At 70.0% G+C, this 57,151-nt stretch carries 49 protein-coding genes (2 of these 49 only partly in view); 28 read left to right on the top strand and 21 right to left on the bottom strand.

Annotated features, from left to right (window positions below; translation table 11 throughout):
* From POL67_RS22325 to POL67_RS22305, 5 genes are all read right to left on the bottom strand, one after another.
* On the bottom strand, nt 1–1,954 hold the 5' portion of the coding sequence (locus tag POL67_RS22325; RefSeq protein WP_271920238.1) for a PAS domain-containing sensor histidine kinase. 716 nt of this gene lie to the left of the window's left edge; the window shows 1,954 of its 2,670 coding nt (coding positions 1–1,954); the start codon lies at nt 1,952–1,954; its stop codon lies off the left edge, out of view.
* Nucleotides 1,955–2,099: 145 nt separating this feature from the next.
* Complete coding sequence (locus POL67_RS22320; RefSeq protein WP_271920236.1) at nt 2,100–4,139, bottom strand: monovalent cation:proton antiporter family protein; 2,040 nt, start codon at nt 4,137–4,139, stop codon at nt 2,100–2,102.
* A 15-nt stretch (nt 4,140–4,154) separates the two neighbouring features.
* Nucleotides 4,155–5,396, bottom strand: coding sequence for a protein translocase subunit SecF (gene secF, locus POL67_RS22315; RefSeq protein ID WP_271920234.1), 1,242 nt, complete (start codon nt 5,394–5,396; stop codon nt 4,155–4,157).
* A gap of 3 nt (nt 5,397–5,399) precedes the next feature.
* A complete protein-coding gene (locus tag POL67_RS22310) occupies nt 5,400–5,558 on the bottom strand; it encodes a hypothetical protein (RefSeq protein ID WP_271920232.1) in 159 nt (52 codons plus the stop codon).
* Nucleotides 5,559–5,757: 199 nt separating this feature from the next.
* Nucleotides 5,758–6,270 carry a hypothetical protein gene (locus POL67_RS22305; RefSeq protein WP_271920230.1) on the bottom strand — a complete coding sequence of 171 codons (513 nt, stop codon included), beginning with the start codon at nt 6,268–6,270 and terminating at the stop codon, nt 5,758–5,760.
* A gap of 164 nt (nt 6,271–6,434) precedes the next feature.
* Between POL67_RS22305 and POL67_RS22300 the strand changes: the two genes are divergently transcribed.
* Nucleotides 6,435–7,223 carry an alpha/beta fold hydrolase gene (locus tag POL67_RS22300; protein WP_271920228.1) on the top strand — a complete coding sequence of 263 codons (789 nt, stop codon included), beginning with the start codon at nt 6,435–6,437 and terminating at the stop codon, nt 7,221–7,223.
* 31 nt (nt 7,224–7,254) lie between these two features.
* Nucleotides 7,255–9,399, top strand: a complete 2,145-nt coding sequence (locus POL67_RS22295; protein ID WP_271920226.1) for a hypothetical protein — start codon at nt 7,255–7,257, stop codon at nt 9,397–9,399.
* A gap of 15 nt (nt 9,400–9,414) precedes the next feature.
* Here the strand turns inward: POL67_RS22295 and POL67_RS22290 are convergent, their stop codons facing one another.
* Together POL67_RS22290 and POL67_RS22285 are read right to left on the bottom strand one after the other, a co-directional pair.
* Nucleotides 9,415–9,606: a hypothetical protein gene (locus POL67_RS22290; protein ID WP_271920224.1), complete on the bottom strand. Its 192-nt coding sequence runs from the start codon at nt 9,604–9,606 to the stop codon at nt 9,415–9,417.
* Between the two features lie 45 nt (nt 9,607–9,651).
* Nucleotides 9,652–11,457: a S53 family peptidase gene (locus POL67_RS22285; RefSeq protein ID WP_271920222.1), complete on the bottom strand. Its 1,806-nt coding sequence runs from the start codon at nt 11,455–11,457 to the stop codon at nt 9,652–9,654.
* 98 nt (nt 11,458–11,555) lie between these two features.
* On the opposite strand from POL67_RS22285, the gene POL67_RS22280 reads away from it, so the two are divergent.
* From POL67_RS22280 to POL67_RS22270, 3 genes are read left to right on the top strand one after another with little or no spacing between them, the layout of a single operon-like run.
* Nucleotides 11,556–12,107: a YkgJ family cysteine cluster protein gene (locus POL67_RS22280; RefSeq protein ID WP_271920220.1), complete on the top strand. Its 552-nt coding sequence runs from the start codon at nt 11,556–11,558 to the stop codon at nt 12,105–12,107.
* A 50-nt stretch (nt 12,108–12,157) separates the two neighbouring features.
* The gene (locus tag POL67_RS22275) at nt 12,158–12,547 is read left to right on the top strand and encodes an ArsR/SmtB family transcription factor (RefSeq protein ID WP_271920219.1); all 390 of its coding nucleotides are present in this window, start codon (nt 12,158–12,160) and stop codon (nt 12,545–12,547) included.
* Complete coding sequence (locus POL67_RS22270) at nt 12,544–13,188, top strand: SRPBCC family protein (protein ID WP_271920218.1); 645 nt, start codon at nt 12,544–12,546, stop codon at nt 13,186–13,188. The genes POL67_RS22275 and POL67_RS22270 overlap by 4 nt, the downstream gene beginning before the upstream one ends.
* Before the next feature lie 63 nt (nt 13,189–13,251).
* Here POL67_RS22270 and POL67_RS22265 read toward each other — a convergent pair whose 3' ends face one another.
* Nucleotides 13,252–14,391: an alpha/beta hydrolase gene (locus tag POL67_RS22265; protein WP_271920216.1), complete on the bottom strand. Its 1,140-nt coding sequence runs from the start codon at nt 14,389–14,391 to the stop codon at nt 13,252–13,254.
* Nucleotides 14,392–14,593: 202 nt separating this feature from the next.
* Between POL67_RS22265 and POL67_RS22260 the strand changes: the two genes are divergently transcribed.
* The 4 genes from POL67_RS22260 (at nt 14,594) to POL67_RS22245 (ending at nt 18,864) form a co-directional block, all read left to right on the top strand.
* The gene (locus POL67_RS22260) at nt 14,594–15,586 is read left to right on the top strand and encodes a LysR family transcriptional regulator (protein ID WP_271920214.1); all 993 of its coding nucleotides are present in this window, start codon (nt 14,594–14,596) and stop codon (nt 15,584–15,586) included.
* Between the two features lie 16 nt (nt 15,587–15,602).
* A complete protein-coding gene (locus POL67_RS22255) occupies nt 15,603–16,016 on the top strand; it encodes a hypothetical protein (RefSeq protein ID WP_271920212.1) in 414 nt (137 codons plus the stop codon).
* Nucleotides 16,017–16,097: 81 nt separating this feature from the next.
* On the top strand, nt 16,098–17,930 hold the full coding sequence (locus POL67_RS22250) for a sigma 54-interacting transcriptional regulator (RefSeq protein ID WP_271920210.1): 1,833 nt from the start codon (nt 16,098–16,100) through the stop codon (nt 17,928–17,930).
* Nucleotides 17,931–18,162: 232 nt separating this feature from the next.
* Nucleotides 18,163–18,864 carry a C-type lectin domain-containing protein gene (locus POL67_RS22245; protein WP_271920208.1) on the top strand — a complete coding sequence of 234 codons (702 nt, stop codon included), beginning with the start codon at nt 18,163–18,165 and terminating at the stop codon, nt 18,862–18,864.
* A gap of 5 nt (nt 18,865–18,869) precedes the next feature.
* On the opposite strand, the gene POL67_RS22240 is transcribed toward POL67_RS22245, so the two are convergent.
* From POL67_RS22240 to POL67_RS22230, 3 genes are all read right to left on the bottom strand, one after another.
* The gene (locus POL67_RS22240) at nt 18,870–21,548 is read right to left on the bottom strand and encodes a protein kinase domain-containing protein (RefSeq protein ID WP_271920206.1); all 2,679 of its coding nucleotides are present in this window, start codon (nt 21,546–21,548) and stop codon (nt 18,870–18,872) included.
* A 371-nt stretch (nt 21,549–21,919) separates the two neighbouring features.
* Complete coding sequence (locus tag POL67_RS22235) at nt 21,920–22,639, bottom strand: ferritin-like domain-containing protein (RefSeq protein WP_271920204.1); 720 nt, start codon at nt 22,637–22,639, stop codon at nt 21,920–21,922.
* On the bottom strand, nt 22,632–23,060 hold the full coding sequence (locus tag POL67_RS22230; protein WP_271920203.1) for a hypothetical protein: 429 nt from the start codon (nt 23,058–23,060) through the stop codon (nt 22,632–22,634). Before POL67_RS22230 ends, POL67_RS22235 begins: the two co-directional genes overlap by 8 nt.
* Before the next feature lie 144 nt (nt 23,061–23,204).
* Here POL67_RS22230 and POL67_RS22225 point away from each other — a divergent pair, with 144 nt between their 5' ends.
* Nucleotides 23,205–24,134: a LysR family transcriptional regulator gene (locus POL67_RS22225; RefSeq protein ID WP_271920201.1), complete on the top strand. Its 930-nt coding sequence runs from the start codon at nt 23,205–23,207 to the stop codon at nt 24,132–24,134.
* Between the two features lie 29 nt (nt 24,135–24,163).
* Here POL67_RS22225 and POL67_RS22220 read toward each other — a convergent pair whose 3' ends face one another.
* Both POL67_RS22220 and POL67_RS22215 read right to left on the bottom strand, forming a co-directional pair.
* Nucleotides 24,164–24,319, bottom strand: a complete 156-nt coding sequence (locus tag POL67_RS22220) for a hypothetical protein (RefSeq protein WP_271920199.1) — start codon at nt 24,317–24,319, stop codon at nt 24,164–24,166.
* Nucleotides 24,295–24,810, bottom strand: a complete 516-nt coding sequence (locus POL67_RS22215) for a hypothetical protein (RefSeq protein ID WP_271920197.1) — start codon at nt 24,808–24,810, stop codon at nt 24,295–24,297. Before POL67_RS22215 ends, POL67_RS22220 begins: the two co-directional genes overlap by 25 nt.
* Nucleotides 24,811–24,911: 101 nt before the next feature.
* Between POL67_RS22215 and POL67_RS22210 the strand changes: the two genes are divergently transcribed.
* Nucleotides 24,912–25,067 carry a hypothetical protein gene (locus POL67_RS22210; RefSeq protein ID WP_271920195.1) on the top strand — a complete coding sequence of 52 codons (156 nt, stop codon included), beginning with the start codon at nt 24,912–24,914 and terminating at the stop codon, nt 25,065–25,067.
* Nucleotides 25,068–25,413: 346 nt separating this feature from the next.
* Here the strand turns inward: POL67_RS22210 and POL67_RS22205 are convergent, their stop codons facing one another.
* Together POL67_RS22205 and POL67_RS22200 are read right to left on the bottom strand one after the other, a co-directional pair.
* Nucleotides 25,414–25,773, bottom strand: a complete 360-nt coding sequence (locus POL67_RS22205) for a zinc metalloprotease (protein ID WP_271920193.1) — start codon at nt 25,771–25,773, stop codon at nt 25,414–25,416.
* A 57-nt stretch (nt 25,774–25,830) separates the two neighbouring features.
* Entirely contained in the window at nt 25,831–26,106 is a 276-nt protein-coding gene (locus POL67_RS22200; RefSeq protein WP_271920190.1) for a hypothetical protein, read from the bottom strand.
* A 145-nt stretch (nt 26,107–26,251) separates the two neighbouring features.
* Between POL67_RS22200 and POL67_RS22195 the strand changes: the two genes are divergently transcribed.
* The 6 genes from POL67_RS22195 (at nt 26,252) to POL67_RS22170 (ending at nt 35,074) form a co-directional block, all read left to right on the top strand.
* Nucleotides 26,252–26,929: a hypothetical protein gene (locus POL67_RS22195; protein ID WP_271920189.1), complete on the top strand. Its 678-nt coding sequence runs from the start codon at nt 26,252–26,254 to the stop codon at nt 26,927–26,929.
* 11 nt (nt 26,930–26,940) lie between these two features.
* Complete coding sequence (locus POL67_RS22190) at nt 26,941–27,729, top strand: S1 family peptidase (protein ID WP_271920187.1); 789 nt, start codon at nt 26,941–26,943, stop codon at nt 27,727–27,729.
* A 148-nt stretch (nt 27,730–27,877) separates the two neighbouring features.
* Nucleotides 27,878–28,495 carry a M15 family metallopeptidase gene (locus POL67_RS22185; RefSeq protein ID WP_271920185.1) on the top strand — a complete coding sequence of 206 codons (618 nt, stop codon included), beginning with the start codon at nt 27,878–27,880 and terminating at the stop codon, nt 28,493–28,495.
* A 779-nt stretch (nt 28,496–29,274) separates the two neighbouring features.
* Entirely contained in the window at nt 29,275–29,712 is a 438-nt protein-coding gene (locus POL67_RS22180) for a lysozyme (protein WP_271920183.1), read from the top strand.
* A gap of 304 nt (nt 29,713–30,016) precedes the next feature.
* Nucleotides 30,017–33,169: a hypothetical protein gene (locus tag POL67_RS22175; RefSeq protein WP_271920181.1), complete on the top strand. Its 3,153-nt coding sequence runs from the start codon at nt 30,017–30,019 to the stop codon at nt 33,167–33,169.
* A gap of 612 nt (nt 33,170–33,781) precedes the next feature.
* On the top strand, nt 33,782–35,074 hold the full coding sequence (locus POL67_RS22170; protein ID WP_271920179.1) for a pyridoxal phosphate-dependent aminotransferase: 1,293 nt from the start codon (nt 33,782–33,784) through the stop codon (nt 35,072–35,074).
* A gap of 326 nt (nt 35,075–35,400) precedes the next feature.
* Here the strand turns inward: POL67_RS22170 and POL67_RS22165 are convergent, their stop codons facing one another.
* Nucleotides 35,401–36,414: an NAD-dependent epimerase/dehydratase family protein gene (locus POL67_RS22165; protein WP_271920177.1), complete on the bottom strand. Its 1,014-nt coding sequence runs from the start codon at nt 36,412–36,414 to the stop codon at nt 35,401–35,403.
* 54 nt (nt 36,415–36,468) lie between these two features.
* Nucleotides 36,469–37,227, bottom strand: a complete 759-nt coding sequence (locus POL67_RS22160) for a hypothetical protein (RefSeq protein WP_271920175.1) — start codon at nt 37,225–37,227, stop codon at nt 36,469–36,471.
* A 413-nt stretch (nt 37,228–37,640) separates the two neighbouring features.
* Here POL67_RS22160 and POL67_RS22155 point away from each other — a divergent pair, with 413 nt between their 5' ends.
* Nucleotides 37,641–38,462 carry a hypothetical protein gene (locus POL67_RS22155; RefSeq protein ID WP_271920173.1) on the top strand — a complete coding sequence of 274 codons (822 nt, stop codon included), beginning with the start codon at nt 37,641–37,643 and terminating at the stop codon, nt 38,460–38,462.
* Between the two features lies 1 nt (nt 38,463).
* Here POL67_RS22155 and POL67_RS22150 read toward each other — a convergent pair whose 3' ends face one another.
* On the bottom strand, nt 38,464–39,483 hold the full coding sequence (locus tag POL67_RS22150; protein ID WP_271920170.1) for a Glu/Leu/Phe/Val dehydrogenase dimerization domain-containing protein: 1,020 nt from the start codon (nt 39,481–39,483) through the stop codon (nt 38,464–38,466).
* Nucleotides 39,484–39,593: 110 nt separating this feature from the next.
* On the opposite strand from POL67_RS22150, the gene POL67_RS22145 reads away from it, so the two are divergent.
* The 6 genes from POL67_RS22145 to POL67_RS22120 all read left to right on the top strand — a co-directional run bounded on the left by POL67_RS22145 (nt 39,594) and on the right by POL67_RS22120 (nt 47,091).
* On the top strand, nt 39,594–40,241 hold the full coding sequence (locus POL67_RS22145) for a DUF2267 domain-containing protein (RefSeq protein WP_271920168.1): 648 nt from the start codon (nt 39,594–39,596) through the stop codon (nt 40,239–40,241).
* A gap of 127 nt (nt 40,242–40,368) precedes the next feature.
* Entirely contained in the window at nt 40,369–41,829 is a 1,461-nt protein-coding gene (locus POL67_RS22140; RefSeq protein WP_271920166.1) for a serine/threonine-protein kinase, read from the top strand.
* 11 nt (nt 41,830–41,840) lie between these two features.
* Nucleotides 41,841–42,875, top strand: coding sequence for a PEGA domain-containing protein (locus POL67_RS22135; protein WP_271920164.1), 1,035 nt, complete (start codon nt 41,841–41,843; stop codon nt 42,873–42,875).
* Between the two features lie 99 nt (nt 42,876–42,974).
* Entirely contained in the window at nt 42,975–44,075 is a 1,101-nt protein-coding gene (locus POL67_RS22130) for a hypothetical protein (protein ID WP_271920162.1), read from the top strand.
* Nucleotides 44,076–44,480: 405 nt separating this feature from the next.
* Nucleotides 44,481–46,052 carry a type 1 periplasmic-binding domain-containing protein gene (locus POL67_RS22125; RefSeq protein WP_271920160.1) on the top strand — a complete coding sequence of 524 codons (1,572 nt, stop codon included), beginning with the start codon at nt 44,481–44,483 and terminating at the stop codon, nt 46,050–46,052.
* Between the two features lie 52 nt (nt 46,053–46,104).
* On the top strand, nt 46,105–47,091 hold the full coding sequence (locus tag POL67_RS22120) for an NAD(P)H-quinone oxidoreductase (RefSeq protein ID WP_271920158.1): 987 nt from the start codon (nt 46,105–46,107) through the stop codon (nt 47,089–47,091).
* On the opposite strand, the gene POL67_RS22115 is transcribed toward POL67_RS22120, so the two are convergent.
* Entirely contained in the window at nt 47,092–49,965 is a 2,874-nt protein-coding gene (locus POL67_RS22115; RefSeq protein WP_271920156.1) for a TonB-dependent receptor domain-containing protein, read from the bottom strand.
* A 12-nt stretch (nt 49,966–49,977) separates the two neighbouring features.
* Nucleotides 49,978–51,561, bottom strand: coding sequence for a serine/threonine-protein kinase (locus POL67_RS22110; protein WP_271920154.1), 1,584 nt, complete (start codon nt 51,559–51,561; stop codon nt 49,978–49,980).
* A 70-nt stretch (nt 51,562–51,631) separates the two neighbouring features.
* Here POL67_RS22110 and POL67_RS22105 point away from each other — a divergent pair, with 70 nt between their 5' ends.
* Genes POL67_RS22105 through POL67_RS22090 form a run of 4 tightly spaced genes read left to right on the top strand, consistent with a single transcriptional unit; the run spans nt 51,632 to nt 56,932 of the window.
* Nucleotides 51,632–53,959, top strand: coding sequence for a GH92 family glycosyl hydrolase (locus tag POL67_RS22105; RefSeq protein ID WP_271920152.1), 2,328 nt, complete (start codon nt 51,632–51,634; stop codon nt 53,957–53,959).
* Nucleotides 53,960–53,974: 15 nt separating this feature from the next.
* Entirely contained in the window at nt 53,975–55,003 is a 1,029-nt protein-coding gene (locus POL67_RS22100; protein ID WP_271920150.1) for a threonine ammonia-lyase, read from the top strand.
* 58 nt (nt 55,004–55,061) lie between these two features.
* Nucleotides 55,062–56,228, top strand: a complete 1,167-nt coding sequence (locus POL67_RS22095) for an FIST signal transduction protein (RefSeq protein WP_271920148.1) — start codon at nt 55,062–55,064, stop codon at nt 56,226–56,228.
* Nucleotides 56,229–56,233: 5 nt separating this feature from the next.
* Nucleotides 56,234–56,932, top strand: coding sequence for an STAS domain-containing protein (locus POL67_RS22090; protein WP_271920146.1), 699 nt, complete (start codon nt 56,234–56,236; stop codon nt 56,930–56,932).
* A 5-nt stretch (nt 56,933–56,937) separates the two neighbouring features.
* On the opposite strand, the gene POL67_RS22085 is transcribed toward POL67_RS22090, so the two are convergent.
* Nucleotides 56,938–57,151, bottom strand: partial view of an acyl-CoA synthetase gene (locus tag POL67_RS22085; protein ID WP_271920144.1) — the final stretch only. Its footprint extends 1,430 nt past the window's final position; the window shows 214 of its 1,644 coding nt (coding positions 1,431–1,644); the start codon falls outside the window, past its right edge — the gene reads right to left on this strand; its stop codon occupies nt 56,938–56,940.

Genomic DNA, 57,151 nt, shown 5'->3' with positions numbered 1-57,151 from the left:
CCTCCCGCGCCTTCTCCAGCAGTCGGAGCTCGGTGATGTCGCGCGAGACGACGACGCCGAGGGCGATCGGACCGTCCCCGTCCTGCACCGCGCTCGTGCTCACGAGGATGTAGCGGCGGGATCCATCGCGAAATTCGACGACATATTCGATATCGGTGATGGTCTCGCCCCGCAAGAGCCTCTGGGCGGGGTAGTCTTCCCAGGCCAAGGGCGCTCCGCCGGGCGAGAGCATCCGCATGTGGTTCAGGGCCTCGCGGACGTGGACGACCAGGTTGCCGCCGATCTCGCGGCTCGACTGGTTCTGCAAAATCACCCTGCCCTGGCCATCGATGACGAGCACGGATTCGGCCATGCTCCGGAGGAGCGCGCGTAGCTCGGCCGCCTTGCGCTCGGCCTCCGCGCGCGCGGTCGCGAGCGCGTGCTCCATTCGCTTTCGCTCGGTGATGTCCGAGAACACCCCCACGGCCGCGACGATGCGCCCCTCGCGATCCACGACCGGCGCCACGCTCATGCTGACCTCGACCCGCTCGTCGGGGCTCCGCACGTACGTGTACTCCTCGTCCCGGATGGTCTCGCCCCGAAGCGCGCGTGAAAGCGGAAAATCCTCGACGGCGCACAGGTTGCCCTCGTGGTAAAACGCAGCGCCCTCGCATTCGTCGAGGTCCGCGGCCTGCTGCGGGGCGCCGGCGATGCGTGCGCTCTGTTCATTCGTGAGGAGAAACCTGCCCTTCGCGTCGACGATGTTCACGCCGGAGGGCATCTGCCGCAGCACCGCTTCGAGCAGTCCGCGCTCGGTCTGGATCCGCTGCAGCAGCCGTTCGCGCTCCACCGCGGCCTGCCGTTCGGCCGTGACGTTGCGGACGACCGCGACGACCTGGTCGTCGAGGAGGGGCAACATGCGCGCCTCGAAAAAGAGCGTTCGTTCGGCCCACGTGAGCTCGTACTCCAGCGTGAAGGGGACGCGGGTGGTGAGCACCTCGTGGATCGCGGCCTCGCACCGGCGGGCGATCTCGGGCGGCAAGACCTCGCCGACCTGTTTGCCGAGGATCTCGTCGGGAGGTACGTAGAGATCGGCCAGGCGACCTGCCCTGCAATCGAGGTACGTGCCCACGGCGTCGAACCGGAAATACAGATCGGGCAGCGCCGAAAAGACCGCCTCGAGCTCCTTCGTTTTCCGCCGGAGCGCCTCCTCCATCTCCTTGCGCTCCGTGACATCCCGGGCGAACGCCGCGATCCCGACGATCCGCCCCTCGGCGTCGCGCTGCGGCGCGTAGAAGGCGTCGAAGCAACGGCGCTCGTCGCCGATCGGGAGCCAGGACTCGCGCTGCACGCCCGTCCCCGTCGCGAGGACCGTCTTCTTGATGGCCGTGAGCTCCTCGGCCGACGCCCGCGGAAACACCTCGAAGTCGGTCCGGTCGATCAAGTCCTCCCGACGCAGGGGCGGGCAGAGGTTGTAGACCTCGGTATAACGGAGATCGAGGTCCTGATAAAAAACGATGTCCGGCAGCGCGTCCACGAGGTGACGGAATCGCACTTCGCTCTCGCGCAGCGTGTCCTCGGCACGCACGCGGCCCGTGACGTCACGGAGGAGGGCGTACGCGCCGGAGAGCGCGCCTGCGTCGTCCCGGATCGGGCTCGCGGTCACGGCGATCAGCCGACCGTCCGCGCCCGGCACGTCGAACGAGAGGATCTCGTCCACGATCGAAGCGCCCTCGAGCGCCCGCGCCAGGGGTGTCTCCCCCCAGGCCAGGATTCGACCGTCCTTCCGGCGCACGGTCGCCTCCGCGATCACGAGCCGGATGTCCTCTCCGGCCTGGAGCGGGCGTCGCACGAGCGCTCGCAGGGGATCCTTGGCGAACGCGACGCGACACGCGGCGTCGACCACCAGCACCCCATCGGCGATGGGCGCGAGTGTGGCGCCGAGGGAAGACAGGTGTTCGATGGCTCTGGGCAAGACCCCCCCGTCCCGCGAGGCCCGTCCGGGACGCCCGCACGCGGGCTCGCGGGGGCTCAGAACCTACCAGGAAAACCACACGGAGAGTAGCGGATTGGGGGGAGCCCCGGCACGCCCCAGCACACCGAGGGCTCGCAACGAGCCCTCAGGGCGAGAGCTCGCCTTCGGCGGCCGGCTGCGCCGAGGGAGAGGACGGGCGCGTCAGCATATCGAGCGCCTTTTTCACCGAGCCAACCGCCCCGGCGAGGTACACGATGTCGCCGACCATGAACGGATCGTTCGGGTCCGCCTGTTCGAGGAGCTTTCCCCCGCGCCGCATGGCCACGATGAGGGCCCCCGTTTGCCCACGGACCCCAAGCGCGGCCGCGGATCGGCCGACGGCCGCGCTCGTCTCGGTGAGGAGCGCGCTCTCGATTTTCAGCTCGGCGAGATCCCCGTGCTCACCGAGCACGCGCCGCGGCAGGGTATGGGAACGCTCGGTCGTCTGCGTCGAGGCGCGGACCTCGTCGATCCGCTCCTCGATGACGTTGCGAGGGATCTCGAGCCAGCGGAGCAGCCGCGCGAGGATCTCCACGCCACCCTCGACCTCCTCGGCGACCACGTCGGTCGCGCCCATCGAGAGGAGCGGCTCCTTTTCGAGCATGTACCGCGCCCGCATGAGGATCGGCACGTCCTTGGCGACGCGCTTGGCCGTGTCCACCACGCGCTGGGCGGCTTGCGGGTCGTTCATGAGGAGCAGGAGCGCGCGGGCCTTTTCGAGGTGCGCGTGCCCGAGCGCCTCCTCGCTCGTCGCGTCACCATAATAGACCGGCTCGCCGGCCGCGCGCGCGACGCGCACCGTCTCGGAGTTGAGCTCCAGCACGACGTACCTCGCGCCGCACGCCGCGAGCGCGCGCGCGACGAGCTTGCCCGCGACGCCGTACCCCACGATCACCACGTGCCCGGCGAGCGCGTGCTCGTCGCCGCCATCGGCCTCGTCGATGCTGCGCACCCCGATGAGCCGCTCGAGCGGCAAGAGCAGGCGCTCGCCGGCCGTCAAATGCGGCGCCACGCGCACGACGACGGGCGTGAGGAACATGCTCGTGATGCCGGCCGCGAGCAGCGGGCGCGTCGCGCTTGCATCCACGACACCCGTGCTCTCGCCGAGCCGCGCGAGGACGAACCCGAACTCGCCGAACTGCGCGAGCCCGACGCCCGCGAGCCACGCGACGCGCGCCGGGAAGCGCATGGCGAAGGCCGCGAGCGTCGCGAGGAAGCCCTTCGCCCCGAGGAAGCCCGCGAGCAAGAGCAGCACGAGGAGCGGCTGCTCCAGCACCACCCGCGCGTCGAAGAGCATGCCGAGCGAGACGAAGAAGACGCTCACGAAAGCGTCCCGGAGCGGCAGCATGTCCCCCATGGCCCGGTGCCCGTATTCGGTGTCGGCGACGACCATGCCGCCGAGGAAGGCGCCGAGCGCGAGGGAGAGCCCCGCTTTCGCCGTGAGCCACGCCGTGCCCACGCAAAGCGCGAGGACGGCCAGGAGGAAGACCTCGCGGCTCCGCGCCGCCGCGACCCACCGGAGCGCACGCGGGACGACGAGGCGCGCGACGAGGACGGTCGCAATCACGAGGGCCGCGGCTTTGCCGAGCGCGAGGCCAATCGCACGGGCCATGTCGCCGCCCTGCGCCGCCGTCCCCAGCATCGGCACGATGAGGACCATCGGCACGACGCAGAGGTCCTGGAAGATCAAGGTGCCGACGATGAAGCGGCCGTGCGGCGCGTCGAGCTCGCGCCGCTCCGCGAGCGCCCGGAGCACGATCGCCGTGCTGGAGAGCGCGAAGACGAACCCATAAAACACGCTCCGCCCCGCCGGTTGTCCGAGCGCCATGGCGACGCCGGCCACGACGGCCGTGGTCAAACCGACCTGGAGGATCCCGCCGAGCGCGACCTGCCGGAAGATGCTCTTCAGGCGCGCGAGCGAGAACTCGAGGCCAATGGTGAAGAGCAAGAGGACGACGCCGACCTCGGCGAGGATCTCGATCGAGTGAATCGAATGGACGAGCTTGAAGCCGAACGGCCCCACGAGTGCGCCCGAGAAGAGGAGCCCCGCCACGGTCGGCAGGCGCAGGCGCGAGAGGATGACCGTGACGAGCACCCCGAGCGCGGCAATGACGGCAATTTCATCGAGGAGAGGGATTTCACCCATGGGACCGCCTATGTTTCATACGACCGCATGCGGGCGCTTCTCCTGCTTCGTGCGCTTGGGCGCCCGACGCTGGACCGCGCTTCCGCCGAAGAACCGCTTGTCGATCCACTCCGTGAGCGGAGCGGCGATGTAGATGGACGAATACGTGCCGACCGCGATGCCGACGAGCAGCGCAAAAGCAAAGTCCTTGATCATGCCCGTGCCCCACCAGAGGAACGCGAACATCGAGAGGGCCGTCACGCCGGAGGTGATGATCGTGCGGCCGAGCATCTCCGAAATGGAGAGGTTGATGATCGCCGCGAACGAGAGCCCGCGATGCCGCGGCAGGTTCTCGCGGATGCGGTCGTAGACGATGACCGTGTCGTTGATGGAGTAGCCGACGATCGTGAGCATCGCGGCGACCGTGGAGATCGTGATCTCGCGCTGGGTGACCGCCATGGCGCCGAGCGCGATGCCGACGTCGTGGACCAGCGCGACGATCCCGCCCGGCGCAAAGCGCAGATCGAAGCGGAGGGCGATGTAGCCCATGATGAAGATGAGCGCGATGAGGACGCTCTTGATCGCCGCGTCCCGGAGCTGCGCGCCCGCCTTCGGGCCGATCCACTCGACGCGCAAGGCCTGCTCGGGGACCTTGTCGTCGCCGAGCTCGTGGCGAAGCCCGTCGAGGAGCAGATCGCCCTTCGAACGGAGGTGGATGTCGACCTTGTGATCCCGCTCGTTCGCCAGGACCACGCCTCGCTCGCGTGATTGCAGCGTGATGCCCTCGATGCCCTCGATCTGCTTTTCGATCGCGGCGAGGTCGGGGGCCTTCTCGTACCGGAGCGAGATCTTGTCACCGCCGGGGCTGAAGCGAATCTCCGTCGGGACGAGCACGTTCGCGCAACGCGGATCCGCCGTGGCCTCGCCTTCCTCCGCGAGGCAGAGCCGGTGCCGCACGGCCTGCTTTTGATCCTCGGTGAGCGTATTGACCTCGAGGACACGAATCATGACCCGGTTCGGCGTTCCGGGGCTCGTGACTTCGATCACCTCCGGGGACTCGAATCCCGCGCGCTCCACGGCGTGCCGGATCTCGGTCGTGGGGACGCTCTGCTTGAGCGCGACCTCGATTTCGGTACCTCCTCGGAAATCCGTGCCCAGCCGGAGGCCCGGGACGAAATAGGTGACGATGGAGAGGAGGAGCAAGAGGACGCTGGCGCCGATGAAGTAAAGGCGCTTGCTCATGAAATCGAACTGACGTCCGGGCTTGATGAACTCCATGGATCAAGCCCCCGCCGGGGGCTCGGCCCCACGATGCTCGAAGAGCGCGCGGCAAACATTGCCGGCGACGAGCCGGATCCCCACGCCAAGAAACACGGGGACCGACACTAGCAGGAGGAGCAGGAGCTCCGAGCGCAAAACGACCGCATACAACGTTGACATCTTTTCCTCGAACCCAAGCCCATGGGCATACGAGCCAGCGCACACCCGGAACCATGCGTCCCGAGGGCGTGCGTCATCGAAGGACCAAAGCCAAAACAGCGCCCGATCCCCGTTCGGGAGGGCGCGAATGACCTTGGTTCGTGGCGACGAAGGAAGAAGGCGGAGCGTGGCGACGGCGCAAAACGCGCGAATTCGCCGTTTAGCTCCGGCCTTCGGGCTGGGGAGGACCACGCGCCGGGTTGACGGCGAGGTAATCGGAGGACCGGAGCGCCCGTTCGGGGAGCTCCTGGAATCGGCGCCGCTCGACCGGCGAACCGGCAAACCCGCGCGCGGCCGCGGCGCGGACCACCACGACGGGCCAGCCGATCGCGCCGGGATCCAGCGGCGTATCCATCGGGCCGCGGGGCCGCGCCCAGGAGGGCGGTGGGGGTTGCCGGGAGGGGCGATCCGCTTGATCTCCTGGGCCCTCGGGCACGGGACGCATCCGCGCCTGCACGGGAGCGGGGGCCGCGGCCTGCTGCAGGAGCTCGACGACCGCGCCGACGGTCCGCGTCGCGGAGAGCGCGCCCGCGCCGCCTCCACGCACCTGCGCGAGCCCGATCGAGCTGAACACCAGCGAGACGAGGGCGAGCAGGCCGGCGACGACGCCGAGCGGGAGAGCGCGGCCTTCGTGTGGCCTCGTGTCTCGGCGCCCTGTCGGGTCGTTTGCCATCGGGGGGCGCGTCATGGAAGCTCGCGGGAGGATTTCTTGTCCCTCGGATCGTCCAGAAACTCAAGCCCAAAGATCCAAGGGCATGATTTGAACTGCAACGACCTCGCGGCGCCTTCGAGCGGACCTCGACAACCGGGGGACCTCGGATATCCTCACGCTCTCGGATGTCTGCGTCAAAAACCCCACCCCTCCACGGCGCCCGCCTCGAATACGTTCGCCTGCCCTCGGCCATGCCGCGCGCCGGGGCGCCTTCCCTCGTATTCCTGCACGAAGGGATTGGCTCTGTCACGATGTGGCGGGATTTCCCGCAAAAGGTGGCCGATGCCACCGGCTGCGAGGCCGTGGTGTACGATCGCGCGGGGTATGGCGGATCCGAACCGGCGAGGCTGCCGCGCCGGCCGACATACATGCACGACGAGGGGCTGCTCGTGCTCCCGGCGCTGCTCGAAGCGCTCGGAATCGAACGGCCGATCCTGATGGGCCATTCCGACGGCGGCTCGATCGCGTTGATCTGCGCCGGGGGGACCGAGACGCCGCTCGCCGGCCTCGTCGTGATGGCGCCGCACGTGCTGGTGGAGGACATCTCGATCCGCAGCATCGAAAAGGCCAAGCGCGCGTATACGACCACCGATCTGCCGGCGCGGCTCGGCAAATACCACGGCGACGTGGACGCCGCGTTCTGGGGCTGGAACGATATCTGGCTGCACCCGGATTTCCGCGCCTGGAACATCGAGGAATACCTGCCGCGCATTCGCTGCCCGATCCTCGCGATCCAGGGCGTGGACGACGAGTATGGCACGATGGATCAGATCCACCGCATCGCCGCGCAGGCCAAGGACGTCGCGCTCGTCGAGCTCGACGCGTGCCGCCATTCCCCCCACAAGGACCAGCCGCAAGCGGTGATCGACGCGGTGCAGGCCTTCGTCGAGCGGCTGCTCTCCGAATCGGCTTGACGGTGCACGACCGCCCACGTAGCGAAAGGCAATGCGCACGTTGCGGCCCACGGCTCTCCTCCTCGCCTCCACGTCGATCGTCTCGTGCGGAGGCGCCGAGCCGGCCGTGACGAGCGCGCCGCCCGCGCGGAGCACCGTGGTGACAGCCACGGCAGCGCCGACCGGGGAGCCGAAGCCGCCAAAGCCCCCGAAGCCGGTCGCGGATCCGTGCGCGCGGCCGACGGCGCCCATCGAGGAGCTCACGACGGCCGAGGGCGCCACGGTGTTCACGACCGACGGCGCGTATCTCGTGTGGTCCGACGGGCACGCCGTCGTGCGCGCCGCAATGAACGGGGGCGATCGCAGGACGCTCGTCGCGGATGTGACGAAACAGTCGGTGGTCCGGGGGCTCGCGCTTTCCCAGGGAGAGGTCTGGTTTCGCGCGGAGGAGCGCTACGATCAGGGCTGCGCGGGGCTCCTCGGGTTCGTCGGGCAAAACGGCGGGCCGATGACGTCGGTGACGCCGGAAGGGTGCATTTCGGGGTTTGCTCTGACGCCCAATCGGGTCGTGTTCACGCGGGAAGAGTCGGTCCCGACGCAGTCGGGCATCTCGAGCGGGCTTTACGCGGCGCCACGAAAAGGAGGGCCCGGAAAAACCCTCCTGCGCCCGTTCGGCGGATCCCACGGCGTCGCGACGGACGGCGCGTTCGTTTATTTCCAGGGCGGTTACGACATGCTCCACCGCATGCCCGTGGACGGCGGCAGCGACGCCCAGGCGGTGTCGGACGGCAAGATCGGCGACGCGTTCGGCGGATACGACGGGCGCCGCTTCACGCTCGCCGGAAACGACATCTTCGCCTTGCACGGGCACCCGAACCTCGGCGGCATGAAGATCGCGCGGCTCACGAAGGACGGCAAGGACCCGCAGCTCCTCGGCCCCGCAGTCCCCGCGCATCCGAGCGGAGCGACGCTCCCCGCGGGGCCGCTCGTCACCGACGCGCAATTCGTGTATTGGGCGTCTCCCCTCCGCGGCGCTGTTCTTCGTGTCCCCAGAGATGGTTCCTGCGCGCCGTACGAAATTGCCACGGACCGCGAAAAGCCGGACTGGGTGGCGGTGGCGGGGTCGTACGTGTACTGGATGGATCTCGACGCCAAACCCCCGCGTATCGCCCGGCGCAAGCTGTACGAGGATCCCGAACCGCCCGTCGTCCCGGCTGCGACGACGGCGCTTCCGACGGCCGCGCCCACGCCGCCACCTGCGCCGCCCGCGCCCACGTTCGCCGCGCCCGAGCGGCCGTTCGTCCTCGCGGGCGAGTTCGCGGAGCCGACGACGGTCTCGTTTGCCGCCGGCAAGGTGTTCGTCTTGCTCCGGGATGACGGCCCGAAGCCGCGCAACGACGAGGACGCCCCGTCCCCGTACTGGATTCACGTCCTCGAATTGCGGGGGACGAAGTTCCAGCCGATCAAGAAGCATTGGATCGAAGGCCACCTCGTCGCCGAGCGGGTGGTCGAGAAAAACGGAAAGCTTTATCTCGTGGTGCGGAACCCCGACGCGCGGGGCGAGGCGCATTATTACGAGCCCCTTGGCGCGGGGAAGCAGCTCGCCGGGTACGACGGCGAATGGGAGGATCCGACCGGACCGAACATGCCGCCTTCGTGTGAAGCCGCGCCCCCGCCGGCCACAAAGCTCGCGCCGATGCGGGATCTCTACGGCTGGCCGAGGCTCGACGATGCGCGTTTCTTCATCGGGACGTCGTGCGACGGCAAACCCAAGATTCAGGTCCTCTTCCAGGACAAATCACAGATGATCGCCGCCGAGCCTTCCGACGAGCTCATGCACACGCAGCTCGGGATCCTCTGGAAGAGCACGGCCGGCGTGTTCCTCTTCGAAAAGGGGGCGTTCCGGCGTATCGCGGCGAGCCTGCCGAAGAATACGTGGGACGTCCTCCGCGCGCCCGACGGCACGATCGTCGCGCGCGGCCAGGAGAATTTCGCCCTTCGCGGCGAGGAATGGGCGCCCTGGCAGCTCGCAGGCGGCAGCGCCCGTTTCACGGTGGTGTCCGACGGCGCTGCGCTGTGGGCGCATGTCGGGGAGTCGTCGATCTATATCACCGAGCTACATCGGTACGCGCCCGGCGGCGCGAACGACGTGGCGCGCATCGACACGAGCACGGCCCGGCTCCCCAAGGGGCGCTGAGGGGAGCCGCGGGGCTCAGAAGCGGATCCCGTTCTCCGCCCGGTGCTTCCACCACTTCCAGCCGAGCACGGCCGCCGGGACCGCGGCGACGGTCGCGAGGACGGGCATGCCCGCCACGGCCAGAGCCACCGTGCCGGCCGTCACGACGCCCGCCTTGACCGCGTTTTTCTTGGACTCCTCGAGGACCTCGTTTCGGGACTTGCTCATGTCACGATCATGACACGCGCCGGGCAGGACAGGTAGCCCCTGCGTTCAGCCGCCCTTCCCTGCCCCTTCGAGGGGCTTGCCGAGCGCGACGAGGTGCTCGATGAGGTTCGTCACGTGCGGCACGCCGAGGCCCGTCACCGGATCCCAGTCGGCGCACGCGCTGTAGCCATCGACGCGCTGGACGACGGCCTTGCCCACGCTGTTCGCGACGCGCACGCAGACGTCGGTTTGTCCGATCGTGATGTCGCGGAACGCCGGGGGATCGGCCTTGCGCAGCGAATAGAGGGCCGGGTTGACGAAGCCGACCCGACCCTTGCCCGCCCGGCGCCGCCCCTCATTGGCGAGCGCGATGATCGCGGCCCATATCGGCGCGGCCATGCTCGTGCCGCCCGCGTAATCGATCCAGTTGCGGCCGATCACCGCCTGATAGCCGAGCGCGGAGAGCACCTCGCCCCGCTGCACCGAGGGGCCCGAGGCCATCAAGGCAACGTCGGGAAACCCGCGGCCATACGGGACGACCGCGGGTGAATTCGCGCCGCGCGCATACCATTTGCGCAAGCTGTCGCGTTGCCACGCGGGCGTGGGGACGTCCTGGCTGAAGCCGCCGCTCGATGCGAGCTGCGTGAATTGTACCATTTTGGCCACGGCGACCGGCGGCGGGCCACTCCAGGCGAGCTCGGTGAGCGGATCGAGGCAGGTGATCATGGTCCCGCCGACGCTGAGCACGCGCTCCTCGACCGCGGGAAACACGCCGTGCGGCCAGGGCGCGTCGCTCACGGCGTAGCCGTCGACCATGCGGCGCGGAATGCCGTCGAGCGCGCCCCAATCGCCCGCCGCGCTGACCACGGTGATCCCGAGCGCCGCGGCTTGATCGAGCAGGCCCGTGACGACGCTCGATCCGAAGATGCGATAATACTTCCGCTCGGGGGTGATCCAGCTCGTCGAGGCCACCGTGACGTCGCGGGCCTCGTCGCCGATGACGGCGAGCAGGAACATGGACCAGGGATCGGCGATGACCTCGGGGTCGACGAAATACACGACGAGCCGCGCCCCGGGCGCCATCGCGCCGGCCCAGGCGACGGTCATCGTGGCCTCGAGCCGGTGCAGCGGATCCACGAGCCGGCCACCGCGCGTGGGCCCGAGATCGATCATCTCCACCGCGGGCGGCGTGATGCCGTGCGCGCGCCAGAAGAGGTGCAGGTCGCCGATGTCGATGGAGCCGCCGAGCATGAGCAGCGCAATGGTCTCCCCCTCGCCCGTGAGGTGGTCCGGGAACGAATAAATGCGGCGGATGTCGGCGGGCGTGACGCCGGCGAGGTTCGGCGGGGGTTTTCCCGGTTCGCTGCGGACCGAAAAAGGAAATCCCTCGCGGAGCTCGACCGGAACTTCTTCTTGCCGCGCGCGGGAGACCATGGAGCTGCGGGCCTCGGGGGCGTTGCGCAGGCCGTGGACGGCCTGAATGAAGCCGGCGAGATCCCGCGGCACGGCGGTGTCGACGCGCGGGGCGCGGTGGCCGGTCGGTTCGCGGAGCCAATCGGCGAGGTGGCGGCCGAAGGCGCGGCGGATCGGCTCCTCGGGCGCGCGCACGACGATGAGCTGTCGGCCGACGGGCCCGGACGGCAGGGGTTCGAGGCCGGCGTGCCGGAGCCACGTGTGCACGGCGTCGATCTGCACGTCGTGGAGCGCGACGAGGCCCGCGAGCTCGGCGCGCGAGAGGTGATGGCCGAAGCGCGGGCTCGCGGGATCGGAGCCCTCGATTACGAAGTCCAGGAGCTCCGCGCGCGAACGTTCGTGGAGGATCACCGTGATGTCGATCGGCTCGTTCGGGCCCGGCGGCGGCGTCATGGACATGGGGCGAGCCTACCCGAGCCGGCTCGCGTGAGGCAAACGGGGGGCTTGGACGCGCGCCTCGGCTCGTGTTTGGCGCGGGCGGATGCTAGAGAGCCGGGATGTCCGAGGTCCAAACGCCCTCTCCTCGCGAGCGCTTGCACGAGCTCTTCCTCAAGGTCGACTCGTTTTTCGCGCGCGCGCAGAGCCGGCATGGCGAGGCCCTCACCTGCCACGCGGGCTGCGACGACTGCTGCCGGCGGCGATTCTCGGTCACGACGATCGAGGCGGCGGAGGTGCTGGAAGCGCTCGATCGCCTGCCCGCCGAGGAGCGGCAAAGGGTGGCGGCACGGGCGGCCGAGCCCGAGGGGACGGATTGTCCGGCCCTCGGCGAGGACGGCCGCTGCGCCGTGTACGAGGCGCGCCCCACGATCTGCCGGACGCACGGCTTGCCCATTCGTTTTACCGAACGAAAGGCCGGGCGATCGCTCCCGGTCGTCGACGCGTGCCCGAAGAACTTCGTCGGGCAGGATCTCGCGTCGCTGGATCCGTCGAGCGTGCTCGATCAAACGACGCTCTCGACGGTACTCGCGGCGCTCGACGCGGCGTACGCGGATGCGGAAGGGCTCTCACGCGGGCAGCGGATCGAGATGACGGCGCTCTGCGCCCCCTGACACGATCATCAGCCTTGACTAATATAAGCGGATGGTGATACTCATCCGCCGTGGAAGCGTTCGACGTCCTCGGGGACCCGGTCCGCCGCCGGATCCTCGAGCTGCTCGCCGACGGTGAGCAAACTTCTGGGGCGATCACCGAGGTCATCCAGAGGGAGTTCGGGATTTCGCAGCCGGCGGTATCGCTGCACCTGAAGGTGCTGCGGGACAACGGATTTGCCACGGTCCGGGCGGAGGGCACCCGCCGGCTGTATGCGGTCGACGTCCGGCCTTTGCAGGAGGTCGACCTGTGGCTCGATCGCTTCCGCCAATTCTGGGAGCAGCGCCTGGACGCGCTGGCCACGGAGCTCGCGCGCGGCAAACGCGAGCGCCGCTTGAAGGCCGAAGCGCGTTCGTCCACGAACGACGACACGACCCCAAGGGAGAAGGACAAACCATGATCGACCTCGTGAAGGAGCTCAACGCCGTCCATCGCTCGACCGGCCCCAAAACCATGCCCGGGGGCGAAGGCCACACGGTGAAGTTACGACGGAGCTACGATGCGGCGATCGAGGACGTCTGGGATGCGATCACGACCCCGGCCCGCGTCCAGCGCTGGTTTCTCCCCCTCACGGGCGACCTGCGCGTCGGCGGTCATTACCAGCTCAAAGGAAATGCCGGCGGCAAGATCCTGCGCTGCGAGCCTCCCCGCCTGCTCGAAGTGACGTGGACGGTGGCCCCGCAGGATGACGGGAACAGCAAGGTCGAGGTGCGGCTGTCGGTCGGCGAAAATGAGGAGACGGTCCTCGAGCTCGAGCACGCCGCCATCGCCCCGCCCGGCATGTGGCCCGAATACGGTCCCGGCGCCGTCGGCGTCGGCTGGGATCTCACGCTCCTCGGCCTGTGTTACGAGCTCCGTTCCTTGTTCATCGAAGACAAGGACGCCTGGGGGCTGACGCCGGAGGCGCGGATGTTCATCACCGGCAGCAGCGTCGCCTGGGGCGCCGCGAACCAGGCCGCCGGTGCATCGGCAGCCGATGCGCAGAAGGCCGTCGAGAACACGACCAAGTTTTACGCGCCAGACCCGACGCCGGGGACCTGAGCGACGTCGGCGTAGCGCAGCCCAGCACCGCGTCCTTTCGCGTGGCGAGGTTCGACAGCGGCGTCACTTCAGCTTGGCGAGCAGGAAGGCCCATTCGTCCTGGCCCATCGACGTGTCCACGCCGAGGGCCTCGATCTTGGCCACCACCGGCACCCCCGCAGCCTGCGCGGCCTGCATGACCGCGCGCGCATGGTAAGCGTGGTGAAAGAGCTCGCTCGTGTTCTTGGGGGACTCCACCGTCGCGAGCGCGTTGTGCACGTACACGGGCGGATCACCGGCGCTCAGCAGCCCGAGCATGTCGACGTCGGCGCGATAGGCCTGGATGGGCGGCGTATCGATCTCGCTCATCGATCCCATTCCGTAGAACGAGGCAAAGCGCTGCTCGAGCCCCAACGCGACGGCGGTGTCGACCATCGAGAAGCCGTATTCGGTGAAGACGACCGTCTCCCATTTGATCAGATCATACGTGGCCTGCGTGGCATTCGCCGCGACCGCGACCGGCCGGGTCGATTGCTTTGCCACCGGATCGGCGCTGCCGGCGACGGCCATGTCGTCGTGAAATGCGAGCCACAAGCTCGTGCCCGCGCCCGCCGAACTTCCCAGCAGCGCGACCTTGCTCGCGTCGAGGTTCAGCTCGCTCGCGTGGTACCGGAGGAACTGCAATGCACGCCGGCAGTCGCCGAGCGGCTTTGCGACCCCCTCGGTATCTACGGGATCGAGCAGCCGATAATTGAGGCTCGCCACGGCGACGCCTTGGGCGAGCACGCTCGTGACCTTCGCGTTGTACTTCTCCGCCTTGTCCCCGCCGGTGAACCCGCCGCCGTGGATGTAGATCAGGAGCGGTGTGGGCGCGGCGCTCTTCGGCAGGAAGATGTCGAACCGATGAAGCGGGTCCGAGCCATACGCGACGTCGGCGTAAAACGTCACGTCGATGCCATTCGTGGGGATCGGCGGCGTGGACGCTTCGGGCAAATCGAGATCGACGAAATACGGGCTCGGCTCCGCCCCTCCGGCTCCACCAACGCCACCGGCCCCTCCGACACCTCCGCCGTCACCCCCCGCGCCGCCGCCGCCGAGTCCCCCGGTGCCCGGGGCTCCACCGGCCGCGCCGCTGCCTCCCGAGCCCGTCGACGGGTTGTCGACGTTCTCCCCGCAGGCGAGGAGGGAAACGAACGCAAGCACACAAGCAAAGTAGGTACGCATGGGCCGCTCCTGTGGAAATCGCCCAACAGAACGAACGTTCGTTTACAAACAGTTACAGGCATCCTCGTGCGAGGGTCAACGGGATTCGCCGAGGATGGCCCCTGACAGACCGCCGAGGAGATGAGGATCGATTATAGATGCACTTCCATAAGCGCGAGAGGATTGGCGCCTCTGCGGGGATCGTGTAGCCCTCGTTCGGGCGATGAATCTTGCAGGCATCGACGTGAACCTCGTCGTCGCCCTGGACGCCCTTCTCCAGGAGCGCAGCGTCACGGAGGCCGCCAAGCGGATCGGGCTCAGCCAGCCGGCGATGAGCCACACGCTCGCCCGGCTCCGCGAGACGCTGGGCGATCCGCTGCTCGTGCGCGTGGGCCGCACCATGGCGCTCACGCCCCGCGCCGAGGCCCTCGTGCCCCGCGCCCGGGCCGTCGTCGAAGAGCTCGAAGCGCTGCTCGCGCCGCTGCCCTCGTTCGACCCGAAGACGAGCCGGCGCACGCTCAAGCTCGGGGCCACGGACTACGTGCAGTTCGTCCTTTTGCCCGCGCTCGAAGAAATCCTCTCCCGCGAAGCGCCGAACCTCACGCTGCACATCCTGCCCATCGGCGTTCCTCCGGCCGCCGATTCGCTCTGCGAGGGCGAAATGGATGTGGCGGTCGGGCGCTTCGAGCACGAATCGCTGCCCCTCGACGTGCGCCGCGTGCCGCTCTTCCAGGACACGTTCGTCGGCGTGGCGCGCGCCGATCACCCGCGGGCGCACGGAAAGCTCGATCTCGCGACGTACGCGGAGCTCTCGCACGTGCTCGTCTCCCCGCGCGGGACGCCGGGCGGGATCGTGGACGGCGCGCTCGCGAAACAGGGGCTCGTCCGCCGCGTGGCCCTCACCGTCCCGCATTTTTTGGTCGTGCCTCACATCGTGGCGACGTCGAATCACGTGACGACCATGCTCGCCCACGTGGCCGCGACGTTCACCGCGCTCCTGCCGCTCGCCACGTTCGAGCCGCCCCCCGAGCTCGACCTCGCGCCGGTCACGATGACGATGATGTGGCACGAAAGGACGCACGAGGATCCCGGCGCGCGCTGGCTCCGCGACGCGCTCGTACGAGCCGCGCGGCCGCTCGCCCACGCGCGAGGCGCGGAGCGCAATAAAAAGGCCCGAAGCCCCAAGGCCCCGCTCGCCCCCGAGCACGCCTCGTGACAAAGTCGAACGCGTCATGAGCGACGCGAGCCCGCAGGAGACGAAGGCGAACCCAGTCCCCCTCCCCGCGATCCCCGAGGTCGAGGTGCCGCCCATGCCGGCCATTCCCGAGGTCTTTGTGCCGAAGCTCGATCCGCCCGCCGGCGCAGGAGAAGGCCCGCGCGTCCCCGAGGCGCCGCCCCTTCCCCCGCCGCCCGTGATCCCCGAATCCCCGCTCGCGCCGCGCCCGCCGATCGCAGCGGCCCCCTCGGCCGCCGCCGACGCGCCGTACGTGCCGCCCATTCCCCCGGAGACCTATCCGGTGCCGGCCGCGCCCGAGGCCTACGCGACGCCCGAGCCGCCCGCCCCCTACCCGGTCCCCGAGCCGCCGGCCGCGTACCCCGTCCCCGAACCGCCCGCGCCGTATCCGGTCCCCGAACCGCCCGCCTGATCGCAAGGAACCTCGCCTCGCCCGGTTTCCGTTGCGGCACGCACGAGATCCACGTTCAGTCGGGCAGAACGATCCTCTACGATGCACGCGAGGACCATGCCCCACCTCGTCGTGCGCAAGCCGGGCCAGATGGCCTATTCCGTGCCGCTCCCGGACGTCCTCCACATCGGGCGGCACGAGCAAAACGAGCTCGTCCTCGACGATCACCAGGTCTCACGAAAACACGCGACGCTCACGCGCTCCGAAAAAGGCTTCGAGCTCTGCGACCTCGGCTCGCGGCACGGCACGCGGGTGAATGGCGAGCCGATCACGGCGCACACGCTCGTCGCCGGTGACCGGATCCAGATCGGCAACGTGCTGCTCGAGCTCCACGAGGAGGACGAGCGGACGATCGTGCACCACCAGGTCACGGCCGCGGGGCCGCCTCCGCGCAAGGCCGAGGCGGATCGGCGCCTGTCGCTCCTCTTCGACGTGAGCCGCGCGATCGGGGCGATGGGCGACACCGAGGTGATGCTCGGCGAAATGCTCGAAGCCATCGTGGACGTGCTCGGCGGCGAGCGCGCGCTCGTGGGGCTCGGCGACGCGACCCGCGGCATCGTGCGCCGCTATTGCCGGGCGCGGCGCGGCTCCTCGGCGGACGTGGTCCTCTCGCGCGCGGTGCTCGAAGCGACGCTCGGCCGGCGCGAGGCCGTCATCGTGCGCGACGCGCTGCGGGACGCGGGGCTCGCGACGATGCACCGCGAGCGGATCGTATCGGCGATGGCCGTGCCGCTCGGGCTCTCGGCGCGGCCGGTGGGCCTCTTGTACGTGGACGATCGGCAGGAGGCGGAGCGCTTTGGGCCGGACGATCTCGCGTATCTGACGGCGCTCGGGCACCTCGTCAGCGCGGCCCTGGAGAGCGCCGAGCGCTACCAGCGGGCGGAGGCCCTCGCGGAGGCGTTCACGGGGGGCGGCGTCGCGGAAGAAATCATCGGCCGGAGCGCGGCGATGACGCAGCTCCGGGCGCAGATCACGAAATACGCGGCGGCGGGGCACGCAAACGTGCTCGTGCGAGGCGAGAGCGGCTCCGGCAAGGAGCTCGTGGCGCGGGCGCTACACGAATCGAGCGCGCGCGCGGCGCGGCCCTTCGTGACGCTGAACTGCGCCGCGATCCCGGAGACGATGCTGGAGAGTGAGCTCTTCGGCTACGAGAAGGGCGCGTTCACGGGGGCGGTCGCGAAGAAACGCGGCAAATTCGCGCTCGCGGACGGGGGAACCTTGTTCCTCGACGAAATCGGCGATCTCGCGCTGCCGGCGCAAGCCAAGCTCCTGCGCGCGCTGCAGGAGGGCGAGATCCAGCCGCTCGGCGCGGAGCGGACGCAGAAGGTCGACGTGCGCGTGGTGAGCGCGACGCACAAGGACCTGATGAAGGAGATCACCGAGAAGCGGTTCCGCGAGGATCTGTACTATCGAATCGCAGTCGTCGAAATCGAGGTGCCGCCGCTGCGCGAGCGCGAGAGCGACGTCCTGCTCATCGCCATGGCGCTGATGCGCAAATCGGCGTCGGCCATGGGCAAACGAATCGAAGGATTTTCCGAGGCAGCGCAATCGGCGCTCCTGCGGCACGATTGGCCGGGCAACGTGCGCGAGCTCCGCAACGAGGTCGAGCGCGCGGTGATCCACGCGGACGGTCCGCTCGTGGACGCGCACGACCTCTCGCCGCGGCTCGGCGCGGCGCGGCCGAAGCCGGGGCAGCCGCGGGGCAAGAGCCTGGCCGAGCAATTCGCCGAGCTCGAACCGACGGAAAAAATGCTCGTGGAAGAGGCCATGTCGCGGGCGAAAGGCAACGTGAGCGAGGCGGCGCGGCTGCTCGGGATCACGCGCATCATGATGAAGCGGCGCGTGGATCGGCTGATGGGCGGCGGGGACGCGTAACGTCCCACGAGCACGCGGAGGCCATCGATCGATCAGGTGATCGATCGATGGATCGATCGATCGCCGATCGGATCGATCCCCGCGGGACCTGCGCGCGCGTCTCCCTCGAAAACCCCATGATCTTCGCTCGGTTCGGGGCTGGCACGGATCACGCAATCGCTCCCCGGCGAACGACGAGCCACCCCGCCCGATGAACGGCGCGGAAGGCGTGGCTCCCCGGAGGTCTCTCGCCATGCTCTCGACGACGCGTGTTTTCCGTTCCTCGCTCCGCTCGTTGCTCCTCGCCGCCCCGCTCGTGCTCTGCGCGGCCCCGATCGCCGGCTGCTTCGCCGACGCCGGCGCCGAGAACGAGGGCTTCACCGACGAGGATCCGCAGGCCCTCGTGACGGAGACCTGCAATGGCGTCGACGACGACGGCGACGAGCGGATCGACGAGGACGGGATCTGCGATTGCCAGACGTACGTGCAGGGCGGCCACGAATACCGCGTCTGCCAGGACCAGCTCGATCATGCAAAGGCGCAAGCGATGTGCGAGGGGCGCGGCTACGGCCTCGCCCGCATCGAGAACCTCCCCGAGAACACGTTCTTGCAGCCGTTCGCCGTGGGCACGCAAGGCTACTGGATCGACCTCCATGACCGCGTCACCGAGGGGGATTACCGCTGGTCGAACGGGTTTTCCGCGTCCTTCCTGAACTGGTCCACCGACGAGCCCAACAATGCCAACAACGAGGATTGCGGCATGATGTGGGACAAGCTCATCTGGTACGATGAGGAGTTCCATGCGTGCTTCACCACAGGCAAGGACGGCAAGCGCGTCGAAGTGCCCTGCGACGAGTCCATGAACGCGCCCTTCGAGACGCAATCGGTCCCGCCGGACCTCGGCTGCACGACGCCCGACGATTGCGACAGATCGGCCGGCGATACGAACGGCTGAGCTGTTCAGCGCGCCAAGAGCGACTCGATCCGCCCGACGCAGCGCTTCTCCCATTGCTCGGTCGCGCTGCACGCGGCGAGCGCCTCCCGCGCGAGCTTCGTCTTTTTCGCCGCGCGATACACGAGCCCGCGCCAGATCGCATCCTCGCACGACCCCCGCGCCGAGAGGCGCCCGAGCCATTCGACGGCGGCCTCGGGATCGACCCATAGGTAGGCGCCGACCATCGTCTTCGCGACCGACGGATCCGACGCGACCTTGGCGCGCATCTCGGCCTCGATCTCGGCGAGCCTGCGCCGGTGCTCCGGCAAAACGGCCTTTCTCCGGGCCTTCTCCACACGGAAAAGCCCGCGGATCGCCGCGGCCTCGGCCCATGCGCTGCCGGCGAGCGCCTCGACGTCCGTGATCTCCTGCTCGAACGCCCGCGCGGCCTCGTCGAGCCGCCCGATCCGGAGCAGCACCACGCCTCGCCGAAAATACACGCCCATCTGCTCCGGCGGAATGCCCGCCCGCCGCGCGAGCGACCGGGCGCCGAGCCGCCGCTCCTCCTCGTGGAACGTGATCAGCGCCTCGGACTTCTTCTCGGCGACGAGCATGCGATCATTCGCCAGCGCCAGGCTGACGGAATCCTTGAGCACCCGCCCCGAGAGGCTCCGATCGTGCTCGAGGACCCGCTCCAGCGAGAGCGCGGCCGCCTCGTCGTTGCACGCGCGATCCTGGAGCCGCGCGAGCGACAGATACACGTCCGCGAGCGCCGGGCCCACGCCGAGCGCCGCTTCACAGGCGGCCTCCGCGCGCTCGATCGCGGCATCCGTGGGTTTGTCGTCTCCCACTTCGATCGCCACCTGCATCAGGCGACAGCGCGTCACGAGCGCCATCGGATCCTGCGGCTTGTTCACGAGCGCGAGCTCGATCCCCGCATTCGCGTCGGCCAGCCGGGACGCCGGCGTCCCCTCCCCTGCGCCCATCGAGCGGACGAGCGCCCGCTCGACGAGGGCGGGGACATACCCCGGATCCGCGCCGATCGCGGCGTCGAGCAGGCGGAGCCCCTCGGAAAAGTGCTCCTTCCGCGGCCCGGGCCCCACCATTTTGTAATAATCGAGCAGGCTCCTCTTCGCCGCCTCGTTCGTCGTGCCGAGCATGGCCCGGCGGCGCTTGCCCCAATGGCGCACGACGAGCCGCGCCTCGTCGAGCACGCGGCTCCGCAGGGCCGAAAGCGATGGCGCGACGTCCTTGTCCACCGCAGCGATCTCGACGGGCTCGCCCGGCAAGGCTTCTTGTTCGTCGCCCACCGGATCGAGCTGCGCGGAGAGCCGGAGCGTCTCCCCCACGCGCTGCACACTCCCGCGCACCCAAAACGCGACCCCCGCCGCCCGCGCCGCGTCCCGATTCGCCAGCGCGACCTCCGAGAGCCGCACCTCCGGCATCGTGCGGAGCCCTGCCCGCACGACCTCGGGCGCGCTGAGGGACAAACCATTCCACGCCGTCTCTCCCGTGAGGTTTTCGAAGGGAAGCACGACGAGGGTCGCGCGCTCATCCACGTCCGCGCTCGGCGCAAGGTGCGGCGCGGGCTCTTCTTCGTCTTCGTCGCCGGGAAAAGGGCTCCAAGCGTCGGGAAGAGGATTCCAATGGCGAAGGTCTCCGCGCGGGAGCTGCGCCAGGAGGAAAAGGCCGACGAACAGGAACAGCGGCGCCAGGGCGAGCCGCCGCCATGGAAACGTTCGCGGCGCGGGGGAGGCCGCGGGCTCGGGCTCGGACACCCCTCGGAGCGTGCTCCGGGCCGGCGTCGTGTCCCGCGCCCGCGCGAGCGCGGCCGCGAGCTCGCCCGCGGAGGCGAATCGACCGTCCGGATCCTTGGCGAGCGCACGCCCAAAGACCTCCCGAAGGCCCTGGAGCACGGGCTCCGCCAGACCAGGCACGTCGAGCTCGGGCGGGTCGCTGCGCAGAATCGCGGTCGAAATCGTCCCGGGCGCGCCGTCGCCGAACGGCGATCGCCCCGAAAGGAGCTCGTATCCCACGATGCCCAGGGCAAACACGTCGCTCCGGATGTCGATCGTCTCGCCTTTGAGCTGCTCGGGCGACATGTACGCGGGCGTGCCGGCCGCGCCCGCCGCCGTCGTCGCAGCGCCACTTCCCGGCTCACGCGCGAGGCCGAAGTCGGCGACGAGGCAACGACCATCGCGCCGAACGAGGACGTTCTCGGGCTTGAGATCCCGATGCACGACGCCCCGCTCGTGGGCGGCGGCGACGCCGTCGACGATCTGCTGAAACAGGTCGAGCGCGCGCGCGGACGCGAGGGGCCCGGCCACGAGCAGATGCCGGAGCGTGGTGCCCGGGGCGAGCTCCATCGTGAGGAACGTCAGCGCCTCGGACTCGCCGAGATCGAAGACACGGCACACGTTCGGATGCGTGATCTTCCGGGCGATCTTGACCTCGTCGCGCAGCCGCGCGAGCGCCGCGGGATCACCGACGCGGTCGGGCAAGATGACCTTGAGGGCGACATCCTCGTCGAGCGCTCGATCATGCACGCGCCACACCGCGCCCATGCCGCCCGCGCCGAGGCGCGCGAGGACCTCGTACCGCCCGGCCACGACCTGGCCCACGCGGAGCACCTCGCCGGAGGCCACGGAAATGACCTCCGGCGCTTCGGGCGCCGTGGGCAAACCGGAGAGCTCGGGCTTCACCATGGGGGGAGCGTACCTGGGAAGCGCCGCGCCGGGGCGCTCCCCCGGACCCCGCGAGGGGCTGTCCGCCCCCTCGACCCCGGACCAGGCACAGCCTGGACCGAGGGTTGAAAAACTGCGCTCCGCGCAGTTTTTCAAACGGACCGACGAAGAACCCAGGTTGCCAGCAGAACCCGCAGCGCGGCAGTTTTCGTGGGCAACGTCGCTGCTGGTCTTGACCGGGCCTGTTCGATGAACTGCGCGGAGCGCAGTTCATCGATCCTGGGTCCAGCCCCTGGCTGGTCCGGGTGCAGGGGCGGACAGCCCCTGCTGGGGCCTGGGGCAAAGCCCCAGCTCCGCGCCATCGGCGTGTCCGAGCCGCAGGGAGCGGAAGGCTACGGCAGCCTCTCCGAGAGCCACCTTTCCCCTCGCCCCGTGTCGACCCCGAAGCGTCGCAGCCCCGGGAACACCACGAGGGACATGGTCTCGCCAAAGATCCGCCTCCGTTCGGCGCGATCCAGCGCGCCGAGGCCGGAGAGCGCCTCTTGTGCCGGGTGCTCTGCCCAGGACGCGAAGAGCTCCTCGGAGATCGTGCCCGCGAGCATCGCCGGGAGCGAGGGGCCCACGACATCCACGGCGCCGCGCTCGTGCTCGGCCGCGAGGTGCGCCCACCCGAGCCGCGCGTGGTCGACCTCGTCGCGCAGGATCGATTGCATGGTTTCACGCACGAGCGGTTCGGTCGCGCGCGCGACGAGCTCGCCGAGCAACGCCGCGCTCAGCGTCTCCGTGACGCACGACATCGCGACGACCTCATAAAGCAGCCGCTCACGCGGCCCGAGCCCGCCGGGCGTGACCCCGCGTGGAGCGGGCACGGCCTCGAGCTCGAAGGGCCGCCCCCCGAGCTCGCGCACGAGCGCCCCACATCGCTCCGCGTGGCGCCGCTCGTCCTCGGCCGCCTCGCGGGCCATCGTGACCACGGGCGCCACGGCGTCGCACGCCGCGAGCTCGCCCGCGAGCCGCGTGAACCGCGCGGCCGCTTCGAGCTCGGCCCGCGCGCGGTGCCGCCAGATCTGCGCCGCCGCTTCACGCGCGGCCGTGGCGCCGACGTCAGCCACCGCAGCAGCCCTCCCCGGCATTGCCCGCCTCGCAGAATCCGGCGCAGCACGGCTCCGTATTGAGGCAATTTTCAGCCCAGCAGCACGGGCAGCCACAAGGATCGCTCGGGTCGCCTGGGGGCAGCGAGCATTCGAGGTTGCTCGCGCCGCCCGCGCCGCCGCTCCCCGACGTCGCGCCCTCGCCGCCTGCGCCGCCGCTCCCCGATGTCGCGCCCTCGCCGCCCGCGCCGCCGCTCCCCGTCGTCGCGCCCTCCCCGCCGCTTCCGCCCGCTCCATTCCCGCCGTTCCCGCCGTTCACGCTGCTCGTGCCCGCCGCGCCCCCGTCGCCGCCGTTCCCCCCGTCGCTCGCTTGGTTGCAAGCCGTGAGACCGAGCGCCGCGCCTCCCAGGACCAGGACATTGAAAAGCTTTTCGATGTTCATTGCATCCCTCACGTCAAGCAGAACGGATCCGAGCGGAGTCCCGTGCGCCGCACGGGTCCACCCTTGGTTCTTCCTAAGATGCTCGCCCTCGAATGTCCTGTGAATCGGAATGTTCGATACTGTATCGTTCGGGACGACCGAACGATGAACGATCCCCCTTCCCTCCGCCCCGGCGCCTCCCTCCCTGACCTCGAATCGCTGCGTTGCTTCCTGGCCGCGGCGCGCCACCTGAGCTTTCGCGTGGCGGCGCGCGTGGTCGCGTTATCGCCCGCGGCGTTCAGCGATCGCATCCAGCGCCTCGAAGACACGCTCGGCGCGTCCCTGTTCGACCGCACGACCCGCCGCGTCGCGCTCACCGCCGCGGGCGAACGCCTCGTGCCGGAGGCGCAACGTTGCCTCGATCAGGCGCGGCGGTGCGGCGAGGTCGTGCTCCACGAAGACGGCGCGCCCATGCCGTACGAGCTCACGATTGGCACGCGCTTCGAGCTCGGCCTGAGCTGGCTCGTCCCGGCGCTCGACGCGCTCGACACGGCACGCCCCGAACGCAGGCTTCACCTGTATTTCGGCGATACGCCGGAGCTCGTCCGGCAGGCGCAGCGCGATGGAATCGACGCCTTCATCACGAGCGCGCGGCTCTCGGACGCAGGTTTTTCCTACGCGCGCCTGCACGAGGAGCGGTACGTCTTCGTCGGGCAACGAGAGCTCCTCGCGGGCCGTCCGCTCGCGTGTCGCGAAGATTGCGCCGCGCACACGCTGCTCGATACGCACCGCGACCTGCCGCTCTTTCGCTATTTCCTCGACACCCGCCCGGGGAGCGAGGATTGGGCCTTCCGGCGCGTGGAGTACCTCGGCACGATAGGCGCCGTGCGGCTGCGCGCCCTCGCGGGCGCGGGGGTCGCCGTGCTGCCGCACTACTTCGTGGAGGGGGATCTGCGACAGGGCCAGCTCATGCAGATCTTGCCGAAGGTAAAGCTACCAATCGACTGGTTCCGGCTCGTCTGGCGCGAGGGGCACCCGCGGGAGGTCGCGCTCCGAAAGCTGGCCGAGGACCTCGTCGCGCACCCGCTCCGGTGACGCCGGGTGGACACGGCCCTTTCCCCGAATCACCTCCTGCGTCCGCGCGCGGGCTCCTGCCACACGAGCGCCGGCCCGAAGCCCCAGAGCCGTTTCTCGACGCGCGCGAGCAGCGAGGAGGCGGGAATCAGGCCCGCGTGCGCGCGGCTCGCGTCGCGGATCACGCGCCAGCTCTCGACCAGCATCGGCGGCACCGAGAATCGCGGACGTCGGGCCCGCGCGCCTTCGATTCGCAACGCGAGGGCCTCCACGTCGGGATGCGCGAATAGTCGATTCCGGGATTCGCAAACACGAAGGCCAGCCGGTCGTGGACGCGCGCTTCGCTATAGCCATGCATGAAGTTGATCTCGGCCGCCCCGCTGGGGCTATACCCGGGCAACTCCAGCACCTGCGAGAATTCGCCGATCCGCGCCAGGTAGAGCCCCGCGGGGAGCTCGAGCTCGACGCGCTCGCTCCGGACCGTCTGCTGGACGACCGGTCGGAGGTCGCCGTCGAGCACGACGAGCCGCTCGCCGACATGCTCCGGCCAGGCGTGGATCACGAGCTTGAACTTCGCCTGCGGCGCGCGCGCGAGCAGGAGCTTCGTCACCTGGGGATCGTCAAAAGGCGTATACGGCTCCTTGCCGATGCTCGGATTGGGGTTCGCCCGCATCTCCACGGGGAGGAGCTTTCTCATGTTGGCGTGCAGGTAATCGGCGAGCGCTCCGGCCGTGATGTTCCCCTGCGCGTCGCTCGCGCCGCCGCGAAGGCTGCGGGCCCGGCGTCGCGCAGCAGTCCATGAAAACGACGACCTGCTTGAACATCGCGGGATGGACGACGCACGCACGCACGAGCCTGGGGATGTTCGCGTGGTTGAATTTGCGCGCCGTCGCGTTCGCCGTCACGAGGACGTTCGCGTCGAGGCTCCCGGATTCGAACATCTGGCAACCATGACCGGAGACGTACAGGTAAAGCCGCCTCGCTTGCGGCCCGTTGTCCTCCGCCTTCGCCTGCACCTCGTCGAGGATCATCGTGATGGCGCCGGCGACGGTGACCTCGTTCGGCTGGGCGTCGGCGGCGCTCTTCGGCTCGGGGGGGAATGAAATCGGAGGAGAGGATCCGCCGCGCTTGCGAGGCCGGGACGTCGCCGCCGTCCGGATCCGTCACCCACGCGTGGAACGCCTTCGCGTCGTTTTCGGGGCCCCGCAGATCCAGGTGCAGACCGGGGTAACGCGAGATGCCCACCACGACGGCCCAATCGTCCTTCGCCATGACGAGCGTCCTCCCCTCGGTGCATCGATCACGGATACTGCTGCCGGATGAACGCCCTGTCCGTCGGCGAAAGGTCGTTGTTCCAGCCGACTTCGAGCCCGTCGAAGTTCCAGCTCTTCTTGATCCGGTAGAGCATGATCGAGGAAGGATCGAACGTCGTATAATTCGTATCCTCGCGGACCGCGAAGATGTTCTTCTGGATGATCTCCCGGCTCCAATGGTTGGGCGGGCCGGAGAGGTCGGCGTAGACCTGCTCCTCGTTCCAGTGGATGCCCGCGGCGGGGCTCATGTGCTCGTGCGTGAGGCCGAGGGCGTGGCCGAATTCGTGGAGGACGACGGCGCGTATCCTTTCGTCGGGCGTGTCCTCGCCGAAGCCCCCGAAGTTCATCGTCGGCTGCGTCGCATCGTCGTACGGCGGAGAAAAACACCCCTTTCCGATGGCCGATCACTGCCCCTGGTACTTGAAGGAGATCCGGATCGGGGTGGCCGCGGGTTTGCGGCGGAAGACGAACCGGAGGTTCGCGAGGCCGAGCGCCGTCCACTCCTTGGCGAAGGTCTTCACCTTTTCCTGGATCGAGGGGACGCCGTCCAGAAAACACACCTCGATGCGGTCCCCGGGGTTCCATTTCGCCCCCCGGACGAGCGCCGCCCTGGGTTTCCCCGAAATCACCTCGCCCACCAGCAAGGCTCCATAAAAATCGGATTCCGTACGGTCGCTCATGATGCCCCTCCTCGCGCCGAGCGCCATCGTCACCATGAAATTGGAGCCGGGGGCGCGCGCGGCAAGGCGCCCTCTTGGGCCTCACGGGTCGGACCATTACGTTTCCATCGCAACCGAAGACGCCCGGACGCGAGGAGGAAGGACGATGACCCGACGAGGAACCCAATCCATTCGAACCCTGGTCGCCATGCTCATCACCCTCGGCGCCATCGCGGTGGGGTGTGAAAAGAAGCCCGCCGAGCGCGCGAATTCAGGGGAATCACGACAGACGGTGACCGTCACGCTCGACCCGAACAGCGTGGCGCAAGCCACCCAGATGGATGCGACCCAGGTGCGCGTCGACATCCGCAGCCAGACCGGGGTGTTGCAGCTCCGCGCCGATTTCCAGGCGGTCGGTCCGCAGAGGACCCTGGTCACGTACACGTCGTTCCCGACGGGAACGGACGGGGACATGTCGACGCAGCCGCTCACGGCGTCCGCGCAAATGGACGCCGAGCTGCCGACGGTCGACCGCGCGATCCTCGGGGCCGCTCTCATCCAGGCCCAGGTATCCCGCGCGATCCATTATTCCTACGACAACTGGGGTTGTGACTTGCCCTCGGCGATCCGCGGGCCGGCGAGCTGCGGTCCGAAGGGGCGTTGCTGCGACATCCACGACGCGTGTTACAGGAAGCACGAGTGCGGGGCCGGGAGCTGGCTCCGGCCCTGGACCCAGTGCCATCTTCTCTGCAATGTACCGGCCGTCGCCTGCTTTTCGAGCAGCAGCTTTCACCCCGGCCCGAGTGAATGTTGCGCTCGCGGAAACTGCGGCGATCCGCGATGACATGACGAAACATGACCCGGCGCCTCGCCCCCGCCTGCCTGGTCTTCGTCTACGCGTGCACGGAGGCCCCCGAGGATGGGGCGCGTGACGCCCCGACGGCCATCGTCGGCGGGCAGGTCGCGGCCCCGGGAGAATGGCCGACCGCGGTATCGTCCGGGCGATGCGACGGCACGCTCGTGCATCCGCGGCTCGTGATCACGGCAGCGCATTGCCTCGCCCGCGGCGGGCCCGTCTCGTTTTCCCTTGGGGAAGCACGTGATCGCGCCGTTCGCACGGCGGCCGTCGACCGCTGCGTGGGCCACCCGGATCATGAACGGAGGAAAGGCGCCGACGTGGCGTATTGTCTCCTCCGCGAGGCCGTGGACGATGTTCCGATCGTGCCCGTCCTTTCCGCGTGCGAGGCTTTCGAATACCTCGCCCCCGGGGCCACGGCCATTCTGGTCGGATTCGGGGCCGCCGGCGAAGACGAGCCCGGCGGCGGCCTGAAGCGGTGGGTCGCCGTGCCCGTTCACGGGACCCAGGCCGAAGCGCGGGAGGTCCTCGTCGGCACACGCGACAAAGGCGCCTGCACGGGCGACTCGGGCGGCCCGGCCTACCTCGCGCTTCCGGACGGCACGTGGCGCGTGTTCGGCGTTTCGAGCCGCATGGCCCCGAGCACGGACCTCGACCCGGCCGAGCCCTGCGCGGGGAAGGCCATCTACACGTCGATCCCCGCGCATCTCGTGTGGATCGAGGAGAGCTCCGGGATCGACCTCACGCCTTTCGAGGAGCGCTGCCCCCGCGCCGCGCGGCCTCCCTGAAGACGCGCTGGATTTTCGGAGAGCACCTATTGCGCTGTGAAGCCCGGACACAACATTCGAGAATGGGAAAAGGAGGTGCCGTATGGCCGTGAGAGGTCAAAAGGGACCGTCCGCTCTTCGGAGCGCGAAACGATTCGTCGCCGAGCACGTGGACGAGAGGATCGAAGTGGAGTTCATCGTGCTGGAGGAGGTCGATCCCTCCGAGGGCACGATGCCGCCGGAGGATTGGGACGATCATGCCCACGAGGACGACGAGGACGTGGAGACGAGCGCCGCGGCGGGCAAGTCGCGCTTCGAAGCCGCGCGAGCGAAGCCGCGATCCATCCATGGATTCAGCGTGGGGCCCGCGAAACGCATCGGGGTCAAGACGTACCGCGTCCCGGGCACGAAGGTATCCTTGCCGGTCCGCGCGATCATCGCCCCGCTGCTCATCGGCTTCGCCAAGGAATTCCACCAGAAGGTGGAGCGGCTCCGCAAGGGCTGGTGCTGGGGGCACGCGAATCGCAACATCCGCGGCTCGAAGCGGCCCTCGTTCCACGCGGCCGGCATCGCCATCGATCTGAACGCCCCGAAGCACCCGCTCGGGCGCGCCAACACGTTCAGCGTGGCCCAGCGCAAGACGATCAACGCGCTTTGCAAGAAATACGGCCTTCGCTGGGGAGGCAACTACCGCCGCCGCAAGGACGACATGCACTTCGAGGTGATCTTGCCCCGCGCGAAAGCGGTGGCGCTGGCGAAGCGGATCCAGAAGGGTGGGGCCCGGTAGCCCCGAGGCGAATGCGGAGGGAGGGGCGGCCATGCGAAGAGGCGCGCAAAACCCATTCACGGTCACGTTGCTCGACGTCGGCGCGGAGCAATACGGCGATGCCGTGCTCTGCCGGTTCGGGACGAGCTCCGTGCTGATCGACGGGGCGCACCCGGGCAATGCCCGCCGCAAGGGCGGGCACCTCGCGATCCAGGAGCAACTCCGGCCGCTCCTGCCCACGCGGGGTGGCGCCTCCGTGGTGACCCTCCTTCTCATTTCGCACGCGCATCAGGGCCACATCGGGTGCCTGCCGCGGCTCGTGCGCGACGGGCTCCTCGTCGCCGATTGGGCGCTCGTCCCCGATCCGGATCTCGCCTGGGGCAGGACCGGGCGAGAGACCGAAACCGAGGCGTCGCCGGCGGCGCGGCGTATTGCGGAGGCGCTGCGCGAGGAGCCCCTGGAGGGCGAGTCGCCGGCCGAGGAGAGCGCGTTCCTCGCGTCCGCGCAGGGCCTCGAAGCCGGATACCGCGAGATGCTGGAGACGCTCTCCCGGAACGGGACGCGGGTCCTCCCTTTCAAGGGCAGCGACGACCCGGCGCTGCGGCCGCTCGTGGCGGCGCTCGCGGAGGGCGGCGTCACCTTGAACCTCCTCGGCCCGACCCGGCGGCACGTGGCCGCCTGCGCCGAGGGCATGGCGAAAAACCTCGAGGCGCTGCGCATCGAGATTCAAAGGGGGATCGGTCTTCGAGCCACCCGGACACCAGGCGAAAGCGCTTCGCCACGACGGAGCCGAAGGGCCCGTGATTTCCTGGGCAGGCACCACCGGCGAAGGCACGCGCGTGCTTTCGACCGCGATGTCGCTCCTCGGGACCCGATCGGAAGGAACGTCCGTTTTGACCGTCACGCGCGAACAGACGTCCCCCGTGACGCTCGTCCTTGCGTCGCCCTTCATCCTCGACGATGCCGAGCTGGACGCGCTCTTCGCGGAGACACCCCAAGAAGCCCCGGGCGTGCCCCTGACGCAGGCGCAATTCGACGCCCTCGTCTCCTTCACCTTCAACGTGGGCGCAGGCTGGATGAAGAAATCGCAGCTCCGAAGGGCGCTGCTCCGCCGCCAGTATGGGGATGTGCCGCGCGCCATGAGCCTCTGGGTGTACGCGGGCGGCAAGAAGCTCCGCGGCCTCGTCCGGCGCAGGCTTGCCGAGGGGCGCCCATTCAAGCATGGCAAGTACACCTGAGAGGGTATTCCACAGGCTGCTGCGCGGCTCGATGCGTCGGTCGGCCTCGCTCGACGTACAGTGTACGCCTCGCTCGGCCTCCCTAGCTTCGAGCCGCTCGCGACGCCTGTGGAACACCCTCTGAGGGGCGACCGTCGCTCGCGATGGGGAGGTGCTGCGTCGCGCGTTTCTGCGCGGCGACCTCTCGCAAAAGCCGTACGGCTCCAAAACGTCACGCGAACCCCGCTTGACGTTTTCTTCGAGGGGCCGTAATGGTGCGCGCATGTCGCAATTCGCCGTGGTACGGCATTCTTGGTTCTGGCCCATGGCCGCTGGAGCCCTCCTCGCGGTGGCCGCTTCGTGTGGCACCGATTCCCTCCCTGATCCCCCGTCCGAGCCTTCGGCGTCGCCGGCGCATGCAACGTCGACCGAGATGCCGAAGGATCTCCGCGCGGCCTACATTCATGCCGTGCAGTCGGGCGCCTCGGAGGCCTATGGCGCGCGGTGGATCGGGCCGGACCTCGTCGAGGCGGAGAACGAGGCTTCGGGCTTCGTGACGACGCTCTCCAGCGCGGGGGTGGTGCTCGCGCCCTTGGAGGAGCCCTGGTCGCTCGAAATGCGCACGGCGGCGCTCGGCTGCGAGGGGGCGGTGGCGCCGGTCTCCGCGGCCGAACCGGAGGCGACGGGCAATCGGATGACGTACGAGCATCCCGAGATCTCCGCGTGGTACCTCAATGGCCCGCTCGGGCTCGAACAAGGGTTCGTCCTCGAACACGCGCCCGGTTGTGCGGGGACGAAGGTGGTTGTGCTGGAGCTCGGCGGCGAGCTCCGCGCGGAGCTCGAGGACGCGGATGGCGACGGGCGCGGGGAGGTGATCCGGCTCGTTACCGTCGAGGGCCAGGTGGCGCTCTCGTATACGGATCTCTTCGCGAAGGACGCGGAGGGCAAAACGCTGCCGGCGTGGATGTCGGTGGAGGCGGGTCGAATCTCCCTGCACGTCGACGACGAGGGGGCGGCGTATCCGGTGGAGATCGATCCGCTGATCGGGGTCCAGCAGGCGAAGCTCCTGGCGAGTGATGGGGCGTCGTCCGACCGCTTCGGCATTCGGGTCGCGCTGTCGGGGGACACGGCGCTCGTGGGCGCCCCGCTCGACGACGACAAGGGGCAAGGCTCCGGTTCCGCCTACCTGTTCGTGCGCAGCGGCAGCACGTGGACCCAGCAGGCGAAGCTCGTGCCGGCCGACGGGGCGGCGGGCGACCAATTCGGCACCTCGGTCGCGCTGTCGGGGGACACCGCGCTCGTGGGCGCCGGGCTCGACGACGACAAGGGGACCGACTCCGGTTCCGCCTACGTCTTCGTGCGGAGCGGGAGCACCTGGACCCAGCAGGCGAAGCTCCTGGCGAGTGATGGCGCGCCGGAGGACTGGTTCGCCATTTCGGTCGCGCTGTCGGGGGACACGGCGCTCGTGGGGGCCCTGTGGGACGACGACAAAGGGGGCAACGCCGGCTCCGCCTACGTCTTCGTGCGGAGCGGAAGCACCTGGACCCAGCAGGCAAAGCTCCTGGCGAGCGACGGGGCGGCGGGCGACCAACTCGGCGCCTCGGTCGCGCTGGCGGGGGACACGGCGCTCGTGGGGGCCTACTGGGACGACGACAAGGGGACCGACGCCGGCTCTGCTTATGTCTTCGTGCGCAGCGGCGGCGCCTGGACCCAGGAGGCGAAGCTCCTGGCGAGTGATGGCGCGGCGAACGACCTGTTCGGTTATTCGGTCGCGCTGTCGGCGGACACGGCGCTCGTGGGGGCGTATCGGGACGACGACAAGGGGACCGACTCCGGCTCTGCTTATGTCTTCGTGCGCAGCGGCGGCGCCTGGACCCAGGAGGCAAAGCTCCTGGCGAGCGACGGGGTGGCGTCGCACAGCTTCGGCCATTCGGTCACGCTGCTCGGGGACACCGCGCTCGTGGGGGCGTATCGGGACGACAACGACAAGGGCGCTGCCTACGTGTTCGCGCGCAGCGGCGGCGCCTGGACGCAGCAGACGAAGCTCCTGGCGAGCGACGGGGCGGTGGACGACGAATTTGGTTATTCGGTCGCGCTGTCGGGGACCACGGCGCTCGTGGGGGCGCACTTCGACGACAACAAGGGCTCTGCTTACGTGTTCGTCTTGACGGTGGGCAATGGCTCGCCCTGCGCCTCGGGCTCCACGTGCGCGAGCGGCTTCTGCGTCGACGGGGTGTGCTGCAACAGCGCGTGCGGCGGCGGCGTCGGAAACGATTGCCAGGCCTGCAGCGCGGCGGCGGGCGCAGCCATGGACGGGACGTGCAGCCCGCTCGTGATGGGCACCGAATGCCGCGCGTCGGGCGGTGCTTGCGACGTCGCGGAGAGTTGTGACGGCGTCGCGACGGCGTGCCCCGCGGACGGGAAGGTTGCGCAAGGGACCGAATGCCGCGCATCTGCGGGTGCTTGCGACGTTGCGGAGAGTTGCGACGGGACCTCGAATGCGTGCCCCGTGGACACGAAGGCCGCGGCGGGCACCGAATGCCGCGCGTCTGCGGGTGCTTGCGACGTTGCGGAGAGTTGCAACGGCACGTCGAATGCTTGTCCGGCGGACACGAAGGTCCCGGCGGGCACCGGGTGCCGGGCATCTGCGGGGGCTTGCGACGTTGCGGAGAGTTGCAACGGTACATCGAATGCTTGTCCGGCGGACACGAAGGTCCCGGCGGGCACCGAGTGCCGGGCATCTGCGGGGGCTTGCGACGTTGCGGAGAGTTGCAACGGTACATCGAATGCTTGTCCGGCGGACACGAAGGTCCCGGCGGGCACCGTATGCCGCGCGTCGGGGGGTACCTGCGACGTCGCCGAGAGCTGTGACGGGACGTCGAATGCTTGCCCCGTGGACACGAAGATCCCGGCGGGCACCGAATGCCGGGCGTCTGTGGGTACTTGCGACGCCGCGGAGAGTTGCGACGGCGCGGCGGTGAATTGCCCTCCCGATGCCGCTGTGCCGGACGGGACGGCGTGCGAGGACGGCGACGCGTGCACGGAGGGCGATTCGTGCGAGCTCGGCGCTTGTAAGTCGGGTGCCACCGATCCGAGCTGCGGCAGCGGCGGCGCAGGCGGCAGCGGCGGCGCAGGCGGCAGCGGCGGCGCAGGCGGAAGCGGCGGCGCAGGCGGAAGCGGCGGCGCAGGCGGAAGCGGCGGCGCAGGTGGCAGCGGCGGCGCGGGCGGAAGCGGCGGCGCGGGCGGAAGCGGCGGCGCAGGCGGAAGCGGCGGCGCGGGCGGAAGCGGCGGCGCGGGCGGCAGCGGCGGCGCGGGCGGCAGTGGTGGTTCGCCTTCGACGCCGGGCCCCGTCCAAGAGGGCAGCTGCACGTGCTCGGCGGCAGGTGATTCCACCTCCACGGGCATGGAAGGCATCGCCCTTCCCATGGCCGGGATCCTCCTCGCGCTCGCGCGCGGCCGTCGCCGCATGCGACGCTGACCGCGAGATCCAGCGAGAACACAGCATTCCGATGGAAGACCGCCCCCGCGTCCACGGCGGTCTCAGCCTCTCCAAACGTTCCAACCCCCTCGCGTCACCGTGACGCGCGCCCGTTCGAGTCTTCGAACACCCGCGCGTCACCGTCTCCTTCGGGTCTCCAAACGTTCGGACACCCTCGCGTCACGGTTGCACGTGCCCGTTCGAGCCTTCGAACACCCACGCGTCACCGTCTCCTTCAGGTCTCCGAACGTTCGAACACCCTCGCGTCACGGTCGCACGCGCCCGTTCGAACGTTCGAACACCCTCGCGTCACGTTCTCCGACGCCCCTTCGAACGTTCGAACACCCTCGCGCGACCCAAAACGGCATAGCCCGCGGGGCTGGGGCGCTCCTCGAGCGTGTCGCGCTTCGTGCTCCCCTGCGCCGTGGCATTGCGCGAGAAGGATGCCCCGCCTCGGGTGCAACCCAGGACCATTCATGTCCTCCCATTTCCGCTCGCGCTCCCGCTCCCGCTCCCGCCCCCGCTCCCCTGCCTCGGACAGATGGCGCCCCCGCGCCGCTCCGAACATCCATTCCCCCACCCCGGATCTGCGGGTATGCTCCGCGCGCCCCCATGGTAACGGCCCTCGAATTTCCTCCGCTCGAGGTCGGTGACGCCGGCCTCTCCGCGCTCGCGCGTGGCGTCATCGGCTCCGAGATCCTGAAGATTGCCGGCGAGATCCGGGCCATGAAGGCCAAGGGCGCCCAGATCTGCAACCTCACCGTCGGCGACTTCGACCCGGCCTACTTCCCCATCCCTGCCGAGCTCTGCGAGGGCACGCGCGCCGCGCTCGCCGAGGGCCACACGAACTACCCGCCCTCCGACGGCGTGCTCGTCCTGCGCGAGGCGCTCGTGCGCTTCTACGAGCGCGAGCTCGGCCTCAAGTACCCGCTCGAGTCCGTGCTCGTCGCCGGCGGCGCCCGTCCCCTGCTCTACGGCGCCTACCGCACGCTCATCGATCCCGGCGACGTCGCCGTCTACCCCGTCCCGTCCTGGAACAACAACCACTACGCCTACCTCTCCGGCGCGAAGGCCGTGGAGATCCCCGTCTCGGCCGCGTCGAACTTCTTCCCGACCGCCGACGATTTCCGCCCCCACATCGGCTCGGCCAGGCTGCTGCTCGTGAACTCGCCGCTGAACCCGACCGGCACCGTCATCTCCAAGGACGAGCTGCGGCGGATCGCCGAGCTCGTGCTCGAAGAGAACCGCCGCCGGGAGGCCGAGGGCCTGCGCCCGGTGTTCCTCGTGTACGACCAGGTCTACTGGATGCTCACGCACGGCGAGGCGCACCACGAGACGCCCGTCTCGCTCGTGCCCGAGGTCGCACCGTACACGCTCTTGCTCGACGCGCTGTCGAAGTCGTTCTGCGCGACGGGCATGCGCGTCGGCTGGGGGTTCATGCCGCCGGCAGTGCGGCGGCGGATGGCGGACATCCTCGGGCACGTGGGCGCCTGGGCGCCGAAGGCCGAGCAGGTCGCGACGGCAGCGCTGCTCGACGCGCCGGACGCGATGCACGCGTTCCTCGCGGGCGCGAAGGCGAAGGTGAAGGAGCGGCTCGACGCGCTCTTCGCCGGGTTCTCAACGATGCAACGCGAGGGGCTGCCCGTCGACGCAATCGCGCCGCAAGGGGCGATCTACCTGTCGGCGCGCTTCGACTGGATCGGCAAGACGATCCGGGGCCGTACGATCCAGACGAACGACGAGATCCGCAAGGTGCTGCTGGAAGAAGCAGGCCTGGCGGTGGTGCCGTTCCAGGCGTTCGGGCTGCGGGAAGAGAACGGGTGGTTCCGGCTGAGCGTGGGCGCGGTGTCGATGGACGACATCCAGGCGGCGTTCCCGCGGCTGCGCGCGCTCATGTCGGGTTGAGGGGCGCTGCGCCGCGCCGGGGCGCTGCCCCGGACCCCGCGGGGGGCTGTCCGCCCCCTCGACCCCGGACCAGCCAGGGGCTGGACCCAGGGTTGAAAAACTGCGCTCCGCGCAGTTTTTCAAACAGGCCGACGAAGAACCCAGGTCGCCAGCCGAACCCGCAGCGCGGCTGTCTTGATGGGCAACGTCGCTGCCGGTCTTGCCCGGGCCTGTTCGATGAGCTGCGCGGAGCGCAGTTCATCGAGCTTGGGTCCAGCCCCTGGCTGGTCCGGGTCCAGGGGCGGAGAGCCCCTGGTCGGGGTCCGGGGTGAAACCCCGGCGCTACGCTACGCTGTGGAACTCCCTCGGAGTTTCCCCGTTTCGCGGAGCCACGCTTCGCTTCGCCGCATGCCCTCTTCGATCGGCACGCGTACCTGCCAGCCGAGCAGCCGCTCGGCCTTCGCCGTCGGATACTGGAGCTTCCGCACGTACCGCTCGAGCCGCTCGGCCGTGAGCGGGATGCCGAGCTTGAAGAGCTCGTTCGCGCGGGCGATGAGGTACGCGATGGGCATGGGCACGCGGCGCGGGCGCTTGCCGCTCATCGCGCCGTAAAAGCCGAAGAAGCGCTCCCACGTGACGGCCGCGTCGCACGCGTTGAACGCCTCGCCCTCGGCCTCGGGCCGCGTCGCGGCGAGGCGCACCATGTCGACGACGTCGTCCACGTAGACGGGATACGCGTGGCCCTGGCCGTCGCCGAAGATCACGGGCACGCCCTTCTGCACGAGCCGGAGCATGCCCACGGTCCATCCGCCCGAGCGCGGCCCGTACACCATCGCCGGCCGCACGATCGAGATCGGAAGGTTCGCCTGCGCCGCGGCCTCGCGCGCCGCCTCCTCACCGAGCGCCTTCGTGCGGCCGTAGAGATCGCCCTGCGTCACGTCGATCGGGACCGACTCGTCGACGAGATCCGTCGCCGGGAGCCCATACACCGAGATGGTGCTCACGAGGACGAACCGCTCGCAGCCCGCGCGCGCCGCCGCCGTCACGAGCGCGCGCGTCGCATCCACGTTGACCGCGTACGCGTCGGACTCGCCGCCCTTGCCGCGCTCGAGCCACGCGGCGAGGTGAAAGACGACACGTTTGCCCTCGCAGAGCCGCGCCATCGCGCCGGCGTCGCGCACGTCGGCCCGGTGGATCGTGACGCCCACGCCACGAAGCTTCGCCTCGTCCGGGAAGGATCGCCCCGCGCCGACCACGCTCGCCTTGTCCTCGGCCGCGAGGCGCTCGGCCAGGCGTCCTCCGATGAACCCGCTCGCGCCGGTCACGAGGACCGGCGTCTCCGTCAACGACACATCACCCATCGGGGCGCGAGTCTACTGCCACGCGCCGCGCATGGGGAGCGCTGCTCGCTCGCTTCAGGGCACCGGCCCGCTCGTCACCTCGACCGCGACCTCCGGCGAGACCTTCACGGTGGCCTCGCAGCTCGGCGTGCCCTCGCAGGACGTGGCGTCCACCCGGACCTCCGCGTCCACGCGGAGCGTCGCGGTCCCCGCCGGCGCGCCCTGGGGGATCCGCACGACGATCTCCCTGTCCACGACGCTCACTTGCGGCGGGGCCGGCAGTTCGAGCGTCTCGTCGTCATAGGTGAAGACGACGTCGAGGTTCTCCTCGTCGAGCTCGTCGCCCGGCGCGGACCACGCGAGCGCGAGGTCGACGCCCGGGTCGATCTTGTTGTCCGGGTGGCTCGTGGTGATCGTCCGCGGGGCGAGCAGGTCCTCGAAGTCGAGCGCGATGCGGGCCGTCTCGTCCGAGACCTCGAAGTGCGTCTTGTCCTTGCCGAGGTTCTCCTCGGCGAGGGCCTTGCGGAAGGTGGGCGCGCCGCAGACCCAGCCGTCTTTCGAGGGCGTCTCGCCGCCGCGCATGAAGAGATCCATCTTCCGATCGTCCACCTTGGCCTCGATGTCGTCGGTGATCGCCTCGCACGTCCCCTCCTTGGCCACGAGCGCGAGCGAGACGCGCGGCGACTCGCCGAGCTCCACCTCGACACGCGCACGGGAAGGGTCGAGGTCAGCGAGGGTGGTCTCGGACTCGAACAGATCAAAGAGGCCACAACCGGACGACGCGAGGGCGAGCGTCGCGAGAAACGGCAAGCAGAGGAATCGAGGGAGGATCACGCGGGCGGGCATGCTGGGCGCCAAGGGCAAACGGCGTACCGGGTGCGGACAAACGCCCGCGACGGCGATTTCTCTGCGAAATGACGCGGCGCGCGCAAATGGTTTTTCGCGGCTCGTGACGCGGGCGAACCAGGACTCCGCCGAGAAGGAGGTCAAACAGGCGGGTCGCGCGCGGGCAAGGGCGGATCAAAGCAGCCTCGACGTCCGCCAGGGGTGCGTCGGACGGTACGCAGGCGTGCGACACGTGTTCCGCATGCGGCAGAGGATCCGCAGGGGGGTGCGCGGCCCATGCGCAGGGCCCCGTGGGCGGACGGCCGCCGTTCGCGGAAAATTTCGGGCATTGCAGATTCCTCGGGGCCCCCGCGGAGGCCCGCGTTGACCACCCCGCGCTTCGTCGCCTAGCCTTGCTCCCGATGGTCCGGGATCCGCGGCTGGGCCCTTTGCAGGACGCACGCCCTCGGCTTGTTGCGTTCGGAAACGTCGCGGTCGGCTTCATCGCGATCGGCAACGTCGCCGTCGGCGTGGTGGCCATCGGCGCGAGCGTGGCCGTCGGGCCGATCGCGATCGGGATCAACGCCGTGGGCATCCTGCTCGGGCTCGGGCTGAACGCAGCCGGCACAGCCGCCATCGCGCTGATCAACGGGCTCGGGCTCTACACGTTCGCCGGCGTGAACGGGCTCGGCGCGCGCACGTCCGCCTACGTGAACGCCGGGGAAAGCGCATTCGTCGCGCTGCTCTGGCTCGGCCTGCAGCTCGTCGCCGCGCGGATCATCACGCGGCGGATGCCCGCGCCATCCGCGGAAGCGCTCCCGGCAACCGTGCCCCTCGCAGAGATCATGTCAGGCGCGCGCGAGGAGGGTCTGATCCGCGCGCGGGTCCTCTCGATCACGGAAACAGGCGTGAAGATCGAGGAGGACACGCCAGAGGCCACCCCCGCGTCGCTCGTCTTCTCGGACCAAGCACGCGCGTCCCTCGAAGCAGCCCAGCGCGTGCCCGGCTCGCCCGCGATGCTCGTGACAGTGCGCGCCTCACGCGAGATGCCGTCGCAAGCGGTCGAGGCCAACTACCGCAGCGCGCCGCAGGTGAGCCGCGTGCTCTGGAGCGAGGACTTCAAGGCGATCCCAGCCCCGCCGCCCTTCTGGGCACGACCCGGCGTGGTGCAGCGACTGTCGCGCGCGAGCCTGGCCGTCGGGGCAACGATCGCCCTCGCGGAGTTCGTGGTGCAGTGGTTCTGAGCTAACGCCGCGCCGCCGCGATCCGCGCGAGCGCCCGCGCCTCGGCCACGTCCATCGGGGTCCGCCCGGTCGCCTTTGCCTCGTCGAGCACGAGCCGCGCCGTGTCGCCGAGCCGATCGATGAGCGGTGTGCGGTCGGCGAGTCCCATCACGGAGAGGCCGATTCCATCGATCACTGCGCCTGCTGAAGCGATCGGATCGGGTACGTGGAGGATGCCACGCGCGGCGAGCAGGCTCGCGATCTCGGGTGACGCGAGCGCGTTGTTCGCCGCGCCGCACACGGCCCACGCGCGCATCGCCTGGACGACCTCGGCTGTGACGACGCCGCCTACGGCGCAGGGCGCGACGATGTCGACGTCTTCGACGAGGATGCGATCGGCTGAGGTGACGCGCGCGCCGGGGATCCCGCGAGCGACCTCCTCCGCGCGGCGTGTGTCCACGTCGGCGAGGACGATCCGCACACCGGCGTCGGCGAGCGCTGCGGCTGCGCGCGCGCCGATGGCGCCTGCGCCCTGCACGGCCACCGAGAGCCCTTCCACGGGTACACCTCGTACGGCCGCGCATGCCTCGATGCATCGGAGGAGCCCACGCGCCACGGCGGCTGCGAGGCCTCGCTCGTCTGTGTGCACGTACGGCGTGTGCTCGGCCATCACCGCGAGATCAGCGGCCGTCGTCCCGAGATCACCGGCCGTGCGGAACATGCCGCCGAGCTCCTCGACCACCTGCCCGAGCCGCGCGAATGCGGCCTTCCGATCGACCCCGTCGCCGAGCAGGACGACCGCCTTCCCGCCGCCCGCGTCGAGCCCGGCGAGCGAGCACTTCCGCGTCATGGCGCGCGCGAGCGCGAGCACGTCGGCGAGCGCGGCGTCAGCCGAGGGATACCGCATCGTGCGTACGCCGCCCACGGCGGGCCCGAGCGTCGTGTCGTCGAGGGCCACGATGGCGCGCAGGCCGGAGCGAGGGTCCGCGACGTAGATGCACCGCGGGCCGCTCGCCGCGGGCTTGGGGAGGAGTTCCGCCATGCATCGCAAAGACGCACCGATCGCTCCGCGACGCAAGCGCGCGCTCCTCCTCGATACACGCGGCGCGTGGCGCGGGCCTCGCATGCCCTGCGGGGCGCGGAGGAGCGGGCATGGACGAGTCATCCTTCCTGGACGAGGTCGCGTGGCGTGGTGGGCTCGGAGAAGTGTCGAGCGCGCGCAGGCTCTCCGAGGCGGTCCTTCGGGCGTTCGCCGAGACGCTCGTGCCCGACGAGGCCCGCGCCCTCGCGCACGCGCTTCCTGCGCCGCTCGCTGCGTGGATCCTCGACGGACCGCACTTCGGGAGCCTCTCCGAGGATGCACTCTACCGCCGCGTCGCCGACCGCGAGGGCACACTCATCGGCTTCGCCATCGAGCACACCCGGCTCGTGCTCGGCGTCCTCGGCGACGCACTTCCCGAGACCACGCGCCTCCGCTTGCGCCGCCACCTCGGGCCCGCGCTCGGCGACCTCCTCGCCCCGCGCGAGCCCCTCCCCTCGCCGCCCGTCCACCTCCGCCGGCCCGCCGAGCCCGAGCTCGGCAAAGGAACCACCCTCGCCACCGGACGCGCCGGCAGCCAGACGCCGCTCAGCGAGGCCCGGCCCGAGCGTGCCCATGCGGAATCGGTCGTCCGCGCCGAGAATCCCCACGGGGAGACGAAACTCTCGTCGAGCCGTGGCCTCACGCAGGAGCGCGAGCAGGAAACCCTGGCCGAGGGCGAACCCGGGCCCCTTCGCCCCGTCAGCGAACGAGGCCGCTAGAACGGAAGCCTCGAAGGGCCGTTGGAATCTGGCAGGACGCTACGATCCCGATCCGAAATCGTGTAGCTTCCGACCGAGCCGCCCTCCGGCTGGGCCGGAGGCGGATCGTGCGGAAAGGCTCGGGCGGATGCAGGCTGGCCAGCAAATCACGCCGACGCTTCGGCTCCAGAGCCTCCTCGGAAAAGGCGGCATGGGGAGCGTGTGGGCCGCCGACCATCTCGCGCTCGGGACCCAGGTCGCCATCAAGTTCATGTCGCCGGCCTACGTCGAGAACCAATCGCTCGTGCAGCGGTTCCGCACGGAGGCGATGGCCGCGGCGCAGATCAAGAGCCCGCACGTCGCGCAGGTCTTCGATCACGGCTTCACCGCCGACGGCACGCCGTACATCGTGATGGAGCTGCTCGAAGGCGAGGACCTGAAGCGCCGCATCCGCCGCGAAGGTCCCCTGCCGCTCAGGGACGTGGCGCTCGTCGTGTCGCAGGCCTCGAAGGCGCTCGCCCGCGCGCACGCGCTCAACATCGTCCACCGCGACATCAAGCCGGACAACATCTTCCTCTGCAACATCGACGGCGAGACGTTCGTCAAGCTGCTCGACTTCGGCATCGCCAAGATGGGCCCGGACGGCGCGCTCGGCGCCACGACCACGGGCTCGATGATGGGCACGCCGCTCTACATGAGCCCCGAGCAGCTCCTCAGCGCCCGGCGCGTCGATCACCGCTCGGATCTCTGGTCGATCGCGGTCGTCGCGTACCACGCGATCACGGGCCGCGTGCCCTTCCACGGCGAGACCGTCGGTTCGCTCGGGGTCGCCGTGCACACGGGCGCCTTCCACCCCCCGAGCGCGCTCCGGCCCGACGTGCCGCCGGCCGTCGACGCCTGGTTCCAGCGGATGCTGCGGCGGGATCCCGCCGAGCGCTTCGGCTCCGCGAAGGAGATGGCCGAGGCGCTCGAACAAGCCATCCTCGGCGCGCCGTCGCCCTACGGCGTGACCGGCAGCTTCGCCCGCGCGTCGCTCCACACGCACGCCGAGCCGACGCCCGCGCCGTTCTCGGGCGGGCCCATGGCCACGACGCCAGCCCCGAACTCCCCGAGCGGTTATGCCTCCTCGCCGTACGCGCCGCCGTACAGCACGCCGCAGGGCCCCGCGAGCGCGCCGCAGACGCTCATCGGGACCTCGACCACGGCCGCGCGCGCGGCCAGCGGCAAGAAGTCCGCAATCATCGCGGCAGGCGTGGCCGTGCTCGTCCTCGCCGGGCTCGGCATCTTCCTCGCCGCTCGCCGCAGCGACGAGGCCACGTCCGTGTCCGCCGCGCCGGGCGAAACTTCAGCCGCAGGCGCGACGCTCGCGCCGACCCCCGCCCCGTCCCCGTCCCCCACGCCCGTCGTGGCCCCGGCGCCCCCGCCGAGCGCGAGCGCGCTCGCCGAGCCTGCCCCGCCCAGCTCGCCTGCGACGACGGCCGAGGGCAAACCCACGACCCGCACGACGGCACAGGCCCCTGCCCCGACGACCTCCCCCCCGCCCGCGACGACCGCGAAGGCCGCGGCGAAGCCGCCCAAGGGCGGCGGCAAAGACACGATCGGCTTTTGAACCACGCTGCCATGCGCCAAACGCAAGCTCGACTCGGTGCCATCGCGACGATCGTCGCGCTCGGCCTCTCGCTCTCCGGGGCAGCAGAGGCCCAGGGAAAGCAGCCTTCGGCCGCCGCCAAGCAGACGGCGCGGCAGCTCCTCGTGGATTGTCGCGCCAAGCTCGCCGCGCACAAGCTCGCCGAGGCGCTCAAGGACTGCCAGGGCGCGCACGCGATCATGAACGTGCCCTCGACCGGGCTCGATCTCGCGCGGGTGCACGAGGCCATGGGCCACCTCGTCGAGGCGCGCGAGGTCGCCCTCGAAGTGACGCGCTTCGACAACACCGCCGGCAACGCCGCCTTCGCCACGGCCATGACCGAGGCCGAGGCGCTCGCGCAGAGCCTCGAACCGAAGATCCCCTCGCTCGTGATCAACGTGAGCGGCCCGCCCTCCGGCGCCGAGATCACCGTGAAGGTCGACGCCGAGACGATCCCGCAAGCAGCCGTCTCGTTGCCCTACAAGGTGAACCCGGGCGAGCACACCGTCATCGTCTCGGCCTCCGGCTTCGGCCAGCGCGCCGAAAAAGTGCAGGTGACAGTCGGACAAACCCGCACCGTCGACATCACGTTGCGGCCCGCCTCGGCGGGCGGCGGAGACGTCGTGGATCCCTTCAGCACGCCGGACGAGGCCCTCTCCGAAGGCGAAGGCGGCCGGCAGATCCCGGTGTGGACGTGGATCGCAGGCGGCGTCGGGCTCGTGGGCGCGGGCGTGGCCGTGGGCTTCGGGCTGAGCTTCAGCGACGCGCAGGAGACCGTCCGCCGCGATTGCCCGAACAACGCCTGCAACGACACCTACACGCCCGCGCAAGCGCAAGACCTGCAGGCGAAGTGGAACCGCTCGCTCGGGCTCACCGTGGCCGGCAGCGTCGTCGGCGCAGCCGGGATCGGCGCAGCCATCTTCGGCATCGTGACAGCGCCGAAAAAAGGCGCGCCCGCGCCTTCGACAGGGTTCGTCCCGTGGATCGGCCCCTCCGGCGTCGGCGCATCCGCGTTCGGCCATTTCTGACCCACGCCACGATCCGTCGCGCACACGCGCGGATGTCCCCCATGGAAGCCTGCGCGCGCCGCGCCTCGGCCGCGCCCTTGTGGTACAACCGACGCCACCGTGCTTCTTGCTCGCATCCGCCTCGTCGGCCTGGGCCCCTTCGGCGACATCACGCTGCCCCTCTGCGACCCGGATGGCTCTCCCCGGCACCTCTGCGTGATCTTCGGCGGCGAGGGCGTAGGCAAGACAGCAGTGCTCTCCGCCATCGCCACGACGCGCCCAGGCCACGCCGTCGCGCAAATCATCAACGCACGCAGCGCCGGGTCAACGTCCGGCGGTCTCCGCCCGGACCCCCAGCACGACCCACGCCACGACGCGCCCCCGTTCGTCGTGGCCGAGTGGCTGCTCGGCGACGACGACCCCGCCCGGCCGCACACACTCTGCGTCGCAAGCCCAAACGCGCGTCTCGACGAGCGCGACGACGAGGCCCTGCTCCGCCGTCGCGAGCAAGCCCTGTTCGATCGTCGCGCCGCCGAGCGAGGGTTCGTGCTGGTCTCCCTCTCGGGCGCCCGCTGGTTCTCACGCACGCCCGTGCTCCTGACGACGCCCGAGCGCACCCTGCTCCGCTACGACGTGCGCGCCTCGACAAGCTTCGACGACGCAAGCCGCACCGACATCGCCCGCGAGACGAAGCAAGTGCTCTCCTTCGCCTGCATCACAGCCGCCCTGTCCCGCAAAACAGAGGGCACGCCGGCCACCGCAGCCCGGCTAGAGACAGCCCTCGTCGGGGTCCTCGGCGCCCTGCTGGAAGAAGACGGCTGCACCTTCATCGGCGTGGATCCCGTGCGCCTCGAGCCAGTCTTCCGCGACGCCGACGACCGTCTGCTCGAATTCGACGACCTGCCCCGAAGCCTGCGTCACCTCGTCGCCTTCGGCGCACACGCCGTGCGCTCCCTCGCCGCCGCCTTCCCCGACCGCGACCCCCGCGAAGCCGAAGGCGTCGTGCTCATCGACGACGTCGAGATCGAGCAGCCCGCCCACCGTCTACGCACCCTCGTCCCACGTCTCCGCCGCGCCCTGCCGCGCGTGCAGTGGATCCTGACGTCGAGCTCCCCCGACGTGGCCCTCGGCTGCGCCCCCGGCGAGATCATCGCCCTGCGCCGCCTGCCCGGCACCGCCGCCATCGAGCTCCACGAAGGCGAGGACGCAGTCCTGCATTAGGCGCGGAGCTGGGGCGTTGCCCCAGACCCCACCGGGGCTGTCCGCCCCTGGACCCGGACCAGCGCAAGCGCTGGACTCGGGGTCGATGAACTGCGCTCCGCGCAGTTCATCGAACAGCCGCTGGCAAGACTGGCGACGACCCTGCCAACCAAGGCCGCAGCGCTGCAGGTTCAACCGGCAACGTTTGCGTCGCCAGGTTGAGACCCACCTACGTGGTCTTGCCACCGGCCCGTTGGAAGAACTGCGCATCGCGCAGTTCTTCCACCTTCGGTCCAGGCCGTGCCTGGTCCGGGTCGAGGGGCGGACAGCCCCCGCGGGGTCCGGGGCAGCGCCCCGGCGCGACGCCTCACGCCTCTTCGCCGGGCTTCTCTGTGACCTTCAATGGTCGTACGCTCGGGCTCTGCCATGCTTGCACGACTTCTCCGGGGAACCGGAATCCTTCTTGGTTTGCTTGTGACCGGCGGGACCCTCGTTGCCTCGGGCGCATGCTCGCTCGGCAACGTCACGCAGGATGACTGCAAGAGTGACGACGAGTGTGTCCTTGCGATCGGCCCGAACAGCACCTGCGTCGCGGGGTACTGCACCGATCCCCCTGCGTGCTCCACGGGCCATGATTGCCGCAAGATTGGCGGCGGCGGCGCGTGTGTCGACGGCGTCTGCGTCTCGGCGTTCCCCAAGCACCCGCAGTGCAGCACGCTCTTCGAGCCGACGGACCTGCCCGACCGGCCCCTTGCTGGCCCTGATGCGCCGCTCGTCATCGGCAGCATCTTCTCGATCGGCGAGACCAAGGACGAGGTCCTCACGCAGTCCGTGCGCGTCGCTGTGCGTGAGATCAATGCGAGCGACAAACTCAACCGTGGCCAGCGCATGGCTGTCGTCGTCTGCGACAACGGCGGCGAGAACAACACGGCGACGGGCGCCGCGCGCGACGAGCTGAACCAGGCTGCGCTCGACTACCTCGCGGGTACGCTCGGCGTCCCGTACATCGTCGGCCCCCTCTCCTCGTCGGACTCGCTCCGGCTCATCGCGCGCCTCAAGGAGAAGGCGTATCCCACGGTGCTCATCTCGCCCTCGGCGACGAGCCCGGCGCTCACCGACGCCGACGATCGCCTTGCGATGGGCGAGCCCGGCCTCTTCTGGCGCACCTGCCCGAGCGACACGCGCCAGGGCGTCGTCATGGCGGACGACGTGATCGAGCTCGATCCGGTCGTCGCTGGCGGCAACGTCGCTGTCGTCTACGTCAGCGACGCCTACGGCCAGGGCCTCGCGACCGTCTTCCGGGATGCGTACGGGCTCGACAAATCCCAGCTCTTCCCCATCGAGGAGGCGAAGCTCTCCGATGCCGGGGCGCTCGCCACGCTCGCCGCCGACGTCGACACGTACAACCCGGCCGGCGTCCTGGTGATCACGGTGCAAGCCGGACAAACCGTCGAGATCCTGAAGGCGATGGTGGGCAAGCCGGTCGCGGGGCGGAAGTTCTTCTTCACGGACGGCGCCAAGGACGCGACGAAGCTGCTCGCCCCGAACCTGGCCGCCGAGGTGAAGCAGATGATCGCGGGATCGCAGGGCACTGCGCCTGCGAGCCCGTCGGGGCCGATTTACGAGACCTTCCGCGCGAACATGAAGTCGCAGTTCCAGACGGATCCGGCCGATTTCTCGTTCACCGCGCAGGCGTACGACGCCACGTACGTCGGCGCGTACGGGGTCATCTGGGCCTCGCGCGACGGGACGGACTACGACGGCCGGCAGGTGGCCGAGGGCATGGGGCGCCTTGCCATGGGGGATCTCATCGACATCACCTCGACCGCCTGGCCCAAGGGGAAAAGCACGCTCGCCGCGGGCGGGAGCATCAACATTGCAGGCACCTCGGGCCCGCTCAATTTCGACCCCGCGACCGGCGAAGCTCCGGGCCGCATCGAGGTTTGGGCCGTGTCGAACGACAACTTTGTGACCGTCACGGTCAAGGATCCTCCCTGATCGAGCCTCCACGCGGCTTGCGTCCCCGCCGCGGGCCGCTTACACGCCGGCCATGCGCGCCGTCGTCATCCGCTCCCCCGGGGGACCTGAGGTCCTCGAGCTCCGCGACCTGCCCGATCCCGAGCCGCCCTTCGGACACGTCCGCGTCCGCGTCCACCTCGCTGGCGTCAACCGCGCCGACCTCCTCCAGCGCGCCGGCTTCTACCCTGCCCCGCCCGGCGTCCCCGCCGACATCCCTGGCCTCGAATACGTCGGCACCGTCGAAGCCGTCGGCCCCGGCGTCACGCGGTATGCGGGCGGCGAGCGCGTCTACGGCATCGTCGCGGGCGGCGCGTATGCCGACCGCCTCGTCGCGCATGAGCGCGAGGTCGTCCCCGCGCCCGCGGCCCTCTCCGACGAGGACGCCGCGGCCGTGCCCGAGGCCTTTCTCACCGCGCTCGACGCGCTCGTCGTGCGTGGCCGCCTCGTGCCCGGCGAGCGGGTCCTCGTGCATGCGGCGGGCAGCGGCGTCGGCACGGCGGGCGTCCAGATCGCCCACGCGCTCGGTTGCTTCGTGATCGGCACGAGCCGCACCGCGGACAAACTCGATCGCTGCCGCGAGCTTGGCCTCGACGAGGGGATCGTCACGCCGGGCGGCGTCTTCGCGGCCGAGGTCCTCGCGCGGACGGGCGGGGCTGGCGTGGATGTCGTGCTCGACCTCGTGGGCGGCGCCTACGTCCCGGAGACGCTCGCCGCGGCCGCGAAAAAGGCCCGCATCGTGCTCGTGGGCCTGACGGCGGGGGCGAGCGCGCAGGTCCCGCTCGGCGTGCTCTTGCAAAAACGGCTGGAGGTCATCGGCACGGTGCTCCGGTCGCGGCCGATCGAGGAGAAGATCGAGGCGGCGAAGCTGCTCGAGCGCACGCTCGGGCCGTGGCTCTCGCGGGGCATCGTGTGTCCCGTGGTCGATCGTGTGTTTCCGCTCGCGGAGGCGGCCGAGGCGCACCGGTACGTCGCGTCGAACGTGTCGTTCGGCAAGGTCCTGCTCGACGCGCGGATTTGATCAATAAGTCCCGACGAGATCGACCAGGAACGTCCGCCCATTCTGGGGCATCGTTCGGCTCCGGAACGTGTCCGTCACCGGCGCGAGCACACGGCGGTCGGCGAGGTTGTAAAGCCCCACGACGTACCGGAGCCCGTACGCCTTCACCTCGCCTGACACCGTCACATCGGCCACGACCTGGGTCCCCGTCGAGCTGCCGTCCACGAGCAGGCGCGGCGCCTCCAGCGTCATGCGGAGCCCGAGCGACGCGATCGAGGGCAATACAGGGATCACCCCGCGAAAGCCCGCCAGATGCTCCGGCACGTTTCGCACCCGCGGATCGGCGAGCGTCTCGTCGAGGTAGGTCGCGCGTTGATACCCGTACGTCGCGGCGAGCATCCACCCTTTGCGCCACTCGCGCCGGATCTCCGCATCCGCGCCGAGCACGAGCATGCGCGTCGCGCTGTTCGCGTAGGCCACCGTGGGCCTGCCCGGGATCGGCTTCGTGACGATGAGCCCGTCGATGTGGCTGCCGTGCACGGCCACGAGCGCCGCCCAATCTTCGAGGAACCGTTGCGTGTATTCGAGCTCGCCCGACCAGATCTTCTCGGCGTCGAGCGCTTGGAGGGGTTTTTCCTGGGATTGGCCGTTGTCGTTGTAGAGCTGCTCGTAAATGCTCGGCGCCCGGAACGCGCGGCCGCCCATCAGCTTGAGGGTGCCGCCTTTCGCGGGCCGCGTGATGATCGCCGCCCGCGGCACGAAGACCGCGCCGAACGTGCTGTACACGTCGATACGCAGGCCGCCGGAGAGCCGTAGCCACGAAAGCGGCGCGCCCTCCGCGAGCGCATACCCCGCGGCGAACTGGTACGGCCGCCGCTCGTTCAGGTATCGCTCCGTGGTGACGCGATTGACGTCCTCGCGGCCCTGGAGCGTCGCCTCCGGGTGCCATTGCCCCTCGCCGCCCACCGTGACGCGGAGCCGCGGCCCCGGCGAATACACGAGCCGCGCCTCGCCGCCCATCCACGTCCCCGCGAAGGACTCGATGTTGTCGAGCTCCCCGTCGAACGCATACACCCCGTCGTACGTGTAGCGGTTCGCGTGCGCGCGCACGAGCAATTGCAAGGATTGCGTCAGGCGCGGCTCGAAGCGCGCCTCCACCATCATGCGGGTATCCGCGAACGCGGTCCGCGGGTTGCCGGCTTGCGTCGCGTACGCGCCCACCGGGGTCGCCTGCGTCCGGTGGTGCACGAGCCATTGCAACGTGGCCGGGCCCCAGTATGCGCGCCCGGCCGTGCCGCCCGCTTGGAAGGCCTCGACCCCGCGCACCCGGAGCGGATCCGTTTGGCCCGTGATCGGCACCTCGAGATCAAACCCGTCCGATTGCGCGCCCCACCCGCTCGCCCAGATCCCCTTGTCTTGCCCCTTCCGCAGGTGAAACCCGCCGCGCCCGCGCAAGACCGCGCCGTCGTAGCTCCCGACCCCCACGTGCACGCCCGTGGGCTCCTCGCGCGAGCGCGTCACGAGGTTCACGATGCCCGAAAACGCGCCGGCGCCGTACAGCAGCGATCCCGGGCCACGCACGATTTCGATGCGATCCACGTCGTGCAAATCGCCCCGGCCATCGGAGCCGATGTACGAGCTGTTCAGCAGGTTGTCATTGAGCGCCTGCCCGTCCGAGAGCACGAGCACGCGGCTGCCATAATCGTTTGGCTGGCCAATCGCGCGGATCGAGGCCGACGCATAGGCCCGATCGTTCGACATGGCGACGCCGCGCACGCCGCGCAGCGCCTCCGCGATCGTCGGATACCCGAACGCCGCAAGCTCGCGCCGATCGATCACCGTGACCGAGCTCGGCGCGTCCTCGATCCGCTCGGAGAAACGCGACGCCGCCGTCACCTCGCGCAGCGGGACGAGGTCGAGCGTGCCGAGATCCACCTGCTCGCCCTGCCGCACCACGATGTCGCGCACCACGGGCGCGTGCCCGGGCAAACTCACGCGCACCTGCCGCGCGCCCGCGGGCACGTCGCCAATCACCGCAGGCGAAAACCCCGCCGCGCGCCCGTCGATGCTCACGAGCGCGCCCGGCTCCGTCGTCCCCACGACGAGGGTCCCCACCGGCGGCCGCAGCGTGACGTTCACCTCGGTCGTCTCGCGCGCCACCACGTTCACCGTCCGCGCCGGCGCGGACGCGCCCTCGGTCGTCACGTAAAGTTCGTGTTTGCCGGGCGATAGCGCGAGCTCGCAGGGGGCGACGCACGCAGGCGCCCCCGTCTCCTGGTCGACCCGCACCGTCCCGCGCGCCGCGCCCGTCACCGTCACCTTCACCTTGCCGACGATCCGCGTGAGCGAGAGCGCGACGCGGGTCTCGCTCCCGCGCTTGGCCACGACCTCCTCGCTCGTCCTGGGCTCGTAGCCCGGGAACTCCGCGATCACGCGGTATTTGCCCTCGTTCACCGCGAGCGGACGTGGCGCGCGGCCCCGCGAGCCGAGGTCCTTTCGATCGATGTAAATCGTGGCGCCGGGCGGATCCGTGACGACGTCGAGGACCGCCACGTTCGGCGCGAGGCGCGTGATGGCCGACTTCGAGGCCTCGATCGCCGCGGGCTCCGTCTCCCCGGCGAGGGCATCGACGTAATAACGGTGCGCGTCGGGCCATTGCCGGAGCTGCTCGAACGAGCGCGCGATGTTGAACACGACGCGCCGGTTCGGGACGAGGCGGTTCGACAGCAAAAAATGCTCGAGCGCGCTCGTGTACTCGCCCTTCTGGTAATCGGCTGCGCCGAGCTGGAAATGGAGCTCGGCCTCGTCCGCGAGCCCGTCGGCCGAGGCGCGCGGCGCGCCGAGGAGCACGAGCGCGGCGGCGAGAAAGGGGCCGAGGACACGAGAAGGCCTCATCAAGGACACGCGTCACCGACCCAGGTAAATGTCGCTCTTGCCCGTGGCCTTCGGCGCGGCGGATCCGCGCGACGAGGCGCGGGGCCAGGGCGCGAGGCCTCGGGCAGAACCACTCGCGCTCGGGGCGACCGGCGCGGCGCTCGGCGCGGCCAGGGCCTCGCTCTCGGCCGGCGCGGCCACAGGCGCCGTCGAGGCCGGAGGCTCCACCACCGGCGTATTCGTGGGCGCCATCCCGGGCGCCGTTTGTCCTGGATTGGTTTGTCCAGCCGGAGTTTGGCCAGCCCCCTCCGGCGCCCGCAGCCCCACGAACGCGACGCTCCCGCCCACGACGAGCGCGAGCGCCGCCATCACCACGAAGGGCAGCGCGCCCGAGCGGCGCTTCGGCGGCGTCGCTTGCGTGATCGCCGCGAACGCCGACGAAGGCGCGCCGATCTGCATCGCCGCGGGCGTCTCGGCCGAGATGCCGAGCGCCGCGCCCGACCAGCGCGTCGTCGGGGGATCGACCATCGCGTACGCGCTGCTTGCAGCCGGGGCCCCGGGGGCTTGGGGGCGGAGCTCAGTTTGTCCGAGCGGAGCCCCCCCACGTGAAGGCGTCTCGGAGAACGCCTGCGCCCCGCTCGGCGGACGCGGCGGGGCCGAAAGGCGCGCGCGCTCGGGCTCGGGCAGCGGCACCAGCATTCGCTCGTGGATCCCGGCATTCGCCTCGCCGGGCGGCAAGAGCGCGACGAGCGCCGCGTGCATCTCGGCGGCGCTCTGGAAACGCTGCGTGGGATCGAGATCGAGGGCGCGATGCACGACCGCCGCCACCGCGGGCGGCACCCACGGCGCGAGCCGCTCCACGCGCTCGGCCGGCTCGGTGCAGATCGCGATGATCAGATCCCCGAGCGCGCCGCTGTCCCGGTGCGGCGTCACGCCCGTGAGGGCCTGGTAGAGCACCACGCCGAGCGACCACAGATCCGCGCGGCCGTCGATGTGCTTGTGCCCGCGCGCCTGCTCCGGCGCCATGTAGAGCGGCGAGCCGAGCATGCTGCCGGTTTGCGTCAAGCTCGTCAGCTCGCCGGCCTGCGCCATGCTCTCCGGATCGGGGGCGAGCTTCGCGATGCCGAAATCCAGGATCTTGACCGTACGCTCGCCGGGCTGCGGGCCGCTGGTGAGGAACAGGTTCGCCGGCTTCACGTCGCGATGCACGATGCCCTGCGCGTGCGCGACCTCGAGCCCGCGGCAGGCCTGGGCCACGATACGCACCGCGAGATCGGGGCGGACTGGCCCGAGGCGCTTCAAGACGGCCCGCACGTCCTCGCCTTCGAGCACCTCCATCACGAGGAAGGGCAGGCCCTCGTCGCCGTCGCGCCCTGCGTCGATCGCGCGCACCACGTGGGGCGTGCTGAGGGCCCGCGCCGCGCGCACCTCGCGTTCGAAACGCGAGAGCAAGAGCTCGTTCCTCGCGACCTCCGCGGTCACGACCTTCACCGCGACCCGCGCGCCGCCCTGCGTATCGGTGGCCTCGTAGACGGCGCCCATTCCGCCTGCGCCGAGCCTGCGTTCGATCCGATATCGGCCGCCGATGAGGTCCTTCATGCCGAGCGCGAAATCCACGCTAAGGGATCTCGCGCGTCGTCGCAAGGCTCGGGTTGACGCCCGCGGCTCCTTCGTGTTCGCATCACGTATGCGCCCTCGCCTCGAACGCCCCCTCGCGCCCCTCCTCTTGCTCGGTGTGACGAACGTCCTCGGCGGAACGGCGTGCACCCTCGAGCCGCAGGAGGTCCCCACGGCGCAGCCCACACGCGTCGAGGATCCGCTGATCTACGCGGATCCGCGCGTCGGCAGCGGCGGGTTCGGCTTCGCGAATGGAAGCGCCTTCCCGGGCGCGGCGGCGCCGTTCGGGCTCGCGAAGGTCGGCCCCGATACCCGCGGCCCCTACGATACCATCAATTTTTTGCATTATTCTGGCTACTGGGCCGGCGACGATCAGGTCCGGGCGTTTTCGCACCTGCACCTGCATGGCACGGGCGCGACCGATTACGGCGTCCTCGGGGTGATGCCGATCGACGCGTTCGAGGCATCGCGCTTCTCGGCGCCCGGCTACGAATCGCACTTCGACAAGGCGACGGAGACGGCCTCGCCCGGGTATTACGCGGTCACCCTCGATCGGGGCACGATCCGCAGCGAGCTCACGGCGACGCGGCACGCGGCGCACCACCGGCACGGGTATCCGGCGGGCACGAAGGAGGGGCATGTCGTCTTTGATCTCGACCATCACCTGGGCGGGGGCGAGGTCACGCAGGCCGAGTTCACGCTGGAGCCCGAGGCGCAACGTATCCGGGGCAAACTGCACCACGTGGGCGGGATGTCGGGCGGGTTCGGGGGCTACGACGTCTTCTTCGACGCCCGGACGCGCGCGCCGTGGAAAGCGGCGCAGGTCTGGTCGAACGGCGACGCGCCCGCGGAGGGGACGTCGGGCAGCGGCACGAAGGTCGGCTTCGCGCTCTCGTTCGACCTCGGCGCGGACGGGGCGGTCGAATTGAAGGTCGGGCTCTCGTTCGTCTCGCTGGAGAACGCCACGAAAAACCTCGAAGCCGAGATCCCGGACTGGGATTTCGACGGCACGCGGGCGAAGACGGCCGCGGCCTGGAGCGATCTCCTCGGCCGCATGAAGCTCTGGGGCGGGACGGAGACCGAACGGCGCATCTTTTATTCGTCGCTCTACCGCGCGTTCCTCATGCCCACCGCGTCGAGCGACGTCGACGGAAGTTACATGTACGGCGGCGAGCAGCACACCGCGGATGGTTTTTCCTTCCTGACCGATCAATCGCTGTGGGACACCTACCGCACGGTGACCCCGTTTTATTCGCTCGTCGCGCCCGAGGCCGCGCGCGACACCGTCCGATCGCTGCACGCGATGGCCGAGATCTCCGGCTTCTTCCCGAAGTGGCCCATCGCCACCGGGGAAGCGGGCACGATGATCGGGGCCAGCGCCGACGTGGTGCTCGCCGACAGCTACATCAAGGGCGTCACGGATTTCGACGCCGAGGGCGCCTACGTGATCGCGCGGCGGGCCGCGGTGGATCCGGTCGAGCCGCCCGGCGGGCGCGGCGGGCGCGGGGACGTCGTGCCGTACATGGAGTACGGCTACGTGCCGTCGAGCGTCGGCCGCTCGGTCTCGCACACGCTCGAATACGCGCACGACGACCTTGCGCTCGGCCTCTTCGCGAAGGCGCTCGGCAAAACGGACGACGCGGCCATGTTTGCCGAGCGCGCGAACAACCACAGAAACCTCTTCGACCCCGTGACGGGCTTCCTCCGCGCCAAGGACGAGGGCGGGACCTTCGTCGAGAGCCCGTACAACCCGTACGCCATCTCGGACCATTACGCCGAGGCGAACGGCTGGCACAGCCTGTGGGCGCAGCACGACATCCCCGGGATCGCCGAGCTCCTCGGCGGGCAAGCGCCGTTCGTGGAGAAGCTCCAGCGTTTCCTCGACGAATCCGTCGCCGACCTGGAGGAGCGCCCCATCGAGGACAACTTCGCGTCGGCGGCGCCACGCAATGCCTACTGGCACGGAAACGAGCCGGACATCCACGCGGCCTATGGCTTCGCGCAGGTCGGCCGCGCGGACCTCACGCAGAAATACGTCCGCTGGGTGGCGCGCGCCCATTACACCGACAAGCCCGGCGGCCTCGCCGGCAACGACGACGGCGGCACCCTCTCTTGCTGGTACCTCTTCACGGCCGCGGGCTTCCACCCGATCCCCGGCACCGATCGGTACATCCTCGGCACGCCCTTCTTCCCCCGCATGGAAATCGCCGTGAAGGCCGGCACGATCGTCGTCGAGGCCCCCGCCGTCTCGGCCGAGAACATCTACGTGCAGGCCGTCACCTGGAACGGCCAAGCCCTCGACAAACCCGAAATCCTCCACGGCGACCTCGCCCAGGGCGGCACCCTCCGCTTCGAGATGGGCCCCGCCCCCGGCCCCTTCGGCGTCACCACGCCCTGACAAACGATTTCTACCATGAACGCTCCCCTCCCCTCCGTCTCGCCGCGGCACGTGCTCGCCGCGGCGAAGAGGCTCGCCCCGAGCGGCCTCATTCGACACACGCCGCTCGATCCGAGCCTGCCGCTCTCGGCCACGATGCCGGCCGACGTCTTCCACAAGCTCGAGCTCTTCCAGCCCACTGGCTCGTTCAAGGTGCGCGGCGCGGCGAACAAGCTCCTGCGGTTGCGCGACGAGGAGCAGGAGGTGTTTCGGCGCGGGTTCGTGGCCGCATCCGCAGGCAATCACGGCCTCGGCGTCGCGCACGCCGCCGCCGCGCTCGCGGCGCGCGCGACGCTCGTCGTGCCCCGCACGGTTTCTCCGGCCAAGCTCGAATCCCTCTGGCGGTACCCCGTCGAGCTCATCGTCTCCGTGGGCAATTACGACGTCGCGGAGGCCGACGGCCGGCGTATCGAGGCCGAGCGTGGGCTCACCTTCATCTCGCCTTACAACGACGCCGACGTCCTCGCCGGCGCGGGCACGATCGGTGTCGAGATCCTCGCCGACCTCCCCGACGTGGATCTCGTCCTCGTCCCCGTCGGCGGCGGCGGGCTCGCCGCGGGCATCGCGCTCTACGTGAAATCGCTCGCGCCCCGCACCCGTGTCGTCGGCGTGCAAAGCGAGGCCTCGCCCGCCATGCACAAAAGCCTCACCGCGGACCGCATCACCGAAGCCGAGGAGTTGCCGAGCCTCGCGGATGGTTTGTCGGGCAATATCGAGGCCGGCTCGATCACGTTCGACCTCTGCCGGCGCTTCCTCGACGACATGGTCCTCGTCACGGAGGCCGAGATCGCCGAGGCGATGCGCCATTTCCTGCGCGAGGAGCGCCTCATCGTCGAGGGCTCGGCCGCCGTGGGCGCGGCCGCGCTGCTCGCCGGGAAGATCGATCTCGCCCGGACCGGTGTGGCGCGGCCGCGGGTTGTGAATGTGGTTACCGGACGCAACGTATCGGAAGCAACGCTCCGGGGCATTCTTTCGCCTCCGGAGGCAGGACGGAGCGATGCCTGAGCCTTGACAGGCCCGCGAACATGCCTCCACCATCGGATGATTTCGAGGAGGGGAGACCATGCTCGAGGCGTCCACGGTATCCATCGTCCACGACGACGCCCGTCTCGCAGGCCGCGACGCCGCGGACGAGCTCGTCGACGTGATGGGCGGCCGGCCCGATTTCGTTTTGCTCTTCGCATCGGCGAAATACGAGGGCCGCGCCGTGCTCGACGGCCTGCGCGGCCGCCTTGGCAGCGGCGTGCAGATCGCGGGGTGTTCGAGCTTCGCCGAGATCGACGGCAAGGGCGGCCTCACGGAGTCCGTCACGGCCATGGGGTTCCGGCTCGGCAGCGCATTGCGCGTGGCGACGCTCGCCGATGTTTCGAGGGACGGCGACGATCGGGGCCTCGGGCGGCGCCTCGGCGAGCGCGCACAGGCCCTCGATCCGAGCCTGATCCTCGTGTTTTACGACAGCTTGCGCGTCAACGGGCCCAACGTCCTCCGTGGCCTGCAGGACGTGCTCGGCGCGACGTTCCCCATGGTGGGCGGAGGCGCCGGGGATCTCGGGGATTTCGTCCGGGCCTATCAGATCGCGGACGGGGAGGTCCTCACGGGCGGCGCGGCCATCGCCGTGTTCTCGGGCCCCATTCGGATCGCGACGGCGGCGCGGAGCGGCTGGATGCCGGTCGGCGGGGAGCACCGGATCACCGCGGTCGAGAAGGGGAATGTGCTCCTCACGATCGACGATCGCCCGGCGCTCGAGTTGTACCAGGAATACCTCGGCCCCCGCGCGGCCGCCGTGGCCTCGCTCGCCGTCGAATTCCCCCTCGCGGTCGTGGGCGGCCTCGAAGGCACGTGCCGGCCGGCCGAAGGGGAAATCGCCGTGCTCCGGGCGGTCGCGGGCATCGACGTCCAGCGCAAGGCGCTCCTCCTCGGCGGGGATTTGCCCGAGGGCACGCTGGTGCGTATGACGACGGGGACGCGGGAAGAAGTGATTCGCGCCGCCGAGGAAGCGACAGCGCGGGCCTTGCGTTCCCTGCCAAACCCTTCGTGCGCGCTCCTCTTCGATTGCATGGCGCGCAAGCTCGTGCTCGGCACGCGGTACCGCGACGAGCTGAAACAACCGATGGCGCGGCTCGGGTCGATCCCGAGGATCGGGTTTTACACGCACGGCGAGCTGTCCCCCGTCGACGGCGTCTGCATGTGCCACAACGAGACCTTCACCCTCGCGCTGCTCGAGGGCTGACGGCCATGCGTTGCACCTCCTGCGTGCTCGAACACGAAGGCGCGGCGCATTCCCTCGACGATTTCCTGGATCAGCTCGGGGGCTGCGACGAATGCCCGCTCCTCGGCGAAGGCGCCTCGCCGATCGTACGCGGGCTCGTCGCGCGCCAGCACGAAGCCGCGCGTGCGCTGCGAAAGCTCGGGCAAAGGGCACGCGCCGCCGAGGCCGCGGTGCGGGATCTGGAGGCGAGCGCGACACGAAACGAGGAGCGGCTCGCCACGCTCGCGAACCTGCAAAAAGCGAGCGCCGCGGAGGCGGAGGCGGCGCTCGATGAAAAAGAAGCGGCGATCCTCGCGCTCTCGACGCCGATCATCCACGTGCTCGACGGCGTGGTCGTGCTCCCGCTCATCGGCGAGCTCGACGCGCGCCGCGCCGAGACGATGACGAACGCGCTGCTCGACGAGGTCACGCGTTCGTCGGCGAGGCACGTCGTGATCGATTTGACAGGCATTCACGCGATGACGGCGGAGACGGCCGAGCACCTGCTGCGGGTGGCGCATGCCGTCCGCCTGCTCGGCGCGGACATCGAGCTCACGGGCCTGCGCGCGGACGTGGCCCGCACGGTGATCGAGCTCGGCGTGGATCTCTCGCGCATCCGGACGCGATCGAGCCTGAAGCAGGCGATCGCCCACGCCTCCCGGGCCCCACGCGTGGCCCGTTCCTGATTTTTCTATTCGATCGCGTCCGTCGACCGCGCGCGCTCGCGTAGCAAAAACTTCTGGATCTTGCCCGTCGAGGTCTTCGGGAGCGGGCCGAAGACAATCTTGCGCGGCGCCTTGAAATGGGCGAGGAGCGTCCGGCAAAACGCGATGAGATCCGCCTCGGCAATGGTGGCGCCCTCTTTCGTCTCGACAAACGCGAGCGGGGTCTCGCCCCATTTCGGA

The organism is Polyangium mundeleinium (genome assembly GCF_028369105.1).
Taxonomy (GTDB): Bacteria; Myxococcota_A; Polyangia; order Polyangiales; family Polyangiaceae; genus Polyangium; species Polyangium mundeleinium.
This window is presented reverse-complemented; position numbering and strand designations above follow the sequence as displayed.

Excerpts from the sequence above, each read along its gene's own strand:
- POL67_RS22295 (WP_271920226.1), top strand. The coding sequence starts at position 7,255 with ATGCGCACGTTGCGGCCCACGGCTCTCCTCCTCGCCTCCACGTCGATC.
- POL67_RS22230 (WP_271920203.1), bottom strand. The coding sequence starts at position 23,060 with ATGAACATCGAAAAGCTTTTCAATGTCCTGGTCCTGGGAGGCGCGGCG.
- POL67_RS22095 (WP_271920148.1), top strand. The coding sequence starts at position 55,062 with ATGCTCGAGGCGTCCACGGTATCCATCGTCCACGACGACGCCCGTCTC.
- POL67_RS22155 (WP_271920173.1), top strand. The coding sequence starts at position 37,641 with ATGGTCCGGGATCCGCGGCTGGGCCCTTTGCAGGACGCACGCCCTCGG.
- POL67_RS22290 (WP_271920224.1), bottom strand. The coding sequence starts at position 9,606 with ATGAGCAAGTCCCGAAACGAGGTCCTCGAGGAGTCCAAGAAAAACGCG.
- POL67_RS22090 (WP_271920146.1), top strand. The coding sequence starts at position 56,234 with ATGCGTTGCACCTCCTGCGTGCTCGAACACGAAGGCGCGGCGCATTCC.
- POL67_RS22165 (WP_271920177.1), bottom strand. The coding sequence starts at position 36,414 with ATGGGTGATGTGTCGTTGACGGAGACGCCGGTCCTCGTGACCGGCGCG.
- POL67_RS22140 (WP_271920166.1), top strand. The coding sequence starts at position 40,369 with ATGCAGGCTGGCCAGCAAATCACGCCGACGCTTCGGCTCCAGAGCCTC.
- POL67_RS22310 (WP_271920232.1), bottom strand. The coding sequence starts at position 5,558 with ATGTCAACGTTGTATGCGGTCGTTTTGCGCTCGGAGCTCCTGCTCCTC.
- POL67_RS22195 (WP_271920189.1), top strand. The coding sequence starts at position 26,252 with ATGACCCGACGAGGAACCCAATCCATTCGAACCCTGGTCGCCATGCTC.
- POL67_RS22170 (WP_271920179.1), top strand. The coding sequence starts at position 33,782 with ATGGTAACGGCCCTCGAATTTCCTCCGCTCGAGGTCGGTGACGCCGGC.
- POL67_RS22210 (WP_271920195.1), top strand. The coding sequence starts at position 24,912 with ATGAAAACGACGACCTGCTTGAACATCGCGGGATGGACGACGCACGCA.
- POL67_RS22190 (WP_271920187.1), top strand. The coding sequence starts at position 26,941 with ATGACCCGGCGCCTCGCCCCCGCCTGCCTGGTCTTCGTCTACGCGTGC.
- POL67_RS22300 (WP_271920228.1), top strand. The coding sequence starts at position 6,435 with ATGTCTGCGTCAAAAACCCCACCCCTCCACGGCGCCCGCCTCGAATAC.
- POL67_RS22245 (WP_271920208.1), top strand. The coding sequence starts at position 18,163 with ATGCTCTCGACGACGCGTGTTTTCCGTTCCTCGCTCCGCTCGTTGCTC.
- POL67_RS22215 (WP_271920197.1), bottom strand. The coding sequence starts at position 24,810 with ATGAGAAAGCTCCTCCCCGTGGAGATGCGGGCGAACCCCAATCCGAGC.
- POL67_RS22285 (WP_271920222.1), bottom strand. The coding sequence starts at position 11,457 with ATGTCCATGACGCCGCCGCCGGGCCCGAACGAGCCGATCGACATCACG.
- POL67_RS22225 (WP_271920201.1), top strand. The coding sequence starts at position 23,205 with ATGAACGATCCCCCTTCCCTCCGCCCCGGCGCCTCCCTCCCTGACCTC.
- POL67_RS22260 (WP_271920214.1), top strand. The coding sequence starts at position 14,594 with ATGAATCTTGCAGGCATCGACGTGAACCTCGTCGTCGCCCTGGACGCC.
- POL67_RS22255 (WP_271920212.1), top strand. The coding sequence starts at position 15,603 with ATGAGCGACGCGAGCCCGCAGGAGACGAAGGCGAACCCAGTCCCCCTC.
- POL67_RS22200 (WP_271920190.1), bottom strand. The coding sequence starts at position 26,106 with ATGAGCGACCGTACGGAATCCGATTTTTATGGAGCCTTGCTGGTGGGC.
- POL67_RS22220 (WP_271920199.1), bottom strand. The coding sequence starts at position 24,319 with ATGCTGGTCGAGAGCTGGCGCGTGATCCGCGACGCGAGCCGCGCGCAC.
- POL67_RS22175 (WP_271920181.1), top strand. The coding sequence starts at position 30,017 with ATGGCCGCTGGAGCCCTCCTCGCGGTGGCCGCTTCGTGTGGCACCGAT.
- POL67_RS22280 (WP_271920220.1), top strand. The coding sequence starts at position 11,556 with ATGTCCGAGGTCCAAACGCCCTCTCCTCGCGAGCGCTTGCACGAGCTC.
- POL67_RS22250 (WP_271920210.1), top strand. The coding sequence starts at position 16,098 with ATGCACGCGAGGACCATGCCCCACCTCGTCGTGCGCAAGCCGGGCCAG.
- POL67_RS22270 (WP_271920218.1), top strand. The coding sequence starts at position 12,544 with ATGATCGACCTCGTGAAGGAGCTCAACGCCGTCCATCGCTCGACCGGC.
- POL67_RS22150 (WP_271920170.1), bottom strand. The coding sequence starts at position 39,483 with ATGGCGGAACTCCTCCCCAAGCCCGCGGCGAGCGGCCCGCGGTGCATC.
- POL67_RS22320 (WP_271920236.1), bottom strand. The coding sequence starts at position 4,139 with ATGGGTGAAATCCCTCTCCTCGATGAAATTGCCGTCATTGCCGCGCTC.
- POL67_RS22105 (WP_271920152.1), top strand. The coding sequence starts at position 51,632 with ATGCGCCCTCGCCTCGAACGCCCCCTCGCGCCCCTCCTCTTGCTCGGT.
- secF (WP_271920234.1), bottom strand. The coding sequence starts at position 5,396 with ATGGAGTTCATCAAGCCCGGACGTCAGTTCGATTTCATGAGCAAGCGC.
- POL67_RS22125 (WP_271920160.1), top strand. The coding sequence starts at position 44,481 with ATGCTTGCACGACTTCTCCGGGGAACCGGAATCCTTCTTGGTTTGCTT.
- POL67_RS22115 (WP_271920156.1), bottom strand. The coding sequence starts at position 49,965 with ATGAGGCCTTCTCGTGTCCTCGGCCCCTTTCTCGCCGCCGCGCTCGTG.
- POL67_RS22120 (WP_271920158.1), top strand. The coding sequence starts at position 46,105 with ATGCGCGCCGTCGTCATCCGCTCCCCCGGGGGACCTGAGGTCCTCGAG.
- POL67_RS22240 (WP_271920206.1), bottom strand. The coding sequence starts at position 21,548 with ATGGTGAAGCCCGAGCTCTCCGGTTTGCCCACGGCGCCCGAAGCGCCG.
- POL67_RS22145 (WP_271920168.1), top strand. The coding sequence starts at position 39,594 with ATGGACGAGTCATCCTTCCTGGACGAGGTCGCGTGGCGTGGTGGGCTC.
- POL67_RS22305 (WP_271920230.1), bottom strand. The coding sequence starts at position 6,270 with ATGGCAAACGACCCGACAGGGCGCCGAGACACGAGGCCACACGAAGGC.
- POL67_RS22135 (WP_271920164.1), top strand. The coding sequence starts at position 41,841 with ATGCGCCAAACGCAAGCTCGACTCGGTGCCATCGCGACGATCGTCGCG.
- POL67_RS22205 (WP_271920193.1), bottom strand. The coding sequence starts at position 25,773 with ATGAACTTCGGGGGCTTCGGCGAGGACACGCCCGACGAAAGGATACGC.
- POL67_RS22100 (WP_271920150.1), top strand. The coding sequence starts at position 53,975 with ATGAACGCTCCCCTCCCCTCCGTCTCGCCGCGGCACGTGCTCGCCGCG.
- POL67_RS22265 (WP_271920216.1), bottom strand. The coding sequence starts at position 14,391 with ATGCGTACCTACTTTGCTTGTGTGCTTGCGTTCGTTTCCCTCCTCGCC.